This is a genomic window from Caulobacter sp. HMWF025, assembly GCF_003060965.1.
In the GTDB taxonomy this organism is placed as follows: Bacteria; Pseudomonadota; Alphaproteobacteria; order Caulobacterales; family Caulobacteraceae; genus Caulobacter.
This window is the reverse complement of record NZ_QAII01000068.1, coordinates 1-45477: the sequence shown is the minus strand read 5'-3', so window position 1 is coordinate 45477 and position 45477 is coordinate 1. Positions and strand designations below refer to the sequence as shown.

Here is a 45477-nt window from a genome sequence, read left to right as displayed (position 1 = left end):
AGTCGACATAGGCCTCGCCGCCCCTGGCCCCGCGCCCCACCCGCTGCAGGCGTCCGGCCGCGCCTTCGAGGGACTCCAGGGCCTTCAGAACGGCGGCGGGGGCCTCGCCGGTGGCGATGCACAGACCGGCCGCGACCAGCACATTGCTGGCCTGGAAGGCTCCAGCCAGCGGCAGGGCGATCTCATGGGTCTCGCCGGCGACCTCGACCACCAGGGTCTGCCCCTGCGGGGTCGGGGTGCGGCTGAGCAGACGCAGACCCTGCCCGGCCTCGCCGACCGAGACGACGCTCTGGCCCGAGGAGACGGCCGCGGCGGCAAAGACCGGGAAGGCTTCGCTGTCGGCGTTCAGCACCGCCGTGGTGCCCATCGGCAGCAGGTCCTCGAACAGCCGCAGCTTGGCCTGGCGGTAGCTCTCCATCGAGCCGTGATAGTCGAGGTGATCCTGGGTGAAGTTGGTGAAGCCGGCGGCCTTCAGGGTCACGCCGTCCAGCCGACGCTGATCGACGCCGTGCGACGAAGCCTCGACCGCCAGGTGGGTGACGCCCTCGGCGGCCAGGCGGGCCATCATCTCGGCGACGTCCGCCGCGTCGGGCGTGGTCAGGCCCGGCGGGGTCAGTTGCCGGTCGGGCTGGCTCGCCTCGCTGACCACCACGCCCAGCGTGCCCATGCTGGCAGCCTTGTGGCCCAGGGTCGCATAGATCTGGCGGCAGAAGCCGGCCACAGACGTCTTGCCGTTGGTGCCGGTCACCGCGATGCAGGTGGCGGGCTGGGTGCTCCAGAAGGTGGCCGAGGCCAGGGCATAGGCCCGGCGCGGATCCTCGACCTTCACGGTCGGGACGGAGAAGCTGTCCATGCCGACCGGGCCCAGTACGGCGGCGGCCCCGGCAGCGATGGCGCCCGGCGCAAAGGCGGCTCCGTCCACCTTGGTGCCCGGCAGGGCGGCAAACAGGGTCCCGGCCGCGACCTTGCGGCTGTCGGCCGTGACGCCGGTGATGACCGGGTCGACCTCGACCGGCCGGTTCAGAATCTCGGAAAGGCGCTTGCTCATAGTCCCGCTCCGGGGGCGGCCTTCGGCTGGCTGGCCAGCACGACGGCATCGGTCTTGCGTTGGACGCCCAGGAAGGGCGCGATACGGGCGATCACGTGGCCGGCCGCCGGCGCGGCCACCCATCCGCCGGTGGAAAACCCGAAGGTCCGGGCATTGCCCTTGGGCTCATCCAGCAGGATCAGGACGAAGTAGCGGTCGGCCTCGATCGGGCCGTCGGTCGGGAACACCGCCGCGAAGGACGAGACCTGCCGCTGGTGGTTGTAGCCCCGGATTGCGGGGTCGTACTTCTCGCCGGTGCCGGTCTTGCCCCCGACGGAATAGCCCGGAACATCGGCCTTGCCGCCGCTGCCGATCGGATCGGCGACATTGGCCCGCATGATCTTCAGCATCTCGCGCGAGGTTTCCTCGGTCAGCACGCGCGGTCCTTCGGGCCGCACGCCGTCCGGGCGCTTGAGGATGGTCAGGGGCGGCCGGGTGCCGCCGTTCAGCAGCGCTCCCATCGCCTCGGACAGGGCCAGCGGCGAGACGTTCATCCCGTGCCCGAACGAGGTCGAGGCCACGGCATCCTCGTTCCAGACCTTGGGTGTCAGGGGACGGGCGGACTCGCGCAGCTCCACCTCGGCGGGCCGGGTCAGGCCCAGGGCGCCGAAATACTGGCTGAGCCGCTTGACCCCGACCGCCTCGGCCAGCTTGGCGGTGCCGATGTTCGACGAGTGCTGGAAGACCTGGACGAGGTTCAGGATCGCCTTGGCCGCGTGATAGTCATGAATGGTCCGGTAGCCGAGCTTGTAGGGCTCGCGGGCATCGAAGGTCGAGTTGGGCGTCGCCACCCCGGTGTCGAGCCCGATGGCGACCGTGAAGGCCTTGAAGGTCGAGCCCATCTCAAAGACCGAGGCGGCCGCGCGGTTCAGCTTCTGGTCGTCGGTGGCGGTTCCGGCCTTGTTGGGATCGAAATCGGGATAGCTGGCCATGCCGAGGATCTCGCCGGTATGGACATTGGTCACCACCCCCACGGCACCCCGGGGCTGGAACTCGATCGCCGCCTTGCGCAGCTCGTCCTCGAGCGCGGCCTGGATACGGACATCGATGGACAAGGTCGTCGGCGTCCCGGCCCGGCCACCGGGAATGCCGGCGGCGCTGCGGATCGGCTTGTCGAGGGCCCACTCGGCCCCGGCCAGACCCTTGCCACCGCTGTCGACAAAGCCGACCAGGTGAGCAGCCGTCGCGCCGAGGGGATACATCCGCCGCCCCTGGGCTTCGAACGAAACCCCCGGCAGGCCCAGATCAAAGATCGCGTCGCGCTGCTCCGGCGTCAGGCCGTCCAGCAGAAAGGTCCGCTTGTCGCCGAACACCACCTTGTCGAGACGCTTGGCCGGCACCTCGGGCAGGGCCCGGCCCAGAACCCGCCGGGTCTCGGCCTTGTCCCAGACTTCGCGGGGATCGACATAAAGGGCGTAGTGGGTGAGATCGACGGCCAGCAGGCGGCCGTCACGATCCACCAGATCGCCGCGTGCGCCTTCGGTCGAGGCCAGGTAGCCGTTGCCCTGCCCGGCGTCAGAGAACAGGGCCGAATGGCCGGCCCCGATCGCCAGACCCAGGAAGCAGACGCCGAACACGGCCATGATCACGAAGATCCGGATCCGGGTATCGTCCTCCGGCTTGGCCGCCGCCCGCGAGCGCTCGAAGGCGTGCTCCAGCCGCCAGACCCGCTCGATCAGCCAGCGCCAGGCGCCCGGCTGGAAGCCGTTCGGGCCGAGATTGGCCAGGCTCATCGCGCCGCCCCCGGCACGGCGGGCGCAGCCGGTACGGCGTCCTCGGGGACAGCCTCGGGCGCGTCAGTGGCCAGGGCCCCCGGCGCGACATCGGTGGCCTGGGCGACCGGCTTGGGCTGGATCTGGTGGCGGGCCACGTCCACCAGCATGTCCTCGGTGATCTCACGCTCGGCCGGGATCGGCACCAGACCGACCGCCAGGGCCAGGGACTCGATCCGGCGCGGCTGCTCCAGATGGGCCACCTCGGCCAGCAGGAGGCGCTTCTGGGCCTTTTCGTCTTCAATCTCGCGTTCGATGCCGGCGATCTCGTTACGCTCGCGCCCGGCGACGGTCTTGGCCAGATAGACGCCGGTCACCAGGGTCAGCAGAACCCCGCCACCGACGACCTCAACCACCCGGAAGCCGCGAATCCGCTTGTTGAACAGGTCCGACAGGCTCATGCTGGTGCCCCCCAGACCGGGGCCGTCGTCCGGATGGCGGCGCGCAGTTTCGACGAGCGGGCCCGCGGATTGACCGCCAGTTCGGCCTCGCCCGGCGCGATGGCCTTGTTGGCGATCAGCTCATAGCTGGACGGCGCGCCGGCCGGCGCCTGCGGCAGGTGGCGCGAGCCGCCCGGGGTGCGTCCGGCCCGCTCGGCCAGATAGGTTTTGACGATGCGGTCCTCCAGCGAGTGGAAGGTCACCACCGCCAGGCGCCCGCCCGGCTTGAGGATCCGCTCGGCGGCGGCGAGCCCGGCCTCCAGTTCGGCCAGCTCTTCATTGACCGCGATGCGCAGGCCCTGGAACGAGCGGGTGGCCGGATGCACCTTGGCCCCCTTGCGGCCACCCAGGGCGCGCTCGATGACATGGGCCAGATCCAGCGTGCGTTCGAACGGCCGCTCCTCGCGACGCCGCACGATGAAGCTGGCGATGCGGCGCGAGGCATGCTCCTCGCCATAGACATAAAGAATCCGGGCCAGCTCGGTGTGGTCCAGCTCATTGACCAGGTCGGCGGCGGTCGGCCCGGTGTCGCTCATCCGCATGTCCAGCGGACCGTCGCGCATGAACGAAAAGCCGCGCTCGGCCTCGTCCAGCTGCATGGACGAGACGCCGATATCCAGCACCACGCCGTCCACCGACTGCGGCGCGAAGTGCTCGGCCATCTGCGAGAAGCGGTCCTGGATCAGGCGGAAGCGGTCGGCCGGCAGGTCCTCGGCAAAGCGGCGCACGGTCGGATCGCGGTCGAAGCCGACCACCGAGGCTCCGGTCGCCAGGATGGCGCGGGTATAGCCGCCCGCCCCGAAGGTGCCGTCGATCATCGTCTCGCCCGGCCTGGGGGCCAGGGCCTCGACCACCTCGGCCAGCAGGACGGAAATGTGGGCGGCCTCGCTCATGCCCCACCCGCCAGCCGCGCGGCCCGTTGCGAAACCCGCATGGCCGCCAGCCCTTCCCGGGCCACGTCACGCTGGGCGGCGCGGTGGGCCTGGAAAGCCTCCCGCGACCAGATCTGAAAACGCTCACCCATACCGACGACAGTCACCCAATCACTCAGGCCGAACATGTCGCACAGGTGATCGGGCAGGGTAATGCGACCAGCTGTATCAAATGACAGCCTGGCCATGCCGCCCAGCACGCTGGTCTCCAGCGCCGTGCGCACCGGATCGCCGAACTCCAGCTCCTCGATCACGCCCAGATAACGGTCGAACAGGGCCTTGCCGCCGCCTTCGAGGCAGTCGGACTCGATTGAGGGAAAGCAGAACACGCCGTCAAAGGGGCCCGAGATCGCCGCGCGGAAGTCCTGCGGCACAACGATGCGCCGCTTGCTGTCCACCTGCTTCTCGAACGTCGAGAGAAACACCCCGCCTACCCCTTGAGACCGTCACCGGGCGGCCAATTCCACGCTCCGGCGACGAAACTGGGTTAACATGGGATGAATTGGGAGACAATGACACCGAAGGCCATTTTGCCGTGAAAACAAAGATGTCGCACCGGTTCGTGACTTGAATGCACAAACGATCAACAGAACATACACAGAACTGTTAAGTGTTGGGGCGACTCCAGCCCATGGCCGGCCAAGGGTTCGGCGTTCAGGAACGGGGATTTGGGGGAACCGTCCCCTCCCCGTCGCCATGAGGACGGGGAGAGACGGACCAGACGGTCTATAAGCCGGGTTCTGTGCCACGCCTTACGGCGCGCGACGATCATTCCTCTGGACCGCCCATTGCTGGACGGTTCTCGCGACCTACCCGGACCCTCTCAGCCAGTGACGGCCTATCCGACGCGAGGCCGGCGCGGGGTCCCTATTCGGTCTTGCTCCAGGCGGGGCTTGCCATGCCGTCCCTGTCGCCAGGTCCGCGGTGGGCTCTTACCCCACCCTTTCACCCTTCCCGCCCCGTAGGGAGGAGGTTTGCTTTCTGTGGCGCTATCCCTGGGATCGCTCCCGGTGGGCGTTACCCACCGCCTTGTCACCGTGGAGCCCGGACTTTCCTCGACCCTCTTGCGAGGACCGCGACCGCCCGACCGTCTGGTCCGGGACGGTGTTTGACGGCGGACGGGGCGCAGGTCAACGTTTCATCTGTTCTGCGGGGTCAGACCAGGGCTCACCGGCTGACGCCGGAAGACGCCCCCTCACCGCAGCCGCTCGCGCTCCAGCCGTCGCAGCCGGGCGACATCGGCCTGCATGTTCTGGATCAGCCATTGCATGAAGGCCTGGATGGTGGCGTCGGCGCGATCGGCCTTGCGGCAGACGACGAAATAGGCCCCCGCATCCACCGGGGGATGCTGCAGGGGCGCGACCAGCTGGCTGGCGTTGGGCGCATCGAGCACCAGCGGCAATAGGCCCAGGAGCACGCCGCGCCCCTGGGCTGCGGCGTCAATTGCTGAGGGAACATTGTCAAAGGTCAGGGTGCGCGCCGGCTTCAGGCCTGGGCACCCGACCCCCGCAAACCATTCGGGCCAGCCCGCCCGGCCGACGCTCAGATCGATCAGGGTGGCCCGGGCCAGGTCCTCCGGCGCGCGCACGGTCTCGGCCACCTTCGGCACGCAGAGGGGCGTCGCTCGCAGGTCCAGCAGCTTGTGCCCGAACAGTCCCGGGGTTACGGCCGCCACATTGCGTATGGCGACATCGGCTTCGCCCTTCTCGAGATCCACGACCCGCGCCTCGGTGTCGATCGACAGGGACAGGTCCGGATGCAGCGCCTCAAAGCGCGCCAGACGGGGCACCAGCCAGGCATTGGTGAACAGGGGCAGGGCCGCGATCCGCAGCCCCGTCGAGTCGGACTGCCGCTTGGCCTGTCCGAGTGCCGTGTCGATGTCGAAGAAGGCCTGCGACAACCGCGCGCTCAGCGTCTCGCCGAGCGGCGTCAGCCGAACCTGCCGGACCTGGCGCAGAAACAGGGGCGCACCGACCCAGGCTTCGACGGCCCGCACCTGGTGGCTGACCGCCGAGGGCGTCAGGCCCAGTTCCAGACCCGCATCGCGAAAGCTCTGCCGCTGCGCCGCCACGGCGAAGATGCGCAGGGCGGCAAAGCTGGGGGCGTCGCGCTTCATAGGTGAAGTTTATTCACCTATGTGGACAGAAACTCAAGCGTCCAGGCCGTCGATGGCCCGCTAGTCTCCCTGTCCAGAGGAGACATCATGACCCTGACCCCAACCCCATCCAGCCAGCCCGTCCTGCGGACCTTCGGCTTCTGGCTCTCCGTTCCGCTGGCGCTCCTGCAGGCGGTGAATGTGGTACGCGCCCTGTCCGATCCAACCGGCTTTGCCACCTACTACGGCGTGCCGGTCAGTGGCGCCGACGCTGTGGCCTGGGTGCAGGTCTATGCCCTGCGCACCGCTTTCGTCGCGGCGCTGGTGGCGATCTTCCTGGTCCGGCGGGATCTGCGAGCCCTGTTCTGGACCGCGGCCGCGGCGCTCATCCTGCCGCTCGGCGATGCCTGGCTGACCCACCAGACCGGCGCCGCGCACGCCATCGTGGCGCGCCACCTGGCGATCGAGGCCTATCTGGCCCTGACCTGCGTGGCGCTGTTCATCGCCAGCCGCAATGCGCCGCGTGCGGCATGACCGGGAGCCTCAATCGTCTGGCCACGCGCCTCGATACGGCGGGAGCCGCCGACCGCATGCGCCGGCATCGTGAAGGCTGGCCGGCCAGCGCCTCGGTAGGCGTCAGTTTCTTCCAGTCGCCCAAGGTGCAGTATCGCTATCGCGAAGCCGGCAAGGGCGAAACGATCGTCTTCAGCGTCGATCCGCCGATGACGCTGGAAGTCTATGACGCACTGATCACGACCTTTGCGCAGCGTTTCCGGGTGATTGCCTTTGAACTTCCGGCGATGGGCTTCTCGGCCGCTGCAGAAGACTATCGCTTCGGCTTTCACGAAACCCATGATGACCTGGCGATCTTCCTGAGGGCCGTCGCCGGGCCCGGGGCCATCCTCGCGTTCTCCTGTGTCGCCGGCCATGCCGCTCTCGACATAGCGGCACGCTATCCCGAGCTCGTCTCTCGCCTGACCCTGTTGCAGGCCGGCGATGTCGCGGCATTCAAGGCCTGGAAAGACGCGCGCGACCCCAAGGGCATCCTGGCCAAGCCGGTCCTGGGCCATATTGCGATGCGTCGCATGGCCCCCAGGCGCATGCCGGCCTGGTACGCGCTTTCGGTGGGCAGGCCGGAAATGATCGGCGAGCTTTGCCGGTGTGCCGAGCGGTCATTCCGACACGGTGCCCAATGGTCTCTGGCCAGCGCCTACCAGTGCTACATGGACCCCGACGTTGAGCTGCCATGCCCGCACCAGCCCCTGCTGTCGATCTGGGGCGCTGCCGATCGTTCGCACCCCGCCGGCAACGCGCATTCCATCCGGCGCCTGCGGCTGGATGCAGTGTGCGAGACCTTTGACGATCTGGGCCACACGCCCGAGCTTGAAGATCCGGTCCGCGTCTTCTCAGCGATCACACGCTTTTGCAACGCGAACCCGGCTATCCCCACTCCCGCACGGGGATAGCTGCCCTCCGCCCCAGCCAATTCAACGCCCTGAGCCCCGCACCCAGCGTGACGGTCGAAAACCTGTCCGCCCCCGCCGGACCGGCCCCATACTTCGCCTCGTCCCGTCCCTGGGGAGGCCGTCCAGCTGGCGACCTGACGGGGGGCGGGAGTGGTCGAGCGGGTCGTGCTCGTCGGTAGGTCTTGGATGACCGCCGCTCGCAAAGGATCTCCACCGGGCTCCCTGAAAAACCGGGACGAAGGCGAGAAACCCGCGAGGGTCCCGATGAGCACTCCAGGCGCGGGCTGAAATCGCCCGCGCGGTCCGGAAGGGTCGCTGCCCTTCCGCCCGTCGGGGGCCTCTGTCGGGAGCGGGTTAAAACCCCGCGCCCCGAAGGCTCACCGGAAAATCGGTCACGCGGAGCGCTCCGGCCCCGGCCGAAACGGTTCCCTCTACCCCTTCCTCCGGGCCTGGCCCGGACGCTCCGCCGCCTCCCCACACCCGCCGGCGCAAAACCGGCGAGGACGCGATGCCGTGCGCAACCCGCATTTGTCGTGACGATGCGTCGCGCGGCGCGTTAGACTCAACATCATGCCCAGCCCTTCCGTCACCCGCCGCGCCGCCGTCCAGTGGCGCGCCGATACCGAGAGCCAGTCCATTGACCGCGCCGTGCCCGACGAGGTCGCGGTGGGGCTGTCGTTCAACGGCCGGCCCCATACGGTATTGATGGCGACGCCGGCCGATATCGAGGATCTGGCGCGAGGCTTTACCCTGACCGAGGCCATCGCCGGGGCGGCCGATATCCTGGCGGTCGAGGTCACCGAGGCGGAACTGGGCCTGCTGGCCGACGTGCGGCTGGCCCCGGCGGCGGTGCCGCGCAAGGCCCGGCCGCGAACCCTTGAGGGTCGGTCCAGCTGCGGCCTGTGCGGCGTCCAGCGCCTGGCCGACGCCGTCCGGCCGCTGCCGCGCGTCGGCGAGGGCCGGGCGCTGACCCATCAGGCGATCCAGCGGGCCCTCGACGCCCTCGGCGAGACCCAGGCCCTCGGCCGGCTGACCCGGGCCACCCATGCGGCCGCCTTCGCCGATGGGGAGGGGCGCATCCTGCTGTCCCGCGAGGATGTCGGCCGCCACAACGCCCTGGACAAGCTGGCCGGGGCGATGGCCGCGAGCGGCCTCGACGTCGACAGCGGCTTTGTGCTGGTGACCAGCCGCTGCTCGTTCGAGATGATCGAAAAGACCGTCCGCATCGGTTGCCCGGTCCTGGTGGCGGTCTCAGCCCCCACCGACCTGGCGATCCGCAAGGCCGAGGAGGCGGGCCTGACCCTGGTGGCCCTGGCCCGGGCTGACGGCCATACCGTGTTCACCCGCGCCGACCGTCTGGTCGAGGCCGCGATGGAGACCGCCTGATGTCGGACGCAAGGATTCCGGGTGTTCGCCGTTACGACGGCCCGGCCGGCGGCTGGGGCGCGCTGAAGGCCGTCGCCGGGGCCCTGGGCGATCAGGCCACGGTGATCGAGGGCGGCCGTACCCTGCTGTCTGCCAACCAGCCCGAAGGCTTCGACTGCCCCGGCTGCGCCTGGCCCGACCCCAAACATACCAGCTCGTTCGAGTTCTGCGAGAACGGGGCCAAGGCGGTGGCCTGGGAGGCGACCAGCAAGCGGGCCACGCCCGAGGTTTTCGAGCGTCATACGGTCAGCGAGCTGCTGACCTGGAGCGACCACCAGATCGAGGACCTCGGCCGGCTGACCGAGCCCATGGCCTATGACGCGGCCAGCGACCGCTATCGGCCGGTGAGCTGGGACGAGGCCTTTGCCCGCACGGGGCAGGCACTCAAGGCCCTGAACAGTCCGGATGAGGCCGAGTTCTATGCCTCCGGCCGGGCCTCGAACGAGGCGGCGTTCCTGTATCAGCTACTGGGCCGGCGGTTCGGGACCAACAACTTCCCGGACTGCTCCAACATGTGCCACGAGCCGACCAGTGTCGGCCTGCCGGACTCGATCGGCATGGGCAAGGGCTCGGTGACGCTTGAGGACTTCGACCACGCCGACCTGATCCTGTGCTTTGGCCACAATCCCGGCACCAACCATCCGCGGATGATGACCACCCTGCGCGAGGCCTCCCGGCGCGGCGCGACGATCCTGGCCTTCAATCCGCTGCGCGAGCGGTCGCTGGAAAAGTTTGCCTCGCCACAGGATCCGCTGGAGATGGCGACCCTGTCCTCGACCCTGATCGCCTCGGCCTATTACCAGGTGACCCTCGGCGGTGATGCCATGCTGGTGCAGGGCATGATGAAGGCGGTGCTGGCCCTGCAGGCCGTGGATCGCGACTTCATTAAAGAGCACACCCATGGCTTCGAGGCCCTGGCCGAGGCGCTCGACGCCGTGAGCTGGGACGCGATCGAGACGGGCTCTGGCCTGTCGCGCGACCAGATCGAAGAGGCGGCCGCTGTCTATGCCCGCTCGAAGGCGACCATCCTCTGCTACGGCATGGGCCTGACCCAGCACCGGGACTCGTCCGGGACGGTGCAGCAGCTGGTCAATCTGCTGCTGCTGAAGGGCAATATCGGTCGGCCGGGGGCGGGGATCTGTCCGCTGCGCGGCCACTCCAATGTCCAGGGCGCGCGGACCGTGGGCGTGGCCGAAAAGCCGTCGGCGGCGCTGCTGGATTCGCTGCGCGACGTCTTCGGCTTCGAGCCGCCGCGGGAGCATGGCCACACCGTGGTCGAGGCCATCGAGGCGATGGAGCGGGGCGAGGCGAAGGTGTTCCTCGGGCTCGGCGGCAATTTTGCCGTTGCCGCGCCCGATCCGGTCCGGACCTTCGCCGCCCTGCGCCGGCTCGAGTTTGCTGTCCACATCGCCACCAAGCCCAACCGCACCCATCTGCTGGTCGGCAAGGAGAGCCTGCTGCTGCCCTGCCTGGGCCGGACCGAGATCGACATCCAGGCCGGCGGCCGTCAGGCCGTGACCGTGGAAGACTCCATGTCGATGGTTCACGCCTCAAAGGGCCTGAACCCGCCGGCCTCCGAGCATCTGAAATCCGAGCCCGCCATCGTTGCGGGCATCGCTCGGGCTACTTTGGGCGATGACCCACTGATCGACTGGTCCGGCCTGGTGGGCGACTATGACTGCATTCGCGACCTGATCGCCCGGACGTTTCCCGGGGCATTCGACAACTATAATGAGCGCATCCGCGTTCCGGGCGGCTTCCGCCTGCCGGTGCCGCCGTCGGAGCGCGTCTGGAAGACCGCCTCGGGCAAGGCCAACTTCCTGGTTCATGCGCCCAGCGGCGATGATCCCCGGCGCGGTGACCCGACCGTGCTGCTCCTGACCACCCTGCGCAGCCACGACCAGTATAACACCACGATCTACGGCCAGGACGACCGCTATCGCGGGGTGTTCGGGCGGCGCGACGTCGTGTTCGCCAATCCGCAGGACATGGCCGAACGGGGCCTCGCGTCCGGCGACCGGATCGATCTCGCTGCGGCGCATGACGCCGGCGGGCAGAGGATCGTGCGCGGCTTTACCCTGGTCGCCCGGGAGATCCCGCGTGGCTGCCTGGCGGCCTACTATCCAGAGACCAATATCCTGATCGACCTTGAGGATCGCGATACCCGCAGCGGGACGCCGGCTTACAAGTCGGTTCCCGTTCGCCTGGCGGCTCACGCGCCGGACCAGGCCTCGCCCGGCGAAAGCGGATATTAGGAAACCGCGTCTAGACTCCCGGCCGATTGCGGGGGTTTCAGCTTGAGCCACGACGTAACCATCGAGACGCTCAGGGTCTCTGACCTCGGCGCGCCAGAACGCGCCCGCTGGGATAGCCTGCGTCGCGCCAATCCGGCCCTGGGCAGTCCCTATTTCGACCTTCGCTATATAGACGTTGCCGGGGCGGTTGCGCCGGGGGCGCGTATCGCCATCCTGCGCCGCGACGGCCAGATCGTCGGCTTCCTGCCGCATCAGCGTCGCGGGGGGCTGCTGCAGCCGCTCGGGGCACCGATGAGCGACTTCCATGGTCTGATCGCCGAGGTTGGGGCGGGGCTGGACCTCAGCGCCCTTCTTCGCCAGATCGGGGCCGAACGGGCGCGGGTTCGCGGTCTGATCGGTGAGGGGCAGGGCGATGGCGCCGGGACCGGCCTTTCGCTCCGCCATGCCATGGCGTCGGATCTCTCTGCGGGGTTCGAAGCCTATGCGGCAGGCCGCAATGCGAGCTTCCTGAAGGACAAGCGCCGTCGCCGCCGGGCGCTGGAGCGCGACCACGGGCCGGTCATATTCAGCTTCGAGCGCCCAGATCCAGAGCGGCTGGACAGGATCATCGAGGACAAGCGCCGTCAGCTGCACCGCACGCACCAGTACGACATCTTCGCCTGTGGCTGGACGGGAGCCTTGCTCCATCGGCTCGCGGAGTCGACCGACCCTGATTTCGGCCTCAGGCTGGCGACCCTGACGGCCGGAGATGTCGTGGTGGCGGCTGAACTGGGCCTGACCAGCGGGGATCGTCACCATCTCTGGTTCCCGACCTACAACACAAGTTATGCTCGCTATTCGCCGGGCAGCCTGATGACCCTGGACACGCTTCGCATGGCGGCCGAGCAGGGGATCAGGCGCGTGGACTTTGGTCCCAGCGAGGAGGCCTACAAGCGCGACTTCGCTGATCCGGCCGAGCCGGTCTTCGAGGGTCTGATCCATGCACGGCCCGATCAGGTCAGCGGGCTCGACCGGTTGCCGGGCCTCAATCGCCTGTCGCGCCGGTTCGACCGCATCGTCGCCTGCGAACCGGGACTGATGGGACAGGTTCGCGGGACCTCGGCCTTCGTGACGGCCATGGGGAGACGCCATCCCCGCCTGGGTGCCGGACTCGGCCTGACCCTTGGCCTGGGCCTCAGCCTGTCCGCTCTCGCCGACTGAGGCGCGATCCCGGCCCCTGGGCCGAATTATGACATCGCGCTCATGACCTCGAATTAAGTCGTCGCGCCCGGTCGCCGCCGCTAGCTTCCCCTCATCAACGCGATCCGACAGGGGAAAAATCGATGCGCGCACTTCTTGTTCTGGCTGCCGGTGCGGCTGCCCTGGGCTCTGCCGGCACGGCTGCTGCGGCGCCTTCGGTCAAGATCAAGGACGCCGTGGCCCGCGTCGTCGTGATCCCTGAGGCCCGCAATGACATCAAGGTGGAGTTCATCACAACCAATGCCAGCCTGCCCCTGACGGTTCGCCAGGTCGGGTCCGAAACCATCGTCGACGGCGACCTGCGGATGAACCGCATCCAGAGCTGCGACTCCCTGATGGGCAAGGCGTCCATCCGGGTGCGGGGCGTCGGCCAGGTGAAGTGGGAAGACATCCCGCAGATCGTCATCCGCACGCCGCTGTCGGCCGAGGTCGCCGCCGGCGGCGCGGTGTTCGGCAGCGTCGGGCGCAGCGAGCGGCTGGAGCTCGCCAATGCCGGCTGCGGGGACTGGACGGTGGCCAACGTCAAGGGAAAGCTGGAGGTCTCCCAGGCCGGATCCGGCGATACGAATGCCGGAACCGCGGGTGAAGCCGAGATCAGCATCGCCGGATCGGGAAGTGTCAGGACCAACGCCATCGCCGGCAGGCTCGAGGTCAGCATTGCCGGATCAGGCGATGCGAGCGCCGCGAGCGTCGCGGGCGACGCCGAAATCAATATCGCGGGCTCGGGTGACGTTGCGATCGCCGGTGGCCGGGGGCGTGCCCTGGAGATCAACATCATGGGATCCGGCAACGTGACGCACGATGGCGAGGTCGGTGACGTCGAGGTCTCGGTTGCGGGCTCCGGCGATGTCCGGGTGGCGCGTGCGACCGGCGCGGTCAGCAAGCACGTGGCTGGCTCGGGCGACGTTGATATCGGCCACTGAAGCCATTGAACGGCAGGCTGAAGGCCCCGGACCTAGTGTTCCGGGGCCTTTTTCTATCGCGGCAGAGCGATCCCGGCGCTCCCACAGCCTGCTGAGTGCCATCTACCGGTCTGGTCTCATGCCAGGTCTGGGGCAGGGGAGCGGGCCTGCTGCCGTCCTGGACCCGGAATTGGCCCGGGGGCGGCCAGCGGCAAACCGCCACGCCAGGGCAGGCAAACCCTCAACCGAGCGCATGCGCCGTTAAACCTTCTACGCCGTCCGCAGAGGAGGCCGGGGGCATGCCCACATTCCGGTGTTCTCCAGAGCTGTTTTCTCCCGACAAGCCTTGCGCCGGTCGGGCGCGAACTCTATCGAGAGGGGGCTTCCCGAGTCGCGCTGCCCAGCAGCAAGAAACGGTCAGCACAGCGCTTGACGAAACCGGATTCGGAACGTACAAGCGCGCCTCTGTTGGACCGGCTGTGAGCTCTCGGGCTCAAACGCGGTTCGCGAGACGCCCGGAAAGCGCGCCATCTGGTGCAATATCTGGTCATCACCCCGACAGGAAACTGTTGGGGCAATTTGTTTTGCGGACGCTGCGTACGAGCTCTTCGGAGTTCGAGTTGGTCTTTGAAATGGTTCGAGACGCGGGCGCAGCCCACTAGGAAACCGAGCGATATGGATCGTCAGAACATCCGCATCCGGCTCAAGGCCTTCGATCACCGCGTGCTGGATCATTCCACGCGCGAGATCGTCAATACGGCCAAGCGCACGGGTGCGACGGTACGGGGCCCGATCCCCCTGCCCACGCTTATCGAGAAATTCACCGTCAACCGTTCGCCGCACGTCGACAAGAAGTCGCGCGAGCAGTTCGAGATCCGTACGCACAAGCGCGTTCTCGACATCGTTGACCCGACTCCGCAGACCGTGGACGCGCTGATGAAGCTCGACCTGTCGGCCGGCGTTGACGTCGAAATCAAGCTGTAAGGAGGGCCGAATCTTATGACTCTCCCCGCTCAACGCACCGGCGTTCTCGCCAAGAAGCTGGGTATGACCCGCTTCTTCGACGAAGCCGGTCAGCACGTTCCGGTCACCGTCCTTTCGCTCGACGGCTGCCAGGTTACGGCTCAGCGCACCGTCGACAAGGACGGCTACACAGCTCTGCAACTTGGCGCTGGCGCCAAGAAGCCGAAGAACACCCCCAATGCCATGCGCGGCCACTTCGCCAAGGCCTCGGTCGAGCCCAAGCGGATCGTTGCCGAGTTCCGCGTCGAGGAAGCTGCCCTGATCGAAGTCGGCGCCGAGTTCACGGCCGACCACTTCGTCCCGGGTCAGAAGGTCGACATCCAGGGTGTCACCGTCGGTAAGGGTTTTGCCGGCGCCATGAAGCGCTGGAACTTCGCCGGTCTGCGCGCCACCCACGGTGTCTCGGTCTCGCACCGCTCGCACGGTTCGACCGGTAACCGCCAGGATCCGGGTCGCACGTTCCCGGGCAAGAAGATGGCCGGTCACCTGGGTCAGGAAACTGTCACCACGCTGAACGTCACCGTCTGGAAGGTCGATGTCGAACGCGGCCTGATCCTGATCAAGGGTGCCGTCCCGGGTCACGAAGGCTCGTACGTCAAGGTTCGCGACGCGATCAAGAAGGCCGCTCCGGCCGACCTGCCGCGTCCGGGCGCCTTCCGCAAGGCCGGTGAAGCTTCGGCTGTAACCCCCGCTGAGGAAGCCCCTGCGGCGACGACCGAAGAGGGCGAAGGCTAATGAAACTCGACGTCATCAATCTGGACGGCGGCAAGGCCGGTTCCGTGGACCTCGACGACGCCATCTTCGGCATCGACGACATCCGCGGCGACATCCTGCAGCGCGTCGTCACCTGGCAGCTGGCCAAGCGCCGCTCGGGCAACCACAAGATTCAGGTCCGCAACGAGGTCTCTCGTACGGGCAAGAAGATGTACAAGCAAAAGGGCACCGGTGGTGCTCGTCACGGCTCGCGTCGTGCTGCTCAGTTCGTCGGTGGTGCCAAGGCTCACGGCCCGGTCGTCCGCAGCCACGCTTTTGATCTTCCCAAGAAGATCCGGGCCATGGCTCTGCGTCACGCCCTGTCGTCGAAGGCCAAGGCCGGTTCGCTGGTCGTTCTCGACAGCGCCGTTCTGACCGATCCGAAGACGGCCGCCCTGCGCGCCAACTTCGAAAAGATGGGTCTGAAGAACGCCCTGGTCATCGCCGGTCCGGAAGTGGATGCGAACTTCAAGCTCGCCGCCCGCAACATTCCGAACGTGGACGTGCTGCCGAACGCCGGCCTGAACGTCTATGACGTGCTGCGTCGCCACACCCTGGTCCTGACGAAGGATGCGGTGGAAGCGATCTCGGCCCGTTTCGCTGAGAAGGAAGCCGCGTAATGGCCGCTACCGCCCGCCACTACGACACGATCCTGTCGCCGGTGATCACCGAGAAGGCCACCCTGCTCAGCGAGCAGAATAAGGTTGTCTTCCGCGTGGCCGCCGATGCGTCGAAGGACGAAATCGCCGCCGCAGTCGAAGAGCTGTTCAAGGTCAAGGTCACCAAGGTCAACACCATGGTCACCAAGGGCAAGACCAAGCGCTTCCGCGGCATCGTCGGACGTCGTTCCGACGTCAAGAAAGCTATCGTGACCCTGGCCGACGGCCAGTCGATCGATATCACGACGGGGCTCTAAACCATGGCCTTGAAGCAATTCAATCCGACCAGCCCTGGCCAGCGCGGCCTGGTGCTGATCGACCGCAGCGAGCTCCACAAGGGCCGCCCGGAAAAGAAGCTCGTTGAAGGTCTGACCAAGTCGGGCGGTCGCGGCGGCAATGGCCGTATCGCTGTCCGCTTCCGCGGCGGCGGCGCCAAGCGCCTCTACCGTCTGGTCGACTTCAAGCGCCGCAAGCAGGGCGTGGCCACGGTCGTTCGTCTCGAGTACGACCCCAACCGCACCGCCTTCATCGCCCTGATCAAGTATCAGGTCGACGGCGAACTGGCCTACATCCTGGCCCCGCAGCGCCTGAAGGCCGGCGACGAAGTCGTCACCGGCGAGAAGGTCGACGTGAAGCCGGGCAACGCCTCGCCGCTGCGCACCCTGCCGATCGGCACGATCATCCACAATGTCGAGCTGAAGCCCGCCAAGGGTGGCCAGATCGCCCGTTCGGCTGGTGCCTATGCCCAGCTGGTCGGTCGTGACGCCGGCTATGCCCAGATCCGCCTGAACTCGGGCGAACTGCGCATGGTGCTCGATACCTGCATGGCCACCGTCGGTGCCGTGTCCAATCCCGACCACATGAACGAAAACCTCGGCAAGGCCGGTCGTGTTCGTCACATGGGTCGTCGCCCCCACGTTCGCGGCGTCGCCATGAACCCGGTCGACCACCCCCACGGTGGTGGTGAAGGCCGGACCTCGGGCGGCCGCCATCCGGTGACCCCGGCCGGCAAGCCGACCAAGGGCGCCAAGACCCGCGTTAACAAGGCCACGGATAAGTTCATCATCCGTTCGCGCCACAAAGCGAAAAAGGGCCGCTAAGCCATGACCCGCTCCGTCTGGAAAGGCCCGTTTGTCGACGGGTACCTCCTGAAGAAGGCCGACGTCGCTCTGTCGTCGGGCCGCAAGGACGTCATCAAGACCTGGTCGCGTCGCTCGACGATCATGCCGCAATTTGTCGGCCTGACCTTCGGCGTCCACAACGGCCAGAAGCACGTCCCCGTGATCGTGTCGGAAGACATGGTCGGTATGAAGTTCGGGGAGTTCGCTCCCACCCGGAACTTCCCCGGCCACGCCGCCGACAAGAAGGCGAAGAGGAAGTAGGCCATGAGCCAAGCTAAACAACCTCGCCGCCTGCCGGCCAACGAAGCGATGTGCAAGGTCCGTACCTTGCGCACCAGCGCTCGCAAGCTGAACCTGGTCGCCCAGTCCATCCGTGGCCTGAACGTCCAGCGCGCTCTCAACGAGCTCGAGTTCAGCCACAAGCGCATCGCTCAGGACGTCCGCAAGGCGCTGTACTCGGCGATCTCCAACGCCGAGAACAACCACAACCTCGACATCGACTCGCTCGTCGTCGCCGAGGCCTATGTGGGCAAGAACCTGGTGATGAAGCGCTTCTCGCCGCGTGCTCGCGGTCGGGCCACGCGCGTTGAAAAGCCGTTCTCCGAGATCACCATCGTGGTCCGCGAACTGGGTGAGGCCGCCTGATGGGTCAGAAAGTCAATCCGATCGGGCTCCGGCTCGGCGTAAACCGCACCTGGGACAGCCGTTGGTTCGCCGACGGCGACCAGTACGGCAAGCTCCTGCACCAGGACCTCGCGGTCCGGGCGATGCTGAAGAAGCGCCTGTATCAAGCCGGCGTTTCGCGCATCATCATCGAGCGTCCGCACAAGAAGTGCCGTGTCACGATCTATGCCGCCCGTCCGGGTGTCATCATCGGCAAGAAGGGCGCTGACATCGACAAGCTCCGCAAGGACCTGTCGGCGATGACCGAAGGCGAGGTTCACCTGAACATCGTCGAGATCCGCAAGCCCGAAACCGACGCCCAGCTGGTGGCCGAGTCCATCGCCCAGCAGCTCGAGCGCCGTATCGCTTTCCGTCGTGCCATGAAGCGGTCGATCCAGTCGGCCGTCCGTCTCGGCGCCAAGGGTATCCGCATCAACGTGTCGGGCCGCCTCGGCGGCGCTGAAATCGCCCGGATGGAATGGTATCGCGAAGGTCGCGTGCCGCTCCACACCCTGCGCGCCGACATCGATTACGGTTTTGCGGAAGCCAAGACCACCTACGGCATCATCGGCGTGAAGACCTGGATCTTCAAAGGCGAAGTGCTGGAGCATGATCCGATGGCGCTCGACAAGCGTCTGGCCACTGAGTCCGGTCCTGCCGGCGAAGGTGGTGGACGTGAACGCGGCGATCGTCCCGACCGGGGCGACCGCGGCCGTCGCGATCGGGGCTAAGGATAGAGCGCTATGCTGTCACCGAAAAAAACCAAGTATCGCAAGCAGTTCAAGGGACGCATTCATGGCGTTTCCAAGGGCGGCACCCTGCTGAACTTCGGCTCCTACGGCCTCAAGGCTGTTGAGCCGGAACGCATCACCGCTCGTCAGATCGAAGCGGCTCGTCGGGCGATCACTCGCCAGATGAAGCGCCAAGGTCGCGTGTGGATCCGTATCTTCCCCGACGTGCCGGTCACCGGCAAGCCGGCCGAAGTCCGGATGGGTAAGGGCAAGGGCGCCGTGGACCACTGGGCCGCTCGCGTGGCTCCGGGCCGCATCATGTTCGAAATCGACGGCGTGCCGGACGATATCGCTCGCGAAGCCCTGCGCCTCGGCGCGGCCAAGCTGCCGATCCGTACCCGTGTCGTCACCCGCATCGACGCCGGTGCGGCTCTGGAGGCCGAAGCGGCATGACCAAGATTGCTGATATCCGGGGTATGACACCCGACCAACTCGCCGAGCAGCTGCTCAGCCTCAAGAAGGAGCAGTTCAACCTGCGCTTCCAGGCCGCGACCGGTCAGGTGGAAAAGACCCACCGCGTTGGCGAGATCCGCAAGGACATCGCCCGCATCAAGACCGTGCTGCGCGCCAAGGCCGCGGCTTAAGGAGAACGATATGCCCAAGCGTATCCTCGAAGGGGTTGTCGTCTCCGATAAGGGCGACAAGACCGTAGTGGTAAAGGTTGAACGGACCATCGTTCACCCGCTGCTCAAGAAGATCGTGCGCCGCTCCAAGCGGTACCACGCTCACGACGAGTCCAACGCGTACAAGACCGGTGAATCCATCAAGATCATCGAGTGCGCTCCGAAGTCCAAGCTGAAGACCTGGGAAGTTCTTCCCAAGGTTTCAGCTTAAGTCTGGAAGGTTTGAACCATGATCCAGATGCAAACTAACCTGGAAGTCGCCGACAACTCCGGCGCTCGCCGGGTCATGTGCATCAAGGTGCTGGGTGGCGCAGGTCGTCGCTACGCCAGCGTCGGTGACGTGATCGTCGTGTCCGTGAAGGAAGCCATTCCCCGCGGTCGCGTGAAGAAGGGTGACGTGCTTCGCGCCGTCGTCGTTCGTGTCAACCAAGGCATGAAGCGCAAGGACGGATCGCTGATCCGCTTTGACAAGAACGCCGCGGTCATCGTCAACAAGCAGAGCGAGCCGGTCGGCACGCGGATCTTCGGCCCGGTTCCCCGTGAACTGCGCGCCAAGAACCACATGAAGATCATCTCCCTCGCCCCCGAGGTGCTGTAATGGCTGCCAAGATCAAGAAGGGCGACCGCGTTGTCGTCCTGGCGGGCAAGGACAAGGGCAAGCAAGGCGCTGTGTCCCTGGTCCTCCCCAAGGAAAACCGCGTTGTCGTGGAAGGCGTGAACCTCGTTCAGCGTCACACCAAGGCGACGCAGGCCGATCCGCAAGGCGGCATCAAGAGCAAGGAAGCCGCGCTGCACGTCTCGAACGTCGCCATCGTGGACTCCAACGGCAAGCCCACCCGCGTCGGCTTCAAGATTGAAGGCGACAAGAAGGTGCGCGTGGCCAAGACCACGGGCGAGGTGATCAATGGTTGATCAAGCTTACGAGCCGCGGCTGAAATCCGAATATCGCGCGCGCATCCGCGCCGCGTTGAAGGAACAGTTCGGCTACACCAACGAGATGCAGATCCCCAAGCTGGACAAGATCGTCCTGAACATGGGTATCGGCGAAGCTGTGGCCGACTCCAAGAAGGCCCAGACCGCGCTGAAGGATCTGATGGCTATCGCTGGCCAGAAGCCGGTTGCCACCAAGGCCCGCAAGTCCATCGCCGGCTTCAAGCTGCGCGAAGGCATGGTGGTCGGTGCCAAGGTAACCCTCCGCAAGGACCGGATGTACGAGTTCCTCGACCGCCTGGTCACGATCGCGCTGCCGCGCGTGAAGGACTTCCGCGGCCTGAACGGCAAGAGCTTCGACGGCCGTGGCAACTATGCCATGGGCCTGAAGGAGCACCTGGTGTTCCCGGAAATCAACTATGACCAGATCGAACAGATCTGGGGCATGGACATCATCGTCTGCACCACTGCGAAGACCGACCAGGAAGCCAAGGCTCTCCTGAAGGAATTCCAGTTCCCGTTCACGAATTAAGAGCGGGCAGGGAAACACACCATGGCCAAGAAAAGTGCCGTCAACCGTAACGAGATGGTCAAGGCCCTCGTCAAGCAATTCGCCGACAAGCGCGCCGCGCTGAAGGCCATCGCCAATGACGACAGCCTGCCGCTCGAGGATCGCTTCGAAGCTCGTCTGAAGCTCGCGAAGCTCCCGCGTAACTCGTCCGCCGTTCGCATCCGTAACCGGTGCGAAATCACGGGCCGTCCGCGTGCCTACTATCGCAAGCTGAAGATGAGCCGGGTTGCGCTCCGCGAGCTCGGCTCGTCGGGCCAGATCCCCGGCCTCGTCAAATCGAGCTGGTGAGGACGATCATATGTCGATGAACGATCCCCTGAGCGACATGATCGCTCGCATCAAGAACGCCGCCACGCGCAAGCGCGCCAAGGTTGCGACGCCGGCTTCCAAGCTGCGCGCCCGCGTCCTGGACGTGCTGGCCGACGAAGGCTACATCCGCGGCTACTCGCTGGTCGAGAAGCCCGGTGCGTTCCCCGAATTCGAGATCGAGCTCAAGTATTTTGACGGTGAGCCCGTGATCGCCGAGATCAGCCGCGTGTCCAAGCCTGGCCGTCGCGTCTATTCGTCGATCAAGGACCTGAAGCCGATCAAGAACGGCCTGGGCATCTCGATCCTTTCGACGCCGAAGGGCGTCATGTCGGACTCCGCCGCACGCGACGCTAATGTCGGTGGCGAAGTCCTCTGCCGCGTCTACTAGGCGCGGGAGGGAAAGAGCATGTCACGTATCGGTAAGAAAGCCGTCGCGATCCCCTCGGGCGTCACCCTGACGCTCGACGGACAGACGGTGTCGGTGAAGGGCCCCAAGGGGCAACTCGCCTGGACGGTTCCGGAAGAAATCGAGATCAAGGTGGAAGGCGCTGAGCTGACCCTGGTCCCGCGGAACGAAAGCACGCGCGCCAAGTCGATGTGGGGTCTGTCCCGCACGCTGGTCGCCAACATGGTGCACGGCGTCACCACCGGCTTTGAGGAAACCCTCGAACTGGTGGGCGTGGGTTACCGCGCCGCGATGAAGGGCACTGCGCTCTCCATCCAGCTCGGTTTCTCGCACGACGTTGACGTTGAGGCTCCGGCCGGCGTCACCTTCGCGGTGCCCAAGCAGACCGAAATCAAGATCGCCGGCGCTGATAAGCAGGCGGTTGGCGAGATTGCCGCGAAGATCCGTCGCATCCGTCCGCCGGAGCCCTACAAGGGCAAGGGCGTGCGGTATGCTGGCGAGAAGGTTCGCCGCAAGGAAGGCAAGAAGAAGTAAGCCATGGCGCTCACACCTCGCGAATCCGCCGTGCGTCGTGCCCAACGCACCCGCACCCGCCTCAAGGCACTGTCCAACGGTCGTCCGCGTCTCACGGTCTTCCGTTCGTCCAAGAACATCTACGCTCAGGTCATCGATGATGAACGCGGCGTGACCCTGGCCTCGGCCTCCACCCTCGAGGGTGAAGGCAAGACCAAGGGCGCGGACAAGGACGCGGCCGCTCTGGTCGGCAAGCTCGTTGCCGAGCGCGCCATCGAAAAGGGCGTCAAGGACGTCGTCTTCGATCGCGGCGGCTACATCTTCCACGGACGGGTCAAAGCCCTGGCCGACGCCGCGCGCGAAGCCGGCCTGAACTTCTAGGGGAAACATCATGGCTCGTGGTGACCAACAGCGCGGTGAAGGCGGTCCTCGTCGTGACCGTCGCGACCGCAACGCCCCCGAAGAGCGGGTCGACAGCGACATCGTCGAAAAGCTCGTCCACATCAACCGCGTCGCCGCCACCGTTAAGGGCGGCCGTCGCTTCAGCTTCGCTGCTCTGATGGTCGTTGGCGACCAAAAGGGCCGCGTCGGCTTCGGTCATGGCAAGGCGCGTGAAGTGCCGGAAGCCATCCGCAAGGCGACCGAAGAAGCCAAGAAGACCATGGTTCGCGTTCCCCTCCGGGAATCGCGCACCCTGCACCACGACGGCTACGGCCGTTGGGGTGCCGGCAAGGTCATGATGCGCGCTGCCCCTCCCGGCACGGGCGTCATCGCCGGTGGTCCGATGCGTGCGGTTCTCGAAACCCTGGGCGTCCAGGACGTCGTGGCCAAGTCGACGGGTTCTTCGAACCCGTACAACATGGTTCGCGCCACGTTCGAGGCCCTGAAGGTTCAATCGTCGCCCCGCCAGATCGCCGCTAAGCGCGGCAAGAAGGTTGGCGACATTCTCGGCCGCCGCGCCGACGGAGCCTCGGCTCCGGACGCCATCGAGGGCTAAGTCATGGCTGAAGTGAAAACCATCAAGGTTCGCCAAACCGGCAGCCCGATCCGTCGCAAGAGCGACCAGCGCGATACGCTGGCCGGTTTGGGCCTGAACAAAATGGGCCGTGTCTCCGAGCTCGAGGATACCCCCTCGGTTCGCGGCATGATCCGCAAGGTCCAGCATCTGCTGGAAATCGTCGAGTAGGTCTGCTACGAGACGCCGAAATCGCCACCCCGGTGAAAGCCGGGGTGGTTTTCGTTTGTCGTCCCACGGTCCGGTTCAAGCCTTGAACAGGACCGGGAAGGGCAGGCGAAATCCATTTGAAAAGCCGAGTCTGGCCATCGCCAGGCGCAGATCTCCAAGGAGAGGCACATATGACCAAGCTGAATGAACTCGCCCCGTCGCCCGGTTCGACAAAGGGCCGTATGCGCGTTGGCCGTGGCCCGGGTTCGGGCAAGGGCAAGACCGCCGGTCGCGGTGTGAAGGGCCAGAAGGCACGCTCGGGCGTGGCCATCGCCGGCTTCGAAGGCGGCCAGATGCCGCTGCACATGCGTATGCCCAAGCGCGGGTTCAACAACCCCTTCCGACTGGACTTCGCCGAAGTGAACCTGTGGCGCCTCGAGCAGGCCGTTGAAGCCGGCAAGCTGAAGGCCGGTGCCGAGGTTTCGGTCGCTGACCTGATCGCTGCCGGCGTCATCCGTCGCGAACTCGACGGCGTGAAGCTGCTGGGCAAGGGCGAGATCAAGTCGGCCCTTAAGCTGACCGTCTATTCGGCGACCGACGCGGCCATCAAGGCCGTCGAAGCCGCCGGCGGTTCGGTGACCGTGACCAAGAAGGCCAAGGCTGAAGCCGAAGCCTAATCCATAGTAACTGTCATCCCGGCCAAGCGCTTAGCGCGCTAAGCCGGGACCGCGGCAAGCGCTGGCGTTTCCAACGGTCCCGGCTCTCCGCATTCGCTACGGCCGGGATGACAGTTGTTTTTGAGGCTCGCCGTGACATCGCGGCGGGCCTCACCTATTTGTGGCTCCGTACCGGGCCTGCCCTTTTCAAATCCTTTGAAACGGTTAAGCAGGCTCGACATCCAAGTTAGCGCACGAGGGCCGCCCAGGCGGTCTGCACTTCTGTTTTCGTGCGCTTGAGTCGTGGGGATCTGAATGGCCTCGGCCGCCGAACAACTCGCAGCCAATATGAATTTCGCGTCGTTCCAAAAGGCGACCGAACTTCACAAGCGCATCTGGTTCACGATCATCGCCCTGATCGTCTTCCGCCTCGGCACCTATGTGCCGATCCCCGGCATCGATCCGGCCGCCTTCGCCAACGCCTTTGCGGGCCAGTCGAAGGGCATCCTGGGCATGTTCAACATGTTCTCGGGCGGGGCCGTCGAGCGGATGGCGATCTTCTCGCTGAACGTCATGCCCTATATCAGCGCCTCGATCATCGTGCAGCTGATGGGCTCGGTGTATCCGCCGTGGGAAAAGCTGAAGAAGGAAGGCGGCGAAGCCGGTCGCAAGACCCTGAACCAGTACACCCGCTACCTGGCGGTCGTGCTGGCCGTTGTTCAGTCCTTCTCGATCGCCGTCGGCCTGCAGAGCCAGTCGGGCATCGTCGTTGAGGGCATCGCCCCGGCCTTCTTTATTGCCTCGACGGTTGTGGCGCTGACGGGCGGTACCCTGTTCCTGATGTGGCTGGGTGAGCAGATCACCAGCCGCGGCGTCGGCAACGGCGTTTCGCTGATCATCTTCGCCGGTATTGTCGCGGCCCTGCCGCGCGGCATCGGCCAGCTGCTCGTGCAGTCGCAGACCTCGGGCAACTACACCCCGCTGTTCATGATCGTCATCCTGGCCGTCGCGGCCGTGTGGGCCATTGTGTTCATCGAGCGCTCGCAGCGCCGCCTGCTGGTCCACTATCCCAAGCGCCAGCAGGGCAACCGCATGATCGGTGGCGACACCTCGTTCATGCCGCTGAAGATCAACACGGCCGGTGTCATCCCGCCGATCTTCGCCTCGAGCCTGCTGCTGCTGCCGACGACCGCCATGGGCTTCCTGGCCACCGCGACCCTGCCGGACTGGGCCGCCTGGCTGCCCGGCACCGTCGGCGCTCTGCAGCACGGCAAGCCGGCCTTCATGATCCTCTATGCGGGCCTGATCATCTTCTTCTCGTTCTTCTACACCTCTGTGGTGTTCAATCCCGAGGAGACCGCCGAGAACCTGCGCAAGTATGGCGGCTTCCTGCCCGGCATCCGTCCCGGCAAGCGCACGGCCGAGTATCTTGACTATGTGCTGACCCGCCTGACGGTGATCGGCGCGGCCTACATCACGGCGGTCTGTATCGTGCCGGAACTGATGATGGCGTCTCTGGGGGCCACCCAGTTCGCTCTCGGGGGCACCTCGGTGCTGATCGTGGTGACGGTGACCATGGACACCGTAGCCCAGATCCAGTCCCACCTGCTGGCGCACCAGTATGAGGGTCTGATCAAGAAATCGAAGCTACGCGGCGGTCGCGGCCGCTAGAATCAAAGACTTCAGGAAGCCGGTTTGTCATAAACCGGCTTCCGTTTTTTTTGTCCCCGCTCTAGGTCTGCACGGGGAAGAGACGACCGGGCGAAGACCCGGCATCGCGCGAAGAGGGGCACTGATGAACTTGATCCTGTTCGGACCGCCGGCGGCGGGGAAGGGGACCCAGGCCAAGAGGCTCGTCACCGAGCGCGGCATGGTCCAGCTTTCGACCGGTGACATGCTGCGGGCGGCCATCGCTTCGGGCTCGGAGCTGGGGCAACGGGTCAAGGGGGTCCTGGATCGGGGCGAGCTGGTCACCGACGAGATCGTCATCGCGCTGATCGAAGACCGCCTGCCCGAGGCCGAGGCGGCCGGTGGTGCCATCTTTGACGGCTTCCCGCGGACGGTGGCCCAGGCCGAGGCTCTCGATCAAATGCTGGCGGCACGCGGTCAGAAGATCGACCTGGTGCTCCGACTCAAGGTAGACGAACCAGCTCTGGTCGAACGGATCTCGAAGCGATTCGCCGAGCAGGGCAGGCCTGACGACAATCCGGAAGTCTTCGTGACCCGTCTGGCCGCCTACAATGCCCAGACCGCGCCTCTGCTGCCCTACTATGAAGGGCAGAAGAAGTTGGTCGAGCTGGATGGCATGGCGTCCGTGGAAACGGTCGCGGCCTCTATCGACGGGGCGCTCTCGGGCGTCGCATGAGACATTTTCAATTCGTTGACTTTCAGCGGATTCAACCATTGACGGCGGCGCAACGATCCCTATAACGGGGCGCTTCCGCGAAAGGGCGCGATCTGTGCGCGCCGGACTGGGTCGAGAGACCGGGCCGGGCGCGCCGTTCGCGTCTTTAGTGCGTGACTAGGAGAACATTAGACGTGGCCCGTATCGCAGGCGTCAACATCCCGACGAACAAGCGCGTTTTGATCGCGCTTCAGTACATTCATGGCATCGGCCAGAAGTCCGCTCGTGACATCGTCACGAAGGTGGGCATCGACGATACCCGCCGCGTCAACCAGCTGACCGACGCCGAGGTCCTTCAGATCCGTGAAACGATCGACAAGGACTTCACCGTCGAAGGCGACCTGCGCCGCGAAAACTCGATGAACATCAAGCGTCTGATGGACCTGGCCTGCTATCGCGGCCTGCGTCACCGTAAGGGCCTCCCGGTCCGCGGTCAGCGCACGCACACGAACGCTCGCACCCGCAAGGGTCCGGCCAAGCCGATCGCCGGCAAGAAGAAATAAGGTAGCCTGACGATGGCCAAGGAACCGGGTCGCGTTAAAAAGCGCGAACGCAAGAACATCACCTCGGGCGTGGCGCACGTGAACGCCTCGTTCAACAACACCATGATCACCATCACCGACGCCCAGGGGAACACGATTTCCTGGTCCAGCGCCGGCATGATGGGCTTCAAGGGCTCGCGCAAGTCGACCCCGTACGCCGCTCAAATGGCTGCGGAAGACGCGGGCAAGAAGGCTGCCGAGCACGGCGTGAAGACCCTCGAGGTCAACGTGTCGGGCCCCGGTTCGGGCCGTGAGTCGGCCCTGCGTGCCCTTCAGGCTGCAGGCATGACCATCACGACGATCCGCGACGTCACGCCGATTCCGCACAACGGCTGCCGTCCGCCCAAGCGTCGTCGCGTCTAGTACTTTTTAGACCCAATTCTCCATCGCCGGCTGCGAGATTCGCGGCCGGCGAGCCGCGTTCAAGGGATCGACCACGTGATCGAAAGAAACTGGAACGAGCTGATCCGTCCTGAGAAGCCGCAAATCGAGACTGGCGCCGACGCGACCCGCAAGGCGCGGATCGTGGCTGAGCCTCTCGAGCGCGGTTTCGGTGTGACGCTCGGCAACGCTCTCCGCCGTGTCCTGCTCTCCTCTCTGCAGGGGGCCGCTGTCACCGCCATCCAGATTGATGGCGTCGTGCACGAATTCTCCTCGCTCGAAGGCGTCCGCGAAGACGTCGTCGACATCGTTCTGAACATCAAGCAACTGGCCGTGCGCATGCACGCCGAGGGCCCGAAGCGCATGACGCTCCGCGCCACCGGCCCCGGCCCGGTGACCGCTGGCCAGATCGAAACGCCTTCGGACATCGAGATCCTGAACCCCGACCACGTGCTCTGCACGCTGGACGACGGCGCCACCGTGCGCATGGAGTTCACGGTCAACACCGGCAAGGGCTATGTCCCGGCCGACCGTAACCGTCCGGAAGACGCTCCGATCGGCCTGATCGCCGTCGACGCCCTGTACTCGCCGGTCAAGCGCGTCGCCTATCGTGTCGAGCCGACCCGTCAGGGCCAGTCGCTGGACTATGACAAGCTGATCCTGGAAGTCGAAACCAACGGCGCCGTCACTCCGGTGGACGCCGTGGCCTACGCCGCCCGGATCCTGCAAGACCAACTGCAGATCTTCATTACCTTCGAAGAGCCCAAGGCCAAGTCGGCCGACGAGGCCAAGCCTGAGCTGCCGTTCAACCCGGCTCTGCTGAAGAAGGTCGATGAGCTGGAACTGTCGGTTCGTTCGGCCAACTGCCTGAAGAACGACAACATCGTCTATATCGGCGATCTGATCCAGAAGACCGAAGCCGAGATGCTGCGCACGCCGAACTTCGGCCGCAAGTCCTTGAACGAAATCAAGGAAGTGCTGGCTGGCATGGCTCTGCACCTGGGCATGGACGTGCCGAACTGGCCGCCCGAAAACATCGAAGACCTGGCCAAGAAGTTCGAAGACCAGATCTAAGACTAGCGTATCGTGCTCGATCCGGGCCGCTCGCCACCCTTCGGGGGCGGCTGGCGGCCTGGGCCTTTTGAAGCCGCTTTGCGGTGGAGGGCCCCGGCGCTTCGTTCTGACCCGGCCGGGAACAGGCTGGGATGGGTGACAATCAGCGCTAGATCGCGCCACTGCGGGCCAAGGCCCAGGAGAGACTAAAATGCGTCACGGTAAGGCTCACCGTAAACTCGGTCGTACCTCGGCTCACCGCACCGCCATGTTCGCCAACATGTCGGCCTCGCTGATCAAGCACGAGCAGATCGTCACCACCCTGCCCAAGGCCAAGGAACTGCGTCCCTTCGTCGAAAAGCTGGTCACCCTGGCCAAGCGCGGCGACCTGCACGCCCGTCGTCAGGCCATCTCGACCGTCCGTGACGTCGAGCAGGTCGGCAAGCTGTTCGCCACCATCGGCCCGCGCTACAAGGACCGTCAGGGTGGCTACATCCGCGTCCTGAAGGCCGGCTTCCGCTACGGCGACAACGCGCCGCTGGCCGTGATCGAGTTCGTTGACCGCGATGTCTCGGCCAAGGGCAAGGACTCGGGCCCGGACTATTCGGCCCAGGCCGAAGACTAGATTTCAGCCCAGGCTGATTGGAAAAGGCCCCGGATCGCTCCGGGGCCTTTTTTGGTTCTGGCCCGGGATTGGACAGGCCCGGTCACCTGTCGCACACTCGGCTATCGGGTGCGGGGGGGCGCTGAGATGATCCTGAAAGCTGTTCTGGCAGTGCTGGCTGCGGTTCTGGCCAACGTCCTGATCGTAACTCTGAGTGAGAGGGGGCTAACGGCGCTCTTTCCGCCCGCCCCGGGTCTTGATCTGAATGATCCGGCGCAGCTGAAGGCCTTTGCTCAGTCCATGCCGGTCGGAGCCCTGGCGACCCTGCTGGCGGGATGGAGCGCCGGAGCCTTCGGGAGCGCCCTGGCGGGCTATCTAGTCGCCCGCAGGACCTGGGCCGCCTGGGTTGGCCCGATGTTCAACCTGCTGGGCGTGGTCATGAGCATTACCATGATCCCGCATCCGCTCTGGGTGGCGGTGATCGGCCTGATCATGCCCTTCGTGTCAGGCTGGTCCGTCCCGCGTCTTCTGGCCAGGAAGGCGGAGGGGCCTGAGGTCCAGGTCTAGCCTGGCTGGAACGGCCGTGGCGCGTCAGGATCATTTCAGGGTCGGATCGTAGGCCTCCATCGGCGGCAGGTTCAGGCGCAGCCTTTCCGTCGCAAAGGCGTCCACGGAAAAGGGACCTCGGACGGCCCGGGACGGAAACGGCCCGCCGTCGTCAATTCTGCGGTCGATGTAGAAGTATTCGGTCCGCAGCTTGTCGATCTCGCCGGTGTCGGGGTTCTGCGGGTGCCGTGCCGCGACGACATAGTGCTTGTCGGCCCCCCAGGTGAAGACGACGCCAGGGATGCGTTCTAGGCAGTCGGTTCGCTGGTCGTAGCAGATATGCGTGGACGCCGGACCGTCGGGAGCCGCCAGTCGATAGGGGCCCTGGATCTCGCTATAGAGGGCCGGGTCATAGGCCCATGCCTGGCCGTAGCGGCGGAACCTGATGTCCTGGGCTTTCCAGAGTGATGTCTCGCGCTCCATGGTGATCGTGCGGCACACGAAGACGTCCTTCTGGGAGGTCGCTGAGCAGCGCGCGGGTCGCCGCGCGAAGGGACCCGGCAGCGTGAGCGGGCTGTCGATCCCCATTTCCCCGAGCCGCTTCTCTTCCAGCCAGACCGCGTCCCAGTAGATCTTGTCCTGCGCTTGCGCGGACAGCACGATGGCTTCTGAAGAGACGCAGCCCGATAGGGTCAGACACAGCGCGGCGCATTCGGCGAGGTGGGTGGAAGGGAGGCCCTTCTTCATAGTCCGCGCTACTCCCGCGTCAGGTCCTGGCGCTGGAACAGTAGGATCGCACCGCCCGCCAGGGCCGCGGCCCAGGCCAGCAGCACCAGCAGGGCCACGCCGACCGGGCCGGTCTCGAGCCCGGCGTGGTTGGGGGCCGCGAGGAAGCCGCGCAGCAGGTCGGCGCTGTAGGCGGGAATGGCCAGGGTCTTCCAGGTCGGTTCCGGAGCCATGGCCCCGAGGCCGGCCGCCAGGATGGTCTGGACGAACCGCACCACGACCACGGCCACCACCGCGCCCATCGGCGAGCGGGCGATCACGGCGATGACGGCGGCCAGCGACGCCAGGGTCATGGCCTCCAGCCAGGTCACGGCAAAGACGCCGGCGATCTGGCCCAGGCCGGCACCGCTCCCCGATACGACCAGGGTCTTGCCGGCGATCGACGCGCCGATCACGCCGGCCAGCAGGGTCAGGCCGACGGTCAGGACGAGGTTCCACAGGATGGCTTCCCCGACCACGACCAGCTTGGCCCCCAAAAGGTGAGGGCGGCTGTTGCGCGGCGTCAGCAGACGCCAGGTCTCCCAGCGATAGTCGCCGGCCAGTACGGCGGCGGCACCGATCGCCAGGAACAGGGCCGGAAACACCGAGGCCCCGCTGCCCAGGGCCTTCAGCACCTGTCCGACCAGATCCAGCGGCATGCCGGTCAGCGGCTTCTTGGCCAGCTGACGCAGGAAGATGTCGCCCGCAATGCTGAGGAAAAAGCCCACCAGGGGCGCGAAGATGAAACCCCAGAACAGGGTCGAGCGGTCGCGAAGGAGCCGGAAGCGTTCGGCGGCGATGGCATTGGCGAACATCAGGCCGCTCCCGAGCTCTTGAGGGTTTGCAGATAGACGCCTTCGAGATCGGCCTCGCGCCAGCGGGCCTCGGTGATCTCGACGCCGGCATTGACCAGGGCCCTGATCAGGGCCGGGGCTTCGCTGCGGGAAATGTCGGCCAGAACCGCGTCAGGCCCGTCAGCCGCCCCTTTCTCGCCCAGCACGGCCAGGACCTGCTCGACGGGGGAGGCGACCAGACGCAGGCGGACCTGGCTGGCCGTCAGGGCGTCGACCGCACCCTCGGTGACGACCTTGCCCTTGCTGAGGATGGCCACCCGGTCGCAGACCCGCCGCACTTCGTCCAGCTGGTGGCTGGCCAGGATGACGGTGACGCCCTCTTTCCGGGCCAGGTCGACGACCAGGGCGCGGATCTCCTGGATGCCGGCCGGGTCCATGCCGCTGGTCGGCTCGTCGAGGATCACCAGCTCCGGGCGGGTGAAGAACGCGGCCGCCAGGCCGAGGCGCTGCTTCATGCCGACCGAAAAGCCGTTGGTCGCGCGATCGGCCGCGCCGCCCAGACCCACACGGTCCAGCCAGCCGCTGATATCGGCATCGCGGGTGCCGCTCTCGAGGGCCAGCATCGACAGGGTGTCGCGGGCGGTCAGATAGGGTGGATAGCGCGGGGTCTCGATCATCGCGCCGACCTTGCGCAGCGAGGTCATGTCTCCGGCCGGAGCCCCGAACAGGGAGGCCGAGCCGCTGGTCGGGCGCACCAGGCCGAGCGCGATCCGGAATAGCGTGCTCTTGCCGGCCCCGTTGGGCCCGAGAACGCCAAACACGCCGCCGGCGGGGATCGAAAGCGAAAAATCGTCCAGCGCCCGGACCGACCCATAGGCCTTGGTCAGGGCGACGGCCTCAAGGGCGATGGTCATGGTCGAAGGTCGTCCTCAGCCGAGAATCTTGCCTGGCGCTGCGACTATGGGGGTGCGGTTTGGGCGCGCCAAGTTAAGACGTCGTCATACGTGTCTGTCACACGGTCGAAACGTCCGTGGGTCAGGCATGGCTGCTAGCCTCGCCTCCGGAATCGCCATGTCAAACCTGCTCCGCTTTACCGCCCTGTGCCTGGCGCTTGCCCTGTCGGCCTGCGCCTCGCTGGAGCCCGCGCGATCCCCGGCCAGCCGCCTGACGATCCTGGTGTCGATCGACGGCTTCCGGGCCGACTATCTGGATCGCGGCGACACGCCGGTGATGAGCGGACTGGCGGCCGATGGTGCGCGGGCGGCCATGCGCCCTTCGTTCCCCAGCCTGACCTTTCCCAACCACTACACGCTGATCACCGGCCGGCGTCCCGACTCCAACGGCATCGTCAACAACGTCATGGAAGACCCCGACATGCCGGGGGTGCGGTTCTCGATGAGCAATGCCGAGGCGGTCAATGACGGTCGCTGGTGGGATGAGGCTCCGCCGTTCTGGGTGACCGCCGAGCAGCAGGGCAAGCGGGCTGGGGCGATGTTCTGGCCGGGCTCCCAGGCCGAGATCGACAGAGTGCGTCCGTCCCGCTGGTCGGTGTTCGATCAGGCCATGCCGTCGACCCAGCGCGTCGACACCCTGCTGTCCTGGCTGGACGATCCCAAGGGGCCGGAGCTGAACTTCGCCACCCTGTATTTCGATATCGTCGATACCGAAGGCCACCACTATGGCCCCGGCTCGCCGCAGGTTCGGGGGGCAGCCACCGAGGTCGACCAGGCGATCGGACGGCTGGTCGAGGGGCTGAAGGCCCGCGGGCGCTTCGAAACGACCAACATTGTCATCGTCGCCGATCACGGCATGGCCCCGGTGCCGGTCAGCCAGCGCTGGCCTCTGGATGATGTGCTGGACCTGTCCAGGGTGAAGCTGGTGACCGCAGGTGCCGTTGTCGGCCTCAACCCCAAGCCGGGCGAAGAGGCTTATGTGGAGGCCGCGCTGCTGAAAAAGCCACTTCCGCACCTGACCTGCTGGCGAAAGGGCGAGATCCCCGCGCGTTTCCACTACGGTCGCAATCCGCGTGTTCCGGCGATCGTCTGCCTTTCAGAGACCGGCTGGTACGTTACGACACGGGCCGCGATGCAGAAGCCCGGCAAGTGGGACCAGATGGACGGCGGACAGCATGGCTTCGATCCGGCCGACCCGGCCATGAGGGCGGTGTTCGTGGCCCATGGCCCGTCGATCCGGCCCGGCGTGGTCCTGCCGGTCTTCGACAATGTCGACGTCTATTCACTGCTGGCCCGGCTGACCGGCGTGAAGCCGGAGCCCAACGACGGCAGCCTGAGGGTCGTCGGCGCCGCCTTGCGCTGAACCGCGCGATGGCGCGACCTTCTCCGCGAGGGTCCTTGCGGACATCGTTTTGATACGCGTTAAATGCTGACGATTTCCAGAAGGGAAGCATCGGCATGAGCGACTGGCGTCCCCATCTCACCCCGGCGCTTTGCTACCGCGATCCCAGGGCTGCGCTGGACTGGCTGGAGAAGGCCTTCGGCTTCGAGCTGGTCTTCCAGGTCGAGGGCGCTGATGGAAGCATCGGTCACGCGGAAATGCGCTTCGGCAATGCCTGCGTCATGGTCGGCGGCGAGTGGAGCGAAGACCACAAGAGCCCTGCTTCGCTGGGCGGCAAGAACACCCAGACGGTCCATATCAGCCTGAGCGAGGGGGATCTGGACGCCCATTGCGAGCGGGCCAGAGCGGCCGGGGCGGTGATCATCGTAGAGCCCGCAAACCAGTTTTACGGCGACCGGACCTATCGGTGCAAAGATCCGGAAGGTCACATCTGGACAGTCTCCCGGCCGGTCGAGGCGTTATCGATCGAGGAGATGGAACGCCGCAGCGGCCTGAAGATCGACAGCCGTCTGTGACCGAAGGCGACTTCCGACGCATCGCCCTGTCGCTACCCGGTTCGATTGAACAGTCGCACTTCGGCACGGTCGATTTTCGCGCGGGGCGGATTTTCGCGACGCTGGGCTACCCCGATGCGGCCTTCGGCATGGTCAAGCTGACACCGGATCATCAGGCGATGCTGGTGGCTGCAGAGCCTGCAATCTTCGAGCCGGTGAAGGGCGGCTGGGGCCTCAAGGGGGCGACCCTGCTGCGGCTGGAAGCCTGCGACCTCGCCACGGCGACGGGGGCCCTGACCGTAGCCTGGCGCGGTGTGGCGGCCAAGGGGCTGCAGAAAGCCTTTGATGCCCGATGATGGCTTCGCTGGATCTTACCCTGGCGGCTCTTGCGGATCCGCACCGTAGCCAGGGGGTGGTTCGGCGCCCGGTGCTTGAGGCCCATGTCGCGCGGCACACCTTTCCGGATGGTCTGTTTCTGGGCCGACATGGCGAATGGTGGCAGGGCCTGCTGGCGAGCCTTGCAGCGGCCGCAGCCTCGGGCCAACAAGGGCGAGCCGGGGAGGGCGACTCATGACTCAGGCCATTACTGGAACGCGAAGGCAGGCCGCTCTGGGCTTCATCTTCGTCACGGCCGTCATGGACGTGCTGTCACTCGGGGTCATGATCCCCGTGCTGCCGGAGCTCGTGAAGCGGTTCAACGGCGGTGATACGGCGGCGGCCGCTGACTGGAACGTGCTGTTTGCCACCACCTGGGGCCTGATGCAGTTCGTCTGCTCGCCGGTGCTGGGCCTGCTCTCTGACCGGTTTGGACGACGCCCGGTGATCCTGACCTCGATCTTCGGTCTCGGGATCGACTTCCTGTTCATGGCCATGGCCCCCAATCTCTGGTGGCTCTTCCTTGGGCGAATTCTGAACGGGATGACGGCGGCCAGTTTTTCGACCGCGGGGGCCTATGTCGCCGACGTCACGACGCCGGAGAACCGCGCCAAGGGCTTTGGCCTGATGGGCGCGGCGTTTGGTGTCGGCTTCACCTTCGGCCCGGCGCTCGGCGGCTTCCTGTGGCAGTTTGACCACCGGCTGCCCTTCCTGGTCTGCGCCGGCCTGGCGCTCTGCAACTGGCTCTATGGCTTCTTTGTCCTGCCCGAGTCGCTCCCGCCCGAGCGCCGGATCAAGACGTTCGACTGGAAGCGCGCCAATCCCGTTGGTTCGCTGAAGCTTCTGACCAGCAAGCCGAACCTGCTCGGTCTGGCCGGGGTCGGGTTCCTGTTCCAGCTGGCGCATAACGTGCTGCCCAGCGTCTTCGTGCTCTACATGGGCTTTCGCTATCACTGGTCTCCGCAACTGATCGGTCTGACCCTGATGGGCAGCGGCATTGCTGGGATCCTCATGCAGGCTTTTGTGGTGGGGCGCGTGGTCAAGGCCGTCGGAGAGCGCGGCGCGCTGCTGATTGGCCTCGCATCGGGCAGCCTCGGCTTTCTGGTCTATGCCCTTGCGCCGACCGGCTGGCTTTACCTGTGCGGCCTGCCGCTGTTTGCGATCTCGGGCCTGATCCAGCCGGGTCTGCAGGGCCTTATGACCCGTCGGGTCGCGCCCCACGAACAGGGGCAGTTGCAGGGAGCCAATTCGGCGATGATGGGGATTGCTTCGATCCTCGGGCCGATCCTGTATCTGACCCCGTTTGCCTGGGCGATCCGCCACGACGCGACCCTGCATCTTCCCGGCCTGCCCATCCTGATCGCGGCGGCCCTGATGATGGGCGGCGCGGCTCTGGCGTTCCGGTTTGCGCATCCTATCTCGCAGGAAGCGCGCCCGGACTGATCCATCGGGACGATCGCGCGGCCATCAATGCGCCCGAAAGCTCGGCTGATGTCGGGCCCTGTTCCTAGGAGACGCCATATCGTCATGCGAGCCCACCGCGTTCTGCTCCCTGCTCTCGTCCTTCTGGCGGCCTGTTCGCCACAGGGGCCGTCCAAGGCCCAGTCGATCCCGGATCTCGCCCAGCCGAACCGTCGCGCGCCGACCGATCCGGCCTCGATGAAGGCCTCCTTCGCGCCTGTTGTGAAGAAGAGCGCGCCCGCCGTAGTGAATGTTGCCAGCCGCAGGGTCGTCCGGCAGCAGGCCCGCGATCCGTTCTGGGACTTTTTCATGGGTGGCGGGGCCGGTGCGCCCCGGGCCCAGGTCCAGGGCTCGCTCGGCTCGGGAGCCATCGTCCGGGCCGATGGGGTGATCATCACCAACCACCACAATATCGACGGCATGAGCGACATCACCGTCCAGCTGGCAGACCGGCGGGAGTTTCCGGCCACGGTCCTGCTGGATGATCCAAGGGCCGATCTGGCGGTGCTGAAGATCGATACGAAGGGCGAGCGGCTTCCCGTCATGGCCATCGATGACCAGGAACCCCTGGAAGTCGGTGATCTGGTTCTGGCGCTCGGCAATCCGTTCGGTGTCGGCCAGACCGTCACCAACGGCATTGTCTCGGCCCTGGCCCGGACGGATGTCGGGGCGGCAGAGTTCGGCAGCTACATTCAGACGGATGCCTCGATCAATCCGGGCAACTCCGGTGGTCCGCTGGTCGACATGGACGGCGACCTGATCGGCATCAACACCTTCATCATCTCGCGCTCAGGCTCCTCCAGCGGTGTCGGTTTCGCCATCCCCGCAGCGGTTGTACGCCAGGTGGTCAATGCCGCCCTCGGTGGCGGCCACAGCGTTGTCCGGCCCTGGCTCGGCGTCAAAGGTCAGCCCGTCACGGGCGATATCGCCAAGAGCCTGGGCATGACGGCCCCGCGCGGTGTGCTGATCGCCCAAGTCTATCCGGGCTCATCAGCGGACAAGGCAGGGTTGAAGGAAAATGACGTCATCCTCTCGATCGACGGCCAGGCCGTGAATGACGAGGGCGGCGGAGCCTTCGCGATCGGGACCCACAAGGTGGGCGACCGGGTCGCCATGGTCGTCCGTAGGGACGACGCCGAGCGGACCCTGACCGTCAAGGCCGAGACCGCGCCTGAGAGTCCGGCCCGTGACGAGCGCGCCCTAACCGGCCGCCATCCGTTTGACGGCGCGACAGTTGTGAACCTTTCGCCGGCCGTGGCCCAGGACCTCGGTGCCGATCCCTTTGCCGGCAAGGGGGTGCTGGTCACCAAGGTGGGGCAGGGCTTTGCGCTCAATGCCGGCCTGCGCCCTGGTGATTTCATTCGCGAGGTCAACGGGCGTTCGATAACGACTGTCGCTGATCTTGCGGGCCTGGCTGCCGCCGGTGGGCGAGCCTGGACCGTGACCATCGAGCGCGGCGGCCAGAGGATCTCGGCCCGCTTCAGCACCTGATGCTGAACGCCGGAGGGGCCGTGAACTTCGTGGCGGTCTCTCCGGCGATCTCGTAAACCTGAGTCATGTCCGATCTCTTTCAGGCCGCCGGCCTCACGCCCCATGCGCCGTCTCCCCTGGCTGAACGCCTGAGGCCGCAGGCCCTCGACCAGGTGGTGGGGCAGGAGCACCTGCTCGGACCCGAAGGCCCCATCGGCCGGATGGCAGCGGCGCATCGCCTGGCATCGATGATCCTGTGGGGCCCGCCCGGGACCGGAAAGACGACCATTGCCCGGCTGCTGGCCAGGGCCGGCGGCTATGAGTTCCAGCAGATTTCGGCGGTGTTCTCAGGGGTCGCTGACCTGAAAAAGGCCTTTGAACAGGCGAGGGGCCGTCGCATGGCGGGGCAAAGCACCCTGCTGTTCGTCGATGAGATCCACCGGTTCAATCGGGCCCAGCAGGATGGCTTCCTGCCGTTCGTGGAGGAGGGGGTCATCACCCTGGTCGGGGCGACCACTGAAAACCCTTCGTTCGAGCTGAACGGCGCCTTGCTGTCGCGCTGCCAGGTCTTTGTGCTCAAGCGCCTCGACGAAGAGGCTCTGGAGGCTCTGCTGGTCAAGGCCGAAGTGGCCGAGGGTCGCAGGCTGCCCCTGGACGCCGAGGCGCGCTTCACCCTGATCGCCATGGCCGACGGGGACGGCCGCTACCTGCTGACCCTGACAGAGACTCTGCTGTCGGTCGGAACCGACACGCCGCTGAATGCCGTGCAGCTGGGCCAGTTCCTGCAGAAGCGCCGGCCCGCTTACGACAAGAACCGCGAGGAGCACTACAATCTGGTCTCGGCCCTGCACAAGTCGGTGCGTGGCAGTGATCCGGACGCCGCGCTTTACTGGCTGGCGCGGATGCTGGAGGGCGGCGAGGATCCGCTGTTCATCGCCCGCCGGCTGGTGCGGATGGCGTCCGAGGACATAGGCGCGGCCGATCCGCTGAGCCTGCTGCTGACCACGGCCGCCAAGGACGCCTTCGACTTCCTGGGCAGCCCGGAGGGCGAGCTGGCCCTGGCCCAGTGCGTGGTCCACATGGCCAGCGCCCCCAAGTCCAACGCCGTCTACACCGCCTTCAAGGCCGCCCGCCGCGCCGCCAAGGAGACCGGCTCCCTGGCCCCGCCGGCCCACATCCTCAACGCCCCGACCAAGCTGATGAAGTCCCTCGGCTATGGCGACGGCTATGCCTATGACCACGACGTCGAGGGCGGCGTCTCGGGCCAGAACTACTTCCCGGACGGCATGGCGCGGCCAAGGTTCTACGAACCGAAGGGCGTCGGGGCCGAGGCCAAGGTGCGGGAACGGCTGGACGCTTGGGGTAAGTTGCGGAGGGACGGGCGGTGAGCGGCCAGAGAATCCGGCGACCACCGGCCCAGCCGAAACCCAAGGCCTCTGACGCGCCCATCGCCTTGACCGAGGACGAGATTGCCCTGGCGCGGTCGTGGGTGATCCATGAGGACGACAGCATCATTGTCCTCAACAAGCCTGCCGGCCTGTCCAGCCAGGGGGGCCGTATTCAGGCCCATACGCTGGACGATCTGCTATGGGCTTTCGCGCGACCGGGTCGGCCAAGGCCACGCCTGATCCATCGGCTGGACCGCGACACCTCGGGCGTCATCCTGACTGCCAAGACCAAACCCGGCGCAGCTTTTCTGGGCAAGGCCCTAATGGGAAAGCGGTTTCGCAAATCTTACAGGGCCATTGTCGCCCCCGGCGCGCCCGAGCCGAAGGGCGGGATGATTGACAGCCCGCTGCGCCGCGAGTCGATCGGCCGGGAGGCCTATATGCGGGTCTGCGCGCCCGACCATCCCGATGCCGAGACGGCGCGTAGTCGCTATCGCACCCTTTCGGCCAACGCGACGGCCGCCCTTGTCGAGCTGTCGCCGGACACCGGCCGCATGCACCAGTTGCGCGTCCATATGGCCTCGATCGGTCGGCCGATCTCGGGCGACAGCCGCTATGGCGGTGCGCTGATGCTGGGCGGGACAACGGTGCCGCGTCTCATGCTGCATGCCGTGCAACTGGTGTTTCCTCACCCTGAAGGCGGCGAGCGGCGGATCATGGCCCCGATGCCTGCCGACATGATCGGGATGCTGGATAAGCTCGGCCTTTCGGTGCCCGAGTTGGGCAATAGCCCGTCTCACTGACCTGGTTTCGGAGCTGCCATGACCCGGCACGCCGTTCTGTTTCTGACCCTTGCGCTACTGTGCGGCTGCAGTTCCGGCCCTATGCTCTACGCGGCGGGCAATTCGGGTCAGGCCGCAGGCTATTCCGAGCTTCGCATCGAGGCGGGACGCTATCGCGTGACCTTTCAGGGCGCGCCCGGTGCGACTGCGGAACAGGTCGCCGACTATGCGCTGCTCCGGGCTGCGGAGCTGGTGGTCCGGGACGGCTATGACTGGTTCCGCATTGCCGAGCGCGGCGACGTGTCCGACGGCGAAGGCCCTGGCGCGTTTCCGCCGGCAAGCGGCTCCCACCGAATTGTCAGAACCCGGCTCAGGATCAGCACGACCCTTGAGGTCGTGTTTGGTCGCGGCATGCTTCCGGCAACAGGTGATGCCTACCCGGCGCGCGCCGTCATCCGGACGCTAGGCAAGGGTCGGGGCAGGGTATGAGCGTCAGGCGACGGCCCTCGTCGCCAGCGGGTAGTGCGCCCGCAGGGCCGCGTGGGTCAGACCGGCTGTCTCGGCTGCGGCGAAGTAGCCTTCCACCGGTAGGCCCTGAAGGCATGTGAACGGGGCGAGACCGCTCGCATCACGTCCAAAATTCATGATGTCCAGGGCAACCTTTTCGGCCGAGCCGATGAGGTCCGAGGCATCAAGCGTCAAGCCGGCCAAGCGGGCGTCCTTCAGTCCCACAAGGGCTTCCTTCTCCGGCGGCACGCGGGCAATTACGCCACGGGTCAGGGCCTTCAGCAGGCCGACGACCTCAAGCAGTCGTCCCGACGGCGTTCCGCGTGTGATGTCGACAAGTTCGATCATCACGCCCCCCCGCAGAAGGGCTAGGGACAGGCCTGGCGTTCCGGTCAGAAGATCGCGGCCGCGCTGGGTGCCGAGTGTACGGAAGGAGGCCGGCAGGATCAGGTCCGGAGTTTCATGGCCCTGGGCTCCGCGGGCGAACAGCGCGCCATATTTCAGCGTTGCCTCGTCGATGTAGGCGATGTCCTTGTCGGGCAGGCGACTGATGGCGCGGGCAGAAGCCTGACGTCCGCTGGCCAGATGGGTTACCACCGGCTCGATACGGATCGCGGTGGTGATGTTCCGGCGCAGGCTGATGACATGTTCAAGCGTGAAGTCGACGCGCAGGGCGGCTCCCCCACCGGTCGTAAAGGCAACGGGCGTGCGTCGGGCCTCGTCACTGGCCTCCACAAGCCGCCGGGCTGGTGAGGTTTCGGAATCTCGACGGGCCCGGGCGGCAAGAACCGTTGCGGCGTCGACCTTACGGCACACCGCTTCACCGTTTTCGACCCCGATGACCGCGCTGATGCCCAGGTGCTTCAGATCGACCTCACCCAGCAGGTGGGAGAGAACGTCCTCGAGAATCCTGACGCTTGTGGCCTGGGCCGCAAGGCCCTGGTCATTGTTCATGGCAATCAGGAATTCGCTGTCTGAAATCCGCGCCCGCATGTCCTGGCGATCCAGGTGCTCGCCCAGCTTTCTTTCAACATAGGTCCAGACATCACCGCGCTTCTGGTCCCACCAGTCGCCAGCCCAGGCCCTGACGGGCTCAACACTGATCACATTTACAGAGCCACGCGCGACCAGATCTGTTCCGGCCAAGCGGTGTATTACCGGGGCGGGCAGAGACAGGCGCGCTGTCGCTTGTTCCTGTTCTGTCGCAGCTTGTGACATTGGGCTCTGTTCGCGGGAGGAGAGGGCAGAATGTTCCCCGGCTCTTAACGGCCCGTTCTGAAAAAGGGTTTCTTCAACATACACTCTAACTCTTGAGACGGACTACGGTTTCCGGCCGATTTACTACGAAGAGACTGGCGCTCCTTGACACAGTTTCGGCGTCCGGGTTGGATCCGGGTTGGCGTTCGGTTCCGGCAAAGTCGCGTATGACTTGGCGTCAGGGCTCGCGCGGCGCATAAGGGCCTCATGAACAGACTGCTTCTTGTAGCCGCCGGCGGCGCTGTCGGCTCGGTTGCTCGCTACGTGGTGGGCGTCCAGACCCTTCGCCTGTTCGGTTCGGCCTGGCCCTATGGCACTCTGACCGTCAATGTTGCCGGTGGGTTTCTGATGGGCATCCTGGCCGCCTGGCTTGCTCAGTCCGCGACAGCCAACCCTGAGCCATGGCGGGTCCTGCTCGGGGTCGGCGTCATGGGGGGCTTCACCACCTTCTCGGCCTTTACGCTGGAGACCGCGCTGATGATTGAAAAGCGCGCCTATGCCCAGGCTTTCACCTATACCGCTGCCAGCGTGCTCTTGGCCCTGGCGGCCCTTTTCGCGGGGATGTTGTTCGCCCGCAGGATATTCGTCGCATGAAAGAAGTACGCACGCTCTATGTGGACGCGGGCGAGGACGGGGTTCGCGTTGACCGCTGGTTCAAGCGCCGCTGGCCCCACCTGAACCACATCCAGCTCAACAAGCTTTTCCGGTCTGGTCAGGTTCGTGTCGATGGGTCACGGGTCAAGGCTGACACCAAGCTGGCCGCCGGTAGTCAAGTCCGCGTTCCGCCTCTCCCGGACGCGCCCGATCCGGACGAGAAGCTGGCCCTGTCCAAGCGGGATATCGCTTTCGCCAAGTCGCTGGTCCTCTATGAGGATGAAGAGGTTCTGGCCCTAAACAAGCCAGCGGGGCTCGCGGTCCAGGGTGGGACCAAGACCACGCACCACATCGACAAGCTCCTCAGTGCATGGGGAGAGGGCGTCAACCGGCCCAAGCTGGTGCACCGGCTGGACCGGGACACGTCGGGCGTGCTGTTGCTGGGCAAGACGCCGAGCGCGGCCGCGCGGCTGTCGGGCTCCTTTGCCAAGCGCAAGGCTCAGAAGACCTACTGGGCCATCGTCGCCGGCAATCCGCACCCGGTTGAGGGTGTGATCGAGCTTCACCTCGCCAAGCGCGGGGTCGGTGATCGTGAACTGGTGGTCCCGGCCGAACCCAAGGACCAGGATGCTCAACCGGCTGAAACGGAATTCGTTTCGATCAGTCGCGCCGGGCCTCGGGTGACCTGGATGGCGCTGCGGCCTCACACCGGTCGGACCCATCAGCTCCGGGCTCACATGAAGGCGATCGGCCACCCGATCCTGGGTGACCCCAAATACAGCGATGACAAGTCACAGCCCTTGTCAGAGGGGTTGAAGCTTCAGCTTCATGCCCGGTCGGTGATGTTGCCCCATCCGTCCGTCGGCATGCTTTATATCGAGGCTCCGTTGAGCCCCGAGATCAAGGCCGGGTTCGCCAAGTTCGGCTTCTCTGAAGACGAGGCCGATCAGGACCCGTTTGCCAGAAGGCAGATCAAGCGGCGATGAGCCAGGACGTCGTCCGGCAGGCCTGGGCGCTGATCGATCAGGGACGTGCGGCTGAATCCGCAGCCCTGACCGACCGTCTTGCGAGCACGCAGGCTGCGGGGATCGGTGTGCTTGTCGTCCATGCGGCGGCGCTCAAGGCGATGGACCGCCATGCCGAGGCCCTGGACTTCAACCGCAGGGCCGTCGCCTTGACGCCCCAGGACCGCATCGTCTGGTACAATCTGGCGGCGACGCTGGGCGACTTGGCGAAGGACCGAGAGGCCGAGGACGCAGCGCGCAAGGCGATGGCCCTCGGGCTGGATGCTCCTGAAGTTTATCTGGTGCTGGGCCGTGCCCTGCAGGGGCTGCGGCGCTATGACGAGGCCGAGGCGGCCTTCTGCGCTGCCATAGAGCGCCGGGATCTTTTCGTAGAGGCGCACCGCAATCTGGCCCAGTTGCGCTGGATGCGCACGGGTCAGCTTGAAGCCGCGCTCGCGGCTCTGGACGCGTCCCTGGCCAGAGACGCTGCTGATGTCGGGCTAAGTGTGCTCCGCAGCGTGGTGCAGGAGTTTGCCGGTGAGAGGTCCGCAGCCTACCAGACCCTGACCGGGGCCTTGCGTCGGAGACCCGCCGACTTGCAACTGTTGCTGGCTGCGGCACATATGGCCGGAGAGGTCGGTGAGGTCGACGCCATGCTGGCTCATGCCCTTGCGGCCGAGCGACTGGCCCCGCAGCATCCGCAGGTGCTGGCCGTCCTGGTGGAAGCCCATCTGGCGCGTAGCGATGGTTCATCTGCCAGTGTCGTGGCCGAGCGGCTCCGATTGACCGCTCCGCTCGACCAGTACGGGTTGGCCCTTCAGTCTACCGCCTGGCGGCTGGCGAAAGACCCGCGAGCTTCGTTGCTTGGCGATTACCCGGATCTGGTGCGGGCCTACATGCTGCCCACTCCGCCCGGCTGGCACAGCCTTGAATCGTTTCTCGACGCCCTACGGAAACGGCTCGCCGAGCGTCATGACTATCGGGCCCATCCCCTGCAGCAGTCGCTGAGAGGCGGGAGTCAGATCCCCTCGCTGCATCAGTCCGACGACCCGCTGTTTCAGGCCTTCTTTGCGCAGGCTGCCACGGTAGTGGCCCAGTACCTGACCGATCTGGGAGCGGGGCAGGACCCGCTCCGTTCGCGCATGACTGGCGGCTATCGCTTCAGCGGCGGCTGGTCTGTGCGCCTACAGCCGAACGGTTTCCACGCCGATCATGTCCATCCGCAGGGGTGGATATCGTCAGCCTTCTATCTCGACCTGCCCAGCGGGGTAGCCGATGCCGAAACGCGGGAGGGCTGGATCCGGTTTGGTCAGCCAGGCTGCATTACAAGCCCCCGACTGGAAGCCGAGCACGAGGTCATGCCCAAGCCTGGTATGCTGGTGCTGTTCCCATCCTATATGTGGCATGGAACCCGTCCGTTTTCGTCGCCGGATCACCGGCTGACGATGGCCTTCGATGTTGTGCCGACCTGAGGCTTCATCCCAGGGCCACGTGGTCTCTCCCGGCATGCGGTCAATGTCGGGAGCCCCGGCTACGGCGGCCGACACTTGCGCTCTGCACCGAGTTTGACCCATCAACGGCCGGGCTGTGAAGTTCGCTCCGCCCGCCTACAGGAACGTCTTGCGTGTCTGAAAAACCCGATCTGCTCCATAAGCCGCATCGCTTTTACAAGGTCGTGACGGTAGAACCAAGGCCGGGCGGCTATGCCGTGCTCCTGGACGGGCGAGCCCCCAAGTCGCCGGCGGGATCGCCCCTGATCATGCCCAGCCAAGCCCTCGCGGAGCTCATTGCCGCCGAATGGGAAGCGCAGGAGACCCTGATCGATTCCTCGGTGATGCCGGCGACGCGACTAGCTTTTACCGCCATTGATCGAATTGCGGTGACCCGCGCCGAGGTGGCCCTCGAGGTTTCGGCCTATGCCGGCTCGGACCTGCTTTGTTACCGCGCCGAGCATCCGACGCCACTGGTCCAGCGTCAGCAGCGCGACTGGCAGCCACTGCTCGACTGGGCGCTGGCAGAGCATGGACTGGCCCTTTCGCCGGTCGACGGCGTCATCCACGCGCCGCAGCCGCCGGCCACGTTGGCAGCTGTTGAGGCGCTTGCCCTGTCGCTCGGCGATTTTGACCTCGCCGGCGTGGCCTACGGGTCCGGTCTGCTGGGTTCAACGGTTCTGGCCCTTGCGCTTCGGGCAGGGCGGATCAGCGGACAGACCGCGCTGGACCTCTCGCGGCTGGAGGAGATTTTTCAGGCCGAATCCTGGGGCCAGGATGCAGAAGCTGTCCACCGTGCGCGTCTTCTGGCGGTTGAGGCCAAGGTTCTCGAGCAGTGGTTCCACGCCTTGCGCGGCTGAACGGGTGCGGGCAACGGGCGAGTGGCCTTCACTTGCCTCCGCGCTCGCACAGCTTTACGCCTCGGAATCCGGGCGGGCGGATAGCCCCCGCCGGTAACGTCCGAGCAGGAGCGTTTTGCGTGCTGACTATCCTCGAAGAACTGGACCGTCGCCGTGAGCAGGCTCGCGCCGGGGGTGGCGAGAAGCGGGTTGCGGCCCAACATGCGAAGGGCAAGCTGACGGCGCGGGAGCGGATCGAGCTTCTGCTGGACGAGGGCTCGTTCGAGGAGTTCGACATGTTCGTCGAGCACCGCTGCGCCGACTTCGGCATGCAGGAGCAGAAGATCCCCGGCGACGGCGTGGTCACCGGCTGGGGCACGATCAACGGCAAGATCGTCTATGTGTTCTCCAAGGACTTCACGGTGTTCGGCGGCTCGCTGTCGGGCGCGCATGCGGCCAAGATCGTCAAGGTGCAGCGCTGGCCATGAAGGTCGGCGCGCCGGTGATCGGCCTGTTCGACGCCGGCGGCGCGCGCATCCAGGAAGGCGTGGATTCGCTGGCCGGCTATGCCGACAT

General features: G+C 66.0%; 56 protein-coding genes, 1 other RNA gene and 2 pseudogenes. 48 read left to right on the top strand and 11 right to left on the bottom strand.

Annotated features, from left to right (window positions below):
• The 7 genes from DBR10_RS08640 to DBR10_RS08610 form a co-directional block, all read right to left on the bottom strand.
• A partial coding sequence (locus DBR10_RS08640) for a UDP-N-acetylmuramoyl-L-alanyl-D-glutamate--2,6-diaminopimelate ligase (RefSeq protein WP_108556263.1) occupies window positions 1-1048 on the bottom strand: 1048 nt, incomplete at its 3' end.
• Window positions 1045-2820, bottom strand: coding sequence for a peptidoglycan D,D-transpeptidase FtsI family protein (locus tag DBR10_RS08635; RefSeq protein WP_108506312.1), 1776 nt, complete (start codon window positions 2818-2820; stop codon window positions 1045-1047). The genes DBR10_RS08635 and DBR10_RS08640, both read right to left, overlap by 4 nt.
• The gene (ftsL, locus tag DBR10_RS08630) at window positions 2817-3260 is read right to left on the bottom strand and encodes a cell division protein FtsL (RefSeq protein WP_108506313.1); all 444 of its coding nucleotides are present in this window, start codon (window positions 3258-3260) and stop codon (window positions 2817-2819) included. Before ftsL ends, DBR10_RS08635 begins: the two co-directional genes overlap by 4 nt.
• Window positions 3257-4192: a 16S rRNA (cytosine(1402)-N(4))-methyltransferase RsmH gene (gene rsmH / locus DBR10_RS08625; RefSeq protein WP_108506314.1), complete on the bottom strand. Its 936-nt coding sequence runs from the start codon at window positions 4190-4192 to the stop codon at window positions 3257-3259. Before rsmH ends, ftsL begins: the two co-directional genes overlap by 4 nt.
• The gene (locus DBR10_RS08620; protein WP_108489259.1) at window positions 4189-4656 is read right to left on the bottom strand and encodes a division/cell wall cluster transcriptional repressor MraZ; all 468 of its coding nucleotides are present in this window, start codon (window positions 4654-4656) and stop codon (window positions 4189-4191) included. Before DBR10_RS08620 ends, rsmH begins: the two co-directional genes overlap by 4 nt.
• A gap of 288 nt (window positions 4657-4944) precedes the next feature.
• Window positions 4945-5326, bottom strand: an RNA gene (gene rnpB / locus DBR10_RS08615) — RNase P RNA component class A.
• Window positions 5327-5426: 100 nt separating this feature from the next.
• Window positions 5427-6347: a LysR substrate-binding domain-containing protein gene (locus DBR10_RS08610; RefSeq protein ID WP_108506315.1), complete on the bottom strand. Its 921-nt coding sequence runs from the start codon at window positions 6345-6347 to the stop codon at window positions 5427-5429.
• An 87-nt stretch (window positions 6348-6434) separates the two neighbouring features.
• Here DBR10_RS08610 and DBR10_RS08605 point away from each other — a divergent pair, with 87 nt between their 5' ends.
• From DBR10_RS08605 to DBR10_RS08435, 35 genes and pseudogenes are all read left to right on the top strand, one after another.
• Window positions 6435-6860: a DUF4267 domain-containing protein gene (locus DBR10_RS08605; RefSeq protein WP_108490296.1), complete on the top strand. Its 426-nt coding sequence runs from the start codon at window positions 6435-6437 to the stop codon at window positions 6858-6860.
• Entirely contained in the window at window positions 6857-7792 is a 936-nt protein-coding gene (locus tag DBR10_RS08600; RefSeq protein ID WP_108506316.1) for an alpha/beta fold hydrolase, read from the top strand. Before DBR10_RS08605 ends, DBR10_RS08600 begins: the two co-directional genes overlap by 4 nt.
• 570 nt (window positions 7793-8362) lie before the next feature.
• Window positions 8363-9178 carry a formate dehydrogenase accessory sulfurtransferase FdhD gene (fdhD, locus tag DBR10_RS08595; RefSeq protein ID WP_108504254.1) on the top strand — a complete coding sequence of 272 codons (816 nt, stop codon included), beginning with the start codon at window positions 8363-8365 and terminating at the stop codon, window positions 9176-9178.
• Window positions 9178-11472 carry an FdhF/YdeP family oxidoreductase gene (locus DBR10_RS08590; RefSeq protein WP_108504255.1) on the top strand — a complete coding sequence of 765 codons (2295 nt, stop codon included), beginning with the start codon at window positions 9178-9180 and terminating at the stop codon, window positions 11470-11472. The genes fdhD and DBR10_RS08590 overlap by 1 nt, the downstream gene beginning before the upstream one ends.
• A 42-nt stretch (window positions 11473-11514) precedes the next feature.
• Window positions 11515-12672, top strand: coding sequence for a GNAT family N-acetyltransferase (locus DBR10_RS08585; RefSeq protein ID WP_108556262.1), 1158 nt, complete (start codon window positions 11515-11517; stop codon window positions 12670-12672).
• A 122-nt stretch (window positions 12673-12794) separates the two neighbouring features.
• Window positions 12795-13634 carry a GIN domain-containing protein gene (locus tag DBR10_RS08580; RefSeq protein ID WP_108556261.1) on the top strand — a complete coding sequence of 280 codons (840 nt, stop codon included), beginning with the start codon at window positions 12795-12797 and terminating at the stop codon, window positions 13632-13634.
• 458 nt (window positions 13635-14092) lie between these two features.
• Window positions 14093-14275, top strand: a pseudogene (locus DBR10_RS08575) (hypothetical protein).
• Window positions 14276-14288: 13 nt separating this feature from the next.
• Window positions 14289-14597: a 30S ribosomal protein S10 gene (gene rpsJ / locus DBR10_RS08570; protein WP_004616952.1), complete on the top strand. Its 309-nt coding sequence runs from the start codon at window positions 14289-14291 to the stop codon at window positions 14595-14597.
• Window positions 14598-14612: 15 nt separating this feature from the next.
• Window positions 14613-15371, top strand: coding sequence for a 50S ribosomal protein L3 (gene rplC, locus DBR10_RS08565; RefSeq protein WP_108504470.1), 759 nt, complete (start codon window positions 14613-14615; stop codon window positions 15369-15371).
• Window positions 15371-16009 (top strand): 50S ribosomal protein L4, encoded by a 639-nt coding sequence (gene rplD / locus DBR10_RS08560; RefSeq protein WP_108504469.1) that lies wholly within the window; start codon window positions 15371-15373, stop codon window positions 16007-16009. The genes rplC and rplD overlap by 1 nt, the downstream gene beginning before the upstream one ends.
• Window positions 16009-16305 carry a 50S ribosomal protein L23 gene (locus DBR10_RS08555; protein WP_108504468.1) on the top strand — a complete coding sequence of 99 codons (297 nt, stop codon included), beginning with the start codon at window positions 16009-16011 and terminating at the stop codon, window positions 16303-16305. The genes rplD and DBR10_RS08555 overlap by 1 nt, the downstream gene beginning before the upstream one ends.
• A 3-nt stretch (window positions 16306-16308) precedes the next feature.
• Entirely contained in the window at window positions 16309-17148 is an 840-nt protein-coding gene (gene rplB / locus DBR10_RS08550) for a 50S ribosomal protein L2 (protein WP_108504467.1), read from the top strand.
• Window positions 17149-17151: 3 nt separating this feature from the next.
• Window positions 17152-17430 carry a 30S ribosomal protein S19 gene (gene rpsS, locus DBR10_RS08545; protein ID WP_108490225.1) on the top strand — a complete coding sequence of 93 codons (279 nt, stop codon included), beginning with the start codon at window positions 17152-17154 and terminating at the stop codon, window positions 17428-17430.
• A gap of 3 nt (window positions 17431-17433) precedes the next feature.
• Window positions 17434-17814, top strand: a complete 381-nt coding sequence (rplV, locus tag DBR10_RS08540) for a 50S ribosomal protein L22 (protein WP_012285670.1) — start codon at window positions 17434-17436, stop codon at window positions 17812-17814.
• A complete protein-coding gene (rpsC, locus tag DBR10_RS08535; protein WP_108490226.1) occupies window positions 17814-18563 on the top strand; it encodes a 30S ribosomal protein S3 in 750 nt (249 codons plus the stop codon). The genes rplV and rpsC overlap by 1 nt, the downstream gene beginning before the upstream one ends.
• A gap of 12 nt (window positions 18564-18575) precedes the next feature.
• On the top strand, window positions 18576-19016 hold the full coding sequence (rplP, locus tag DBR10_RS08530; RefSeq protein ID WP_035049360.1) for a 50S ribosomal protein L16: 441 nt from the start codon (window positions 18576-18578) through the stop codon (window positions 19014-19016).
• Window positions 19013-19207: a 50S ribosomal protein L29 gene (rpmC, locus tag DBR10_RS08525; RefSeq protein ID WP_035049361.1), complete on the top strand. Its 195-nt coding sequence runs from the start codon at window positions 19013-19015 to the stop codon at window positions 19205-19207. Before rplP ends, rpmC begins: the two co-directional genes overlap by 4 nt.
• Window positions 19208-19217: 10 nt before the next feature.
• Complete coding sequence (gene rpsQ, locus DBR10_RS08520; RefSeq protein ID WP_108489902.1) at window positions 19218-19457, top strand: 30S ribosomal protein S17; 240 nt, start codon at window positions 19218-19220, stop codon at window positions 19455-19457.
• A gap of 18 nt (window positions 19458-19475) precedes the next feature.
• Entirely contained in the window at window positions 19476-19844 is a 369-nt protein-coding gene (rplN, locus tag DBR10_RS08515) for a 50S ribosomal protein L14 (protein WP_007662742.1), read from the top strand.
• Window positions 19844-20158 carry a 50S ribosomal protein L24 gene (rplX, locus tag DBR10_RS08510; RefSeq protein ID WP_108489903.1) on the top strand — a complete coding sequence of 105 codons (315 nt, stop codon included), beginning with the start codon at window positions 19844-19846 and terminating at the stop codon, window positions 20156-20158. The genes rplN and rplX overlap by 1 nt, the downstream gene beginning before the upstream one ends.
• Entirely contained in the window at window positions 20151-20708 is a 558-nt protein-coding gene (rplE, locus tag DBR10_RS08505) for a 50S ribosomal protein L5 (RefSeq protein WP_108489904.1), read from the top strand. The genes rplX and rplE overlap by 8 nt, the downstream gene beginning before the upstream one ends.
• 21 nt (window positions 20709-20729) lie before the next feature.
• Window positions 20730-21035, top strand: a complete 306-nt coding sequence (gene rpsN, locus DBR10_RS08500; protein WP_108505877.1) for a 30S ribosomal protein S14 — start codon at window positions 20730-20732, stop codon at window positions 21033-21035.
• Window positions 21036-21045: 10 nt separating this feature from the next.
• On the top strand, window positions 21046-21444 hold the full coding sequence (rpsH, locus tag DBR10_RS08495; protein WP_007662733.1) for a 30S ribosomal protein S8: 399 nt from the start codon (window positions 21046-21048) through the stop codon (window positions 21442-21444).
• A gap of 18 nt (window positions 21445-21462) precedes the next feature.
• On the top strand, window positions 21463-21996 hold the full coding sequence (rplF, locus tag DBR10_RS08490; protein WP_108505878.1) for a 50S ribosomal protein L6: 534 nt from the start codon (window positions 21463-21465) through the stop codon (window positions 21994-21996).
• A gap of 3 nt (window positions 21997-21999) precedes the next feature.
• Window positions 22000-22356 (top strand): 50S ribosomal protein L18, encoded by a 357-nt coding sequence (rplR, locus tag DBR10_RS08485; protein ID WP_108505879.1) that lies wholly within the window; start codon window positions 22000-22002, stop codon window positions 22354-22356.
• Between the two features lie 10 nt (window positions 22357-22366).
• Entirely contained in the window at window positions 22367-22972 is a 606-nt protein-coding gene (gene rpsE, locus DBR10_RS08480) for a 30S ribosomal protein S5 (protein ID WP_062145554.1), read from the top strand.
• Window positions 22973-22975: 3 nt separating this feature from the next.
• Window positions 22976-23161, top strand: a complete 186-nt coding sequence (gene rpmD / locus DBR10_RS08475) for a 50S ribosomal protein L30 (RefSeq protein ID WP_108505880.1) — start codon at window positions 22976-22978, stop codon at window positions 23159-23161.
• Window positions 23162-23331: 170 nt separating this feature from the next.
• On the top strand, window positions 23332-23817 hold the full coding sequence (gene rplO / locus DBR10_RS08470; RefSeq protein WP_108505881.1) for a 50S ribosomal protein L15: 486 nt from the start codon (window positions 23332-23334) through the stop codon (window positions 23815-23817).
• Window positions 23818-24111: 294 nt separating this feature from the next.
• Window positions 24112-25467, top strand: coding sequence for a preprotein translocase subunit SecY (gene secY / locus DBR10_RS08465; RefSeq protein WP_108505882.1), 1356 nt, complete (start codon window positions 24112-24114; stop codon window positions 25465-25467).
• Between the two features lie 124 nt (window positions 25468-25591).
• Window positions 25592-26161: an adenylate kinase gene (locus DBR10_RS08460; RefSeq protein ID WP_108505883.1), complete on the top strand. Its 570-nt coding sequence runs from the start codon at window positions 25592-25594 to the stop codon at window positions 26159-26161.
• A gap of 173 nt (window positions 26162-26334) precedes the next feature.
• The gene (gene rpsM / locus DBR10_RS08455) at window positions 26335-26703 is read left to right on the top strand and encodes a 30S ribosomal protein S13 (protein ID WP_062145564.1); all 369 of its coding nucleotides are present in this window, start codon (window positions 26335-26337) and stop codon (window positions 26701-26703) included.
• A gap of 12 nt (window positions 26704-26715) precedes the next feature.
• Entirely contained in the window at window positions 26716-27105 is a 390-nt protein-coding gene (gene rpsK, locus DBR10_RS08450) for a 30S ribosomal protein S11 (protein WP_004616890.1), read from the top strand.
• 75 nt (window positions 27106-27180) lie between these two features.
• Entirely contained in the window at window positions 27181-28197 is a 1017-nt protein-coding gene (locus DBR10_RS08445) for a DNA-directed RNA polymerase subunit alpha (RefSeq protein WP_108490689.1), read from the top strand.
• 190 nt (window positions 28198-28387) lie between these two features.
• On the top strand, window positions 28388-28801 hold the full coding sequence (gene rplQ / locus DBR10_RS08440; protein WP_062145570.1) for a 50S ribosomal protein L17: 414 nt from the start codon (window positions 28388-28390) through the stop codon (window positions 28799-28801).
• A gap of 126 nt (window positions 28802-28927) precedes the next feature.
• Window positions 28928-29347, top strand: coding sequence for a hypothetical protein (locus DBR10_RS08435; RefSeq protein WP_108505884.1), 420 nt, complete (start codon window positions 28928-28930; stop codon window positions 29345-29347).
• A 30-nt stretch (window positions 29348-29377) separates the two neighbouring features.
• Here the strand turns inward: DBR10_RS08435 and DBR10_RS08430 are convergent, their stop codons facing one another.
• Genes DBR10_RS08430 through DBR10_RS08420 form a run of 3 tightly spaced genes read right to left on the bottom strand, consistent with a single transcriptional unit; the run spans window position 29378 to window position 31799 of the window.
• Complete coding sequence (locus DBR10_RS08430; protein ID WP_108490208.1) at window positions 29378-30073, bottom strand: hypothetical protein; 696 nt, start codon at window positions 30071-30073, stop codon at window positions 29378-29380.
• Window positions 30074-30081: 8 nt separating this feature from the next.
• Window positions 30082-30906 carry an ABC transporter permease gene (locus DBR10_RS08425; RefSeq protein WP_108505885.1) on the bottom strand — a complete coding sequence of 275 codons (825 nt, stop codon included), beginning with the start codon at window positions 30904-30906 and terminating at the stop codon, window positions 30082-30084.
• Window positions 30906-31799 (bottom strand): ABC transporter ATP-binding protein, encoded by an 894-nt coding sequence (locus DBR10_RS08420; protein ID WP_108490101.1) that lies wholly within the window; start codon window positions 31797-31799, stop codon window positions 30906-30908. The genes DBR10_RS08425 and DBR10_RS08420 overlap by 1 nt, the downstream gene beginning before the upstream one ends.
• Window positions 31800-31956: 157 nt before the next feature.
• On the opposite strand from DBR10_RS08420, the gene DBR10_RS08415 reads away from it, so the two are divergent.
• The 8 genes from DBR10_RS08415 to DBR10_RS08375 all read left to right on the top strand — a co-directional run bounded on the left by DBR10_RS08415 (window position 31957) and on the right by DBR10_RS08375 (window position 39699).
• Window positions 31957-33201, top strand: a complete 1245-nt coding sequence (locus DBR10_RS08415; protein WP_108505886.1) for an alkaline phosphatase family protein — start codon at window positions 31957-31959, stop codon at window positions 33199-33201.
• Between the two features lie 95 nt (window positions 33202-33296).
• Window positions 33297-33755, top strand: coding sequence for a VOC family protein (locus DBR10_RS08410; protein ID WP_108505887.1), 459 nt, complete (start codon window positions 33297-33299; stop codon window positions 33753-33755).
• Window positions 33752-34090 (top strand): MmcQ/YjbR family DNA-binding protein, encoded by a 339-nt coding sequence (locus tag DBR10_RS08405; protein ID WP_108505888.1) that lies wholly within the window; start codon window positions 33752-33754, stop codon window positions 34088-34090. The genes DBR10_RS08410 and DBR10_RS08405 overlap by 4 nt, the downstream gene beginning before the upstream one ends.
• 214 nt (window positions 34091-34304) lie before the next feature.
• On the top strand, window positions 34305-35552 hold the full coding sequence (locus tag DBR10_RS08395; protein ID WP_108505889.1) for a TCR/Tet family MFS transporter: 1248 nt from the start codon (window positions 34305-34307) through the stop codon (window positions 35550-35552).
• An 84-nt stretch (window positions 35553-35636) separates the two neighbouring features.
• Window positions 35637-37061 carry a Do family serine endopeptidase gene (locus DBR10_RS08390; protein WP_108556260.1) on the top strand — a complete coding sequence of 475 codons (1425 nt, stop codon included), beginning with the start codon at window positions 35637-35639 and terminating at the stop codon, window positions 37059-37061.
• Between the two features lie 65 nt (window positions 37062-37126).
• The gene (locus tag DBR10_RS08385; protein WP_108505890.1) at window positions 37127-38428 is read left to right on the top strand and encodes a replication-associated recombination protein A; all 1302 of its coding nucleotides are present in this window, start codon (window positions 37127-37129) and stop codon (window positions 38426-38428) included.
• Window positions 38425-39231 (top strand): RluA family pseudouridine synthase, encoded by an 807-nt coding sequence (locus tag DBR10_RS08380; protein ID WP_108505891.1) that lies wholly within the window; start codon window positions 38425-38427, stop codon window positions 39229-39231. The genes DBR10_RS08385 and DBR10_RS08380 overlap by 4 nt, the downstream gene beginning before the upstream one ends.
• Before the next feature lie 18 nt (window positions 39232-39249).
• Complete coding sequence (locus tag DBR10_RS08375; RefSeq protein ID WP_108505892.1) at window positions 39250-39699, top strand: CC0125/CC1285 family lipoprotein; 450 nt, start codon at window positions 39250-39252, stop codon at window positions 39697-39699.
• A 3-nt stretch (window positions 39700-39702) separates the two neighbouring features.
• Here DBR10_RS08375 and DBR10_RS08370 read toward each other — a convergent pair whose 3' ends face one another.
• Entirely contained in the window at window positions 39703-40935 is a 1233-nt protein-coding gene (locus DBR10_RS08370; RefSeq protein ID WP_108505893.1) for a hypothetical protein, read from the bottom strand.
• 246 nt (window positions 40936-41181) lie between these two features.
• On the opposite strand from DBR10_RS08370, the gene crcB reads away from it, so the two are divergent.
• The 5 genes and pseudogenes from crcB to DBR10_RS08345 form a co-directional block, all read left to right on the top strand.
• Complete coding sequence (crcB, locus tag DBR10_RS08365) at window positions 41182-41568, top strand: fluoride efflux transporter CrcB (protein WP_108489603.1); 387 nt, start codon at window positions 41182-41184, stop codon at window positions 41566-41568.
• The gene (locus DBR10_RS08360; RefSeq protein WP_108489602.1) at window positions 41565-42554 is read left to right on the top strand and encodes an RluA family pseudouridine synthase; all 990 of its coding nucleotides are present in this window, start codon (window positions 41565-41567) and stop codon (window positions 42552-42554) included. Before crcB ends, DBR10_RS08360 begins: the two co-directional genes overlap by 4 nt.
• Window positions 42551-44044, top strand: a complete 1494-nt coding sequence (locus DBR10_RS08355; protein ID WP_108505894.1) for a putative 2OG-Fe(II) oxygenase — start codon at window positions 42551-42553, stop codon at window positions 44042-44044. The genes DBR10_RS08360 and DBR10_RS08355 overlap by 4 nt, the downstream gene beginning before the upstream one ends.
• 152 nt (window positions 44045-44196) lie before the next feature.
• Complete coding sequence (locus DBR10_RS08350; protein ID WP_108505895.1) at window positions 44197-44922, top strand: ATP12 family chaperone protein; 726 nt, start codon at window positions 44197-44199, stop codon at window positions 44920-44922.
• A gap of 119 nt (window positions 44923-45041) precedes the next feature.
• A pseudogene (locus tag DBR10_RS08345) lies at window positions 45042-45477 on the top strand (carboxyl transferase domain-containing protein); the annotation flags it as partial.

Excerpts from the sequence above, each read along its gene's own strand:
- DBR10_RS08635 (WP_108506312.1), bottom strand. The coding sequence starts at position 2,820 with ATGAGCCTGGCCAATCTCGGCCCGAACGGCTTCCAGCCGGGCGCCTGG.
- ftsL (WP_108506313.1), bottom strand. The coding sequence starts at position 3,260 with ATGAGCCTGTCGGACCTGTTCAACAAGCGGATTCGCGGCTTCCGGGTG.
- rsmH (WP_108506314.1), bottom strand. The coding sequence starts at position 4,192 with ATGAGCGAGGCCGCCCACATTTCCGTCCTGCTGGCCGAGGTGGTCGAG.
- DBR10_RS08610 (WP_108506315.1), bottom strand. The coding sequence starts at position 6,347 with ATGAAGCGCGACGCCCCCAGCTTTGCCGCCCTGCGCATCTTCGCCGTG.
- DBR10_RS08605 (WP_108490296.1), top strand. The coding sequence starts at position 6,435 with ATGACCCTGACCCCAACCCCATCCAGCCAGCCCGTCCTGCGGACCTTC.
- DBR10_RS08600 (WP_108506316.1), top strand. The coding sequence starts at position 6,857 with ATGACCGGGAGCCTCAATCGTCTGGCCACGCGCCTCGATACGGCGGGA.
- fdhD (WP_108504254.1), top strand. The coding sequence starts at position 8,363 with ATGCCCAGCCCTTCCGTCACCCGCCGCGCCGCCGTCCAGTGGCGCGCC.
- DBR10_RS08590 (WP_108504255.1), top strand. The coding sequence starts at position 9,178 with ATGTCGGACGCAAGGATTCCGGGTGTTCGCCGTTACGACGGCCCGGCC.
- DBR10_RS08580 (WP_108556261.1), top strand. The coding sequence starts at position 12,795 with ATGCGCGCACTTCTTGTTCTGGCTGCCGGTGCGGCTGCCCTGGGCTCT.
- rpsJ (WP_004616952.1), top strand. The coding sequence starts at position 14,289 with ATGGATCGTCAGAACATCCGCATCCGGCTCAAGGCCTTCGATCACCGC.
- rplC (WP_108504470.1), top strand. The coding sequence starts at position 14,613 with ATGACTCTCCCCGCTCAACGCACCGGCGTTCTCGCCAAGAAGCTGGGT.
- rplD (WP_108504469.1), top strand. The coding sequence starts at position 15,371 with ATGAAACTCGACGTCATCAATCTGGACGGCGGCAAGGCCGGTTCCGTG.
- DBR10_RS08555 (WP_108504468.1), top strand. The coding sequence starts at position 16,009 with ATGGCCGCTACCGCCCGCCACTACGACACGATCCTGTCGCCGGTGATC.
- rplB (WP_108504467.1), top strand. The coding sequence starts at position 16,309 with ATGGCCTTGAAGCAATTCAATCCGACCAGCCCTGGCCAGCGCGGCCTG.
- rpsS (WP_108490225.1), top strand. The coding sequence starts at position 17,152 with ATGACCCGCTCCGTCTGGAAAGGCCCGTTTGTCGACGGGTACCTCCTG.
- rplV (WP_012285670.1), top strand. The coding sequence starts at position 17,434 with ATGAGCCAAGCTAAACAACCTCGCCGCCTGCCGGCCAACGAAGCGATG.
- rpsC (WP_108490226.1), top strand. The coding sequence starts at position 17,814 with ATGGGTCAGAAAGTCAATCCGATCGGGCTCCGGCTCGGCGTAAACCGC.
- rplP (WP_035049360.1), top strand. The coding sequence starts at position 18,576 with ATGCTGTCACCGAAAAAAACCAAGTATCGCAAGCAGTTCAAGGGACGC.
- rpmC (WP_035049361.1), top strand. The coding sequence starts at position 19,013 with ATGACCAAGATTGCTGATATCCGGGGTATGACACCCGACCAACTCGCC.
- rpsQ (WP_108489902.1), top strand. The coding sequence starts at position 19,218 with ATGCCCAAGCGTATCCTCGAAGGGGTTGTCGTCTCCGATAAGGGCGAC.
- rplN (WP_007662742.1), top strand. The coding sequence starts at position 19,476 with ATGATCCAGATGCAAACTAACCTGGAAGTCGCCGACAACTCCGGCGCT.
- rplX (WP_108489903.1), top strand. The coding sequence starts at position 19,844 with ATGGCTGCCAAGATCAAGAAGGGCGACCGCGTTGTCGTCCTGGCGGGC.
- rplE (WP_108489904.1), top strand. The coding sequence starts at position 20,151 with ATGGTTGATCAAGCTTACGAGCCGCGGCTGAAATCCGAATATCGCGCG.
- rpsN (WP_108505877.1), top strand. The coding sequence starts at position 20,730 with ATGGCCAAGAAAAGTGCCGTCAACCGTAACGAGATGGTCAAGGCCCTC.
- rpsH (WP_007662733.1), top strand. The coding sequence starts at position 21,046 with ATGTCGATGAACGATCCCCTGAGCGACATGATCGCTCGCATCAAGAAC.
- rplF (WP_108505878.1), top strand. The coding sequence starts at position 21,463 with ATGTCACGTATCGGTAAGAAAGCCGTCGCGATCCCCTCGGGCGTCACC.
- rplR (WP_108505879.1), top strand. The coding sequence starts at position 22,000 with ATGGCGCTCACACCTCGCGAATCCGCCGTGCGTCGTGCCCAACGCACC.
- rpsE (WP_062145554.1), top strand. The coding sequence starts at position 22,367 with ATGGCTCGTGGTGACCAACAGCGCGGTGAAGGCGGTCCTCGTCGTGAC.
- rpmD (WP_108505880.1), top strand. The coding sequence starts at position 22,976 with ATGGCTGAAGTGAAAACCATCAAGGTTCGCCAAACCGGCAGCCCGATC.
- rplO (WP_108505881.1), top strand. The coding sequence starts at position 23,332 with ATGACCAAGCTGAATGAACTCGCCCCGTCGCCCGGTTCGACAAAGGGC.
- secY (WP_108505882.1), top strand. The coding sequence starts at position 24,112 with ATGGCCTCGGCCGCCGAACAACTCGCAGCCAATATGAATTTCGCGTCG.
- DBR10_RS08460 (WP_108505883.1), top strand. The coding sequence starts at position 25,592 with ATGAACTTGATCCTGTTCGGACCGCCGGCGGCGGGGAAGGGGACCCAG.
- rpsK (WP_004616890.1), top strand. The coding sequence starts at position 26,716 with ATGGCCAAGGAACCGGGTCGCGTTAAAAAGCGCGAACGCAAGAACATC.
- rplQ (WP_062145570.1), top strand. The coding sequence starts at position 28,388 with ATGCGTCACGGTAAGGCTCACCGTAAACTCGGTCGTACCTCGGCTCAC.
- DBR10_RS08435 (WP_108505884.1), top strand. The coding sequence starts at position 28,928 with ATGATCCTGAAAGCTGTTCTGGCAGTGCTGGCTGCGGTTCTGGCCAAC.
- DBR10_RS08430 (WP_108490208.1), bottom strand. The coding sequence starts at position 30,073 with ATGAAGAAGGGCCTCCCTTCCACCCACCTCGCCGAATGCGCCGCGCTG.
- DBR10_RS08425 (WP_108505885.1), bottom strand. The coding sequence starts at position 30,906 with ATGTTCGCCAATGCCATCGCCGCCGAACGCTTCCGGCTCCTTCGCGAC.
- DBR10_RS08420 (WP_108490101.1), bottom strand. The coding sequence starts at position 31,799 with ATGACCATCGCCCTTGAGGCCGTCGCCCTGACCAAGGCCTATGGGTCG.
- DBR10_RS08415 (WP_108505886.1), top strand. The coding sequence starts at position 31,957 with ATGTCAAACCTGCTCCGCTTTACCGCCCTGTGCCTGGCGCTTGCCCTG.
- DBR10_RS08410 (WP_108505887.1), top strand. The coding sequence starts at position 33,297 with ATGAGCGACTGGCGTCCCCATCTCACCCCGGCGCTTTGCTACCGCGAT.
- DBR10_RS08395 (WP_108505889.1), top strand. The coding sequence starts at position 34,305 with ATGACTCAGGCCATTACTGGAACGCGAAGGCAGGCCGCTCTGGGCTTC.
- DBR10_RS08390 (WP_108556260.1), top strand. The coding sequence starts at position 35,637 with ATGCGAGCCCACCGCGTTCTGCTCCCTGCTCTCGTCCTTCTGGCGGCC.
- DBR10_RS08385 (WP_108505890.1), top strand. The coding sequence starts at position 37,127 with ATGTCCGATCTCTTTCAGGCCGCCGGCCTCACGCCCCATGCGCCGTCT.
- DBR10_RS08375 (WP_108505892.1), top strand. The coding sequence starts at position 39,250 with ATGACCCGGCACGCCGTTCTGTTTCTGACCCTTGCGCTACTGTGCGGC.
- DBR10_RS08370 (WP_108505893.1), bottom strand. The coding sequence starts at position 40,935 with ATGTCACAAGCTGCGACAGAACAGGAACAAGCGACAGCGCGCCTGTCT.
- crcB (WP_108489603.1), top strand. The coding sequence starts at position 41,182 with ATGAACAGACTGCTTCTTGTAGCCGCCGGCGGCGCTGTCGGCTCGGTT.
- DBR10_RS08360 (WP_108489602.1), top strand. The coding sequence starts at position 41,565 with ATGAAAGAAGTACGCACGCTCTATGTGGACGCGGGCGAGGACGGGGTT.
- DBR10_RS08355 (WP_108505894.1), top strand. The coding sequence starts at position 42,551 with ATGAGCCAGGACGTCGTCCGGCAGGCCTGGGCGCTGATCGATCAGGGA.